This window comes from Curtobacterium sp. UNCCL20 (genome assembly GCF_900101675.1).
Taxonomy (GTDB): Bacteria; Actinomycetota; Actinomycetes; order Actinomycetales; family Microbacteriaceae; genus Curtobacterium.
Genome location: NZ_FNKG01000001.1, coordinates 776,911 through 833,577, shown reverse-complemented (window position 1 = coordinate 833,577; position 56,667 = coordinate 776,911). Strand labels below are relative to the sequence as shown.

Below are 56,667 nucleotides of genomic sequence, written 5' to 3'. Positions count from 1 at the left end.
CGACCCGGTGACGCGAGCCGTCGAGGAGATCGGGCTGCCGGCGTGCTTCGTCGGGCACCCCTCCGACGCCGCGAACACCTCGTGGATCGGCATCGACAACCGCGCTGCCGCCGAGCAGATCACCCGTCGGCTCGTGGACACCGGCCGGCAGCGGATCGGCATGCTCGCCTCCGGACTCGACCGCGACTCCGGGCAGGACCGGCTCGCCGGCTTCACCGCGGCGCTCGGCGACCGGTTCGACCCGTCGCTCGTCGCCCGGAACCCGCTGTTCAGCTACACCGCCGGTGTCGACGGGATGCGGGAGCTCCTCGACCGTGCGCCCGACGTCGACGGGGTGTTCGCGGCATCCGACGCCGTGGCCGCTGGCGCGATGGACGTCCTGCAGCGCAGCGGCCGCACGGTGCCGGGCGACGTGGGCGTGGTCGGGTTCGACGACAGTGCGTGGGCCCTCCGGTGCGACCCGCCGCTGTCCACCGTCCGGCAGCCCGCGCTCACCCTCGGTGAGCAGGCCGCGCGGCAGGTCCTCGCCCAGATCGCCGGGACGGACGACGGACCGGGTGGACTGATCCTGCCGACCGAGGTCGTCTGGCGCGGCAGCGCCTGAGCCGGTGCCTTGAGCCGGTGCGCCTGAGCCGCAGCACCGGACACCCCGCGCCTGACGCACGGCACCCGGCCGTCAGCGCCACGTCCGCGCGACGACCCACCCGTCCCCTTCCGGAGCGATGTCGACGACGACCACGTCGTCGCCGGAACTGACCTGGAACCGCCACCCGACCGTCCGCTCCGGCGGGTGCGTCATCGCCGACGGCAGGTACTCCGCCGTCGCCGTCAGCCGAGTCGGTGCGTCCGACACCCGCCACCGGCGTTCCCGCCACACCATCCGGTTCGGCACGCCACGCTCCCACCACACCGTGGCGACCTCACGCGTGAGCATCATCTCGACCTCCATCATTCGAACGTGTGTTCGAATGCTAGGCGAACGGGACGACAGTCGCGCGGTCGGTTCAGGCGGATGCGGGATCCGGCGACGCACCCCCGGGCGCGCCGTCCGCCGCCGGCGGATCCACTCGGAACACCAGGTCGAGGGCGACCTGCCGCGGCCAGAGCGCGTACCGCGGCAGCACGTCCGGACCACAGGCGCGCGACCCGAGCCCGTGCTGTGCCGCGTCGAGGTACAGGTGCAGCCGGTCGGACGCCGGGAGCTCGTGCGGGTGCTCCGCGGCGTCCCACTCCTGCGCACTGTGCCGAGCGAGCTGGAACCCGGGCAGGTCGACGCCCGCACCACGACGGGCATCGATGGCGAGCGACCCGATCCGGAGCTCGCGGAGGCCCGGGCGATGACCGGTTTCCTGCGGGCGGGCGTACCGGATGCCGAGGGCGTCGACGGCCCGCTCGAACCGCCCGACCACCACGCCGTTGGCGGCGTCGGCGTAGGACTCGTGCGGCCCGGTCCCCCACCATGCGGCGCGGTCGCCCAGGGTGCTCGGCAGGTCGAGGTGCAGGCCGATCCGGGGCCACGTGCAGTCCCACGGTCCGATGGGCACGGCGCTCCAGCGGAGCCGGAGGTCGTCGCCGTCGGGAGTCCAGCGGAACTCCGAGTCGATGCCGGAGCCCGTACCGGCGGGCATCGACCGCATCCGCTGCACGAGGGCGCCTCCGTCCCGCTCGACGGCGGTGACACGGTGCGTCAGGCGATCGAGCCCGCGCTCCCGCCAGCGGTCGGCCGACGGCGGTACGGACTCGTCGCCGCGCCCGGAGCTGAGTTCCGGCCAGCTCGTCTCGTAGGAGCCCTGGCCCGACGCTCGGTCGTTCTCGGTGGGCGCCCGCCAGAGTTCCGGCACGAGGGCGCGGACGTCCACGCCCTGCCACGAACGCAACGATCCGTCCTCGTCGAAGACCGCCGCGGTCGGCAACGGACCGGAGTCGCGTGCCGCCGGCCGCCGGTGCACCACGTCGACGGCGATCTGGGTCGTCGCGACCACGTGGCCGTGTGGCGCCCACACCGCTCCCCGCCGCAACGTCGCGCGGAAGGTGAGGTGCGCCTCCCGGCCGCGCCGTGGTGCGATCGCGTCGCTCGGCAGTGCGACCGTCACGTCGCGTCCGGGTCGGACGGGAGGCACGTCCAGCGCACCGTCGTCGACCACCCGTCCGTCGACGGTCAGCTCCCACGCCACGGCCAGGTCCGCCGCGTCGGCGTGTGCCCGGCGGTTCCGGACCGTGAGCGAGGAGCCCGCGCGGGTGAACCGCACCGGGGCCCACAGCGCCGCGAGGTCGGCGAGCGCCGGGCTCGGGGTGCCGTCCGACAGGACGAGCCCGTCCATCACGAAGACGCCGTCGTGCACGGGCTCGGCGAAGTCCCCGCCGTGGCCGAAGTACTCGGTGCCGTCGGCCGTGCGGGTCCGGAGGCCGTGGTCGCGCCACTCCCAGACGAACCCGCCGTGCAGCCGCGGCCAGCGCTCGAACCGCTCCTGGTAGTCGGCGAGCGACCCGGGGCCGTTGCCCATCGCGTGGCCGTACTCGCAGAGGATGAACGGCTTCGTCCGCTGCCGGGCGCCGGCGGCGGGACCCACCTCGTGCACCGGCATCGTGACGTCGCCGCAGACGGAGTCGATCTCCTCCATGGTCGGGTACATCCGCGAGTACACGTCGGTGTACGCGCCCTCGGTGTCGCCCTCGTAGTGGACGGGGCGGGACGGGTCGCGGCGGCGGATCCAGTCGGCCATCGCGGCGAGGTTCCGGCCGGTGCCGGACTCGTTGCCGAGTGACCACATCACGACGCAGGGGTGGTTCTTGTCGCGCTCGACGGTGCGGCGGACGCGGTCGAGGAAGGCGTCCCGCCAGGCCGGGTCGTCCGAGGGGTTGCCGATCCAGTCGACCTCCCAGAAGCCGTGCGTCTCGAGGTCGCACTCGAGCACGACCCAGAAGCCGTACTCGTCCGCGAGTTCGAGGAACCGGGGGTGCGGCGGCTGGTGCGCCGTGCGGATCGCCTGCACCCCGTGCTGCTTCATGAGCGACAGGTCGGCGCGGACCGCGACCTCGTCGAAGACCCGGCCGAGGTCGGGGTGGGTCTCGTGGCGGTTCACCCCGTGGAACACGAGGGGCACGCCGTTCGCCAGCAGTCGGTCGCCGACCACCTCGATGCGTCGGAACCCGACACGCATCCGGACGGTCTCGGACTCGGTGGCGACGGTGAGGTCGTGGAGTCGCGGGTCCTCGGCGGACCACGCGTCGACCGGGCCGACGTCGAGGTGGGCGGGCGTGCCGGGGGTGATCCGCGCCTCCAGGCCGGTCCCGGACAGACGGACCGTGACCTCGGAGGCGGTGGTGACCGTCTCGACGACCAGGGTGCCGTGTCCGGTCACGGGATCACGGTCGGCGGTGACGAAGACGTCGTCGAGGCCACCGTCGGGGCGGTGCTCGAGGGTGACGGACCGGAAGAGTCCGGGGAGCCACCACTGGTCCTGGTCCTCGAGGTAACTGCCCTGGGACCACTGGTGCACGCGGATCGCGATCGTGTTCGCGCCGGGCCGCAGGTGTTCCGTGACGTCGTACTCCGTCGTCAGCCGGCTCCCCGTCGACCACCCGACCGGGCGCCGGTTCACCCACACGCGGGCGAGCGATTCGGCGCCGTCGAGGCGGAGCACGGTCCGGCCGTCCGTCGGCCACCACTCCGGGAGTCCGACCGTACGGACGTGGTCGCCGGTCGGGTTCTGGTCGGGGACGTGCGGCGGGTCGACCGGGAACGGGTACCGGATGTTCGTGTACCAGGGCGCGCCGTGGCCGTGCAGGGGCCAGTGCGAGGGAACGGTGATGTCGGACCATCCGTCACCGGCACCGTCTGCCACGTCGGTGCCCCCTGCCGTGAACGGTGGGACGCCGTCGACCTCGTCGCGCGGCGCCCGGTCGTGCAGCCGGAACCGCCAGGTGCCGTCCAGTGACAGCGACCGCGCGTCCGACCGCAGGCGGGCCCTCGGCGGCAACCGCGTGTCGGACCCCGGTGCCGTCGTACCGAGCGGTCGGATGGCACCAGGAGCCCTCACTTGATGGCGCCCTTCGCGATGTCACCGATGAACTGGCGCGCACCGATCAGGAACACCACGAGCAGCGGCAGGACGGACAGCAGTGCCCCCGCCATCACCATGCTGTAGTTGTTCGCGAACGTCGTGTTGAGCTGTGCCATCGCGACCTGCAGGGTGAGGTGGTTCGGGTCGTTCAGCACGATGAGGGGCCAGAGGTAGTCGTTCCACGAGCCGATGAACGTGAAGATCCCGAGGAAGCCGAGGCCCGGCCGGATGAGCGGGATGCAGACCGTCCACCACTGGCGGAAGAAGCCGGCGCCGTCGATCATCGCGGCGTCCATCAGCTCGTCCGGGACGCTCGACAGGATGTACTGCCGGAGCCAGAAGATGCCGAACGCGTTCGCCGCTGCCGGCACGATGAGCGCCTGCAGGTGTCCCACCCAGCCGAGGTTCGTCATGGTGATGAACTGCGGGATGATCGACAGCTGCATCGGGAGCATGAACGTGACCAGCACGATCGTGAAGAGGGTCTTCCGGAGCGGGAAGTCGAACTTCGCGAACGTGAACGCGGCGAGCGAGTCGAAGAACAGCACGAGGACCGTGACACTGCACGACACGATGACGGTGTTGAGGAGCGCCCCGCCGAAGTCGATCTTGTCGAACACCTGGCCGATGTTGTCGAAGAGCCACGGCCCGGGCACGAACACCGGCGGCGACTTGTAGATGTCGCTCGTGGTGTTGCTCGCCATCACGAACAGCCAGTACAGCGGGAAGATCGAGACCACGGCGCCGACGGTGAGCAGCGTGTAGAGCACGACGCGCGGGGCGCCCGGTCCGCGACGCCGACGGCGGGTGACCGCGGCCCGGCTCGCTGGTGCAGCGGTGGTCGATCGGCTCAGGACGGTCACGACCGTGCCTCCTCTTTCCGGCCGGCCGTGAAGCGCCAGCTGATGATGGTGAAGACGACGACGATGAGGAACACGCCCCACGCGATGGCTGCTCCGTAGCCGAAGCGGTTGAAGCCGAAGGCCTGCTGGTAGAAGTACAGGACCATGGTCAGCCCGCCCTGCCCGGCGCCACCGCTGTTCGTCGACCCGGCGGTGGTGGTGAGGACCTGCGCCTCGGTGAAGCTCTGCAGCCCCGTGATGGTGCTGACGACGAGCACGAAGATCACCGTCGGGCGGAGCAGCGGGAGCGTGATCGAGAAGAAGCTGCGGAACGCGCCGGCGCCGTCGATCTTCGCCGCTTCGTACACCTCACCGCCGATGGACTGCATGCCCGCGAGGAAGATGATCGCGTTGTACCCGGTCCACTGGTACGTGATGAGCAGCGAGACGGTGACCTGGATGCCGAACGGGGTGCTCAGCCACGGCACCGCCGGCAGCCCGACGGCGTGCAGCAGGGTGTTGGCCAGGCCGAAGTTCTGCCCGAAGATCGATCCGAACAGGACCGCCATGGCGACGACCGACGTGATGTTCGGGATGAAGTAGGCGATCCGGAAGGCGGTGCTGTACCGGACGGCCGAGTTGAGCATCGCGGCGATGACGATCGCGATGACGAGCATCGGGAACGTCGACAGCGCGAAGATGACGAACGTGTTCCGGATGGACAGGTAGAACGTCGGGTCGGCGAAGAGCTTCTGGAAGTTCTGCAGGCCGACCCAGGTGGGGTCGCCGAGCCCGTTCCAGTCCTGGAACGACAGCACGAGCGAGTACAGCGTCGGGTACAGCCCGAAGACGATGAACAGGATGAAGAAGGGTGCGACCGCGAGGTACATCGGCCAGGTGCGTCGGATGCCCCGCCGGCGGGGTCGGGTCGCTGGACCCGGCCCCGCCAGCGACGGCGCGACTGACGTCGTCACTTCGCTGATTCCAGTGCCGACTTCGCGGCCTTGACCGCGTCGGCCCACGCCTTGTCCGGGTCCTTGCCGGTCTGGACGTTCGTGAGTTCCGTCAGGTACGGGGCGGACACCTGCGCGTCGTACGGGCTGGTGTACTTCGTCGGCATCGACTCGATCGACTTCTGGAAGACCGAGACGGTGTCCTGCCCGCCGAAGAAGGCGTCACCCTTGGTGAGCGCCGATTCGGTGAGCGCTTTCGACGAGGACGGGAAGTTGCCGACCTGGCTGTAGGTCGTGGCCTGTGCGGACGGGGCGACCATCGCCTCGATGACCTTGAGCGCGGCCTTCTTGTCCGACGTCGCCGCCGGGATCGTCAGGAACGAGCCACCGGCGTTGCCCGGGCCACCGGGGGTCGCGGTGACCCGCCACTCGCCCGAGGTGTCCGGCGCGGCGCTCTTGATGTCGCCCGCGTGCCACGCGGCACCGATGACGGTGGGGAGCTTGCCCTGGTTGACCGCGGAGGCCCAGTCGGGGCTGCCGTCCTCGATGTTGGCGACGACGCCGGCCTTCTCGGCCGTGACCGCGCGGTCCCAGGCCTGCTTGACCGTGGCGCTGTCCCCGGTGAACTTGCCGGACTTGCTCACGAAGCCGCTGTCGGCCTGTGCCATCGACCAGCTGAACACGTCACCCGTCGAGACCTCGAGCGAGGCACCGGTCTTCTCCTTCAGCTGCTTGCCGAACGCGAAGTACTTGTCCCAGGTGCTCGTGGCATCCGCGACGGCGGCGGGTTCGCTGGGCAGACCGGCCTTGGCGAGGACGTCCTGCCGGTAGAACAGGGCCGAGGGGCCGATGTCGGTCGGGATGCCGATGAGCTTGCCGTCGGCGGTGGTGGCCTCGGCGAGCTTCCACTTCGGGAACTGCGCGAGGTACGACGCGGGGACGAGCGACTTCAGGTCGGTGAAGAGGCTGGACTGCTGCAGGAAGTAGGGCATGTCCTCACCCTTGACGCCGGTGATCGACGGGACGTTCGTCTTGCCGGTGAAGGTCGTGACGAGCTTCTGCTTGAAGTCGCCGCCGATGACGTTCACCTGCAGCTTGTCGGAGGCGAACTCCTTCTTCGCGCTCGAGACGACGGAGTCGCCGACGGCACCGGGCCAGAGCCAGGCGGTCAGTTTGCCGGTCGAGGCGGACGAGCCGGTGGAGCATCCGGTGAGGACGAGGGCCGCGGCGACCGCGGTGGCGAGGACCGCGGCGGTGCGGCGTCGCTTCGTGGTGATACGCATGGGTTCTCCTGGGGTCGGGTGGGAGGGCGGGGAAGGGGAGGGGGGGGAGTGAGTCGGTGCGGGGGGTCAGTGCGTCCGGTCCGCCGGTTCGGCGGTGGCCACCGGGAGGCTCGTGGTGACGAAGCCGTACCGGTCCGGGTCCGCGGCGGCCGGGTTGGCAGCCAGCCACGGTGCGAGTTCGTCCCGTCGGGGCGCGGTGGACGCGCCGCCGGGACGGGACACGGTGATCGCGGCGACCAGGGCCGCGAGGTCGATGCGCTCGCGGAGCGGGCGGTCCTCCAGGGAGGCCACCGCCAAGGCTGCGCAGAACACGTCGCCGGCACCGGTCGCGTCGACTGCGCGCACCCGGACGGGCGGCGCGACGACCTCTTCTCCGGTTGAGGAGTCGACGGCGACGACACCGGCGGCGCCGAGCGTGACCACGCTGAGCGGCACGCGTTCGGCGAGCGCACGTGCTGCGGCCAGCGGGTCGTCGGTGCGCGTGTAGGCCATCGCTTCGCGGTCGTTCGGGGTGAACGCGTACGCGCCGTCGATCGCGTCGAGGACCGCTGGGTCCCAGGCGCCGGTCGCGTCCCAGCCGACGTCGGCGAAGACGCGCAGGCCACGGTCGCCGCTCGTGCGCACCCAGTCGGCGGTGGTCTCGTCGACGTGCAGGGCCGCGACTCGTCCGCCGTGGGCCGGCAGGAGGTCGGGGAGGGGGACGGGGGCCTCGGTGCCACCGGTGACGATCGCCCGGTCGCCGTCGTGGCCGATGCAGGCGCTGACGGGGAGCGACCAACCGGGTGCCGGGCGGAGCAGTCCGGTGCCGATGCCCTCACGAGTGAGGGTGGCTCGGCAGAGTGCGCTGAGCTCGTCGTCGCCGATCACGGCGGCGACGTCGGTCGACGCGCCGAGGCGCGCAGCGGCGATGGCGAAGTTGGCGATGCCACCCGGCGTCCACGCGAAGTGCGGGGTCCAGATCTCCTGTCCGAGCACGGGTGCGTGCGGCAGGTCCGCGAACACGGCGTCGAAGAACAGCAGGCCAGCGACGAGCACATCAGCATCGGTGCTCGAGATCGGTCGGTCATCCATCGCTGCCTCCATCGGTCGGCGTGTGAGCACTGTCTAACACAGATCGATCGAAACCACGCATCTTTTTGTTTGAAAAGGTTTGCATGTTGAGCGAAAATGATCGCTATGCTGAAGGCGTGAAGGACATCCGCGATCTCGCCATCCTCGACCACCTCCGTGCGTCGCGCGCCGCGTCGGTCGCCGACCTCGCTGCCGCAACCGGTTCGAGCGTCGCGACGATCCGTCGGGACCTGCAGCGTCTCGACGACGCGGGCCTGCTGCGACGCACCCACGGTGGTGCCGTGCTCAGCGACGGGCACGAGGGGGACGCACCCTTCCCGGAGGTCGAGACCGTCCACCGCGAGCAGAAGCGCCGCATCGCCGCCGCAGCCGCCGCGCTCGTCGAGGACGGTCACACCGTGGTCCTCGACATCGGCACGACCGTGCTGCAGCTCGCCACCCTGCTGCGCGGGCGTCCCGTGACCGTGATCACCGCCAACATGGCCGTGTTCGAGGCCCTGAAGGACGACCACGCCGTGCACCTCGTGCTGCTCCCCGGCGACTACGACCCCGTGTACCACTCGGTGTCCGGTCCACTGACCACCGACTCGCTCCGACTCATCCGTGCCGACCACGCCTTCCTCGGCGTCAGCGGCATCTCGGCGAGCGGCGACCTGCGTGACACCACGATCGCGCAGGTCCCCATCAAGCAGGCGATCGCCGACGCGTGCGACGAGGTCACCGTCCTCGCCGACAGCAGCAAGTTCCCGGGAACCGGAGCTGCGCGCATCGACCTGCCGTCATCGATCGTGCGGATCGTCACCGACGACGAACCGCCGGTCTCGGTCGCCGCAGCGTTCGCCGCGCACGGCGTGGAGGTCCTCGTCGCATGAAACTGGTCATGATCGGCGGTGGCGGATTCCGCACACCGCTCGTCCACTCCGCCCTGCTCCGCGACCACGAACCCGGTCGTGTCACCGAGGTCGCACTCGTCGACGTCGACGCCGACCGCCTGCGCACGATGGCCCGGATCCTCGCCGACCAGGCCGAGGGCATCGCCGACGCACCCGCGGTCAGCGTCCACACCGACGTCGAGGACGCCCTGCCGGGCGCCGACTTCGTCTTCTCCGCCATCCGGGTCGCCGGCATGGAAGGCCGGGCGATGGACGAGCGGATCGGGCAGTCGCACGGCGTGATCGGTCAGGAGACGGTCGGTTTCGGCGGCATCTCCTACGCCCTCCGCACGCTCCCCACCGTGATGGCGCTCGCGCACACCATCAAACAGCTCGCACCCGACGCCTGGGTGATCAACTTCACCAACCCCGCCGGCGTCGTCACCGAGGCGATGTCCACGGTGCTCGGCGAACGCGTGATCGGCATCTGCGACTCCCCCATCGGCCTGGCCCGCCGCGCCCTCGGCACGCTCGGGATCCAGCACGGACCCGACGTCGAGCTGGAGTACGCAGGCCTGAACCACCTCGGATGGCTCACCGCGGTGCGCGTGGACGGCGTCGACCGACTGCCCGAGGTCCTCGCCGACAGCAGCAAGATCGAGTCCTTCGAAGAGGGCAAGCTCTTCGGTGCCGAATGGATCCAGGCCATCGGGGCGCTGCCCAACGAGTACCTGCACTACTACGCCTACCGCCGCGACGTCCTGCAGGCCGACCAGTACGCCCCGCACACCCGTGCCCGGTACCTCGTCGAACAGCAGGACCGGTTCTGGGCCCGTGCCGACGGGTGCGACCACCCGTTCCGCGCCTGGCAGGACAGCCGCAGCGAGCGCGAGGCCACCTACATGGCCACGAACCGCGACTCCGCCGGCATGGGCGACCGTGACGTCGAGGACATGACCTCCGGCGGCTACGAGGACGTCGCCCTGTCCCTGATGCGGGGCATCGCGTACGACCAGCGCGCCCGGCTCATCCTCAACGTGCGGAACGCCGGCGCCCTCGCGGGGCTCGACGACGACGCCGTGGTCGAGATCCCCTGCATCGTCGACGCCACCGGCGCGCACCCGATCCCCGGCGCTCGCGTGCCGGACTTCGGCCTCGGCACCGTCACCGCCGTGAAGTACGTCGAACGGCAGACGATCCAGGCGGCGCTGCACGGCGACCGGGCCGCGGCGCTCCGGGCGCTCGCGCACCACCCGCTCGTCGATTCCGTGCGCGTCGCGCGCGCACTGCTGGACGACGCACACACCTCGTTCCCGCACCTGTCGTACCTGTCCTGAGCCGCGCCTCCGGGTCGTCCCTGATCCACGACCCGGAGGCGCTCCCTTCCCAGAGAGCCCAGCCATGCACCAGAACCAGAAGCTCGTCGAAGCGCGCATCGAGCGCGTCCTGCACGAACGCATCACCCCGGCCGTGTACCAGGCGCGGACGCCCGTCACCCTCGCCGCCTGGCAGGTGCCGGACGAACCCGTGCCCGCGGCCGAGGCGCTCGCGGCCGAGTACCGGCCGTTCGCCGTGGGCGAGTCCTGGGGCCGCGCATGGTCCACCTGGTGGTTCGAGGTCACCGGCACCGTCCCGGCCGAGTGGGCCGGGCGGACCGTCGAGCTCCTCGTGGACCCGGGCTTCCAGGGCGACTGGCCCGGCAACCAGGCCGAGGGGCTCCTGCACACGCCGGACGGCACTCCCGTCAAGGGCATCCACCCGCGCAACCACTACCTCCGCATCGCCGACGAGGCCGAGGGCGGCGAGCAGGTGCACCTGTACCTCGAGGCCGCAGCGAACCCGGACATCCTGGTCAACGAGTTCGTCCCCACGAGGTTCGGCTCGAAGAAGACCGCACCCGAGACCCCGATCTACACGTTCCGCACCGCCGAGCTCGCCGTCTTCGAACCCGAGGTCTGGGCTCTGCGCTTCGACGTCGAGGTGCTCTTCCAGATGGTGCGCGAACTGCCCGAGACGGACCCGCGTCGGCACGAGGTCCTCCGCGACCTCGAGCGCGCCATGGACACCCTGGCGCTCGACGACGTCGTCGGCACCGCCGCGGCCGCCCGCGCCGAACTCGCCGGGGCCCTCGCCAGCCCGGCGAACCCGTCCGCGCACCGCCTGAGCGGGATCGGCCACGCGCACATCGACAGCGCGTGGCTCTGGCCGATCCGCGAGACGAAGCGCAAGACCGGTCGCACCTTCTCGAACGTCCTGACGCTCGCCGAGCAGTACCCCGAGTTCAAGTTCGCCGCCTCGAGCGCGCAGCAGTACGCCTGGGTGCAGGAGCGCTACCCCGCCGTCTTCGAGGGGATCAAGGCCGCCATCGCCCGCGGGCAGTGGATCGTCGTCGGCTCGCAGTGGATCGAACCGGACGGCAACCTGCCCGGTGGCGAAGCCATGGTGCGCCAGGTCACGCAGGGCCTCCGCTTCTTCGCCGACGAGCTCGGCGTCGAGACGCACGGCATCTGGCTGCCCGACTCGTTCGGCTACACGGCGGCGTTCCCGCAGATCGCCAAGCTCGCCGGCCTCGACTGGTTCCTCACGCAGAAGCTGTCGTGGAACCAGACGAACACGTTCCCGCACCACACGTTCTGGTGGGAGGGCATCGACGGCTCGCGGATCTTCACCCACTTTCCGCCGATCGACACGTACAACTCGACGCTCGAGGGCGAAGAGCTCCACCACGCCGTGCGGCAGTTCCGCGAGAAGGGCGCCGCGACGACGTCCCTCGTGCCGTTCGGCTACGGCGACGGTGGCGGCGGACCGATCCGCGAGATGCTCGAACGCCAGCGCCGGGTCGAGTCCCTCGAGGGCTCCCCGCGCGTCGAGATCGAGCACCCCGACGACTTCTTCGCCCGTGCTCGCGAGGAGTACCCGGACGCCCCGACGTGGGTGGGCGAGCTGTACCTCGAGCTGCACCGCGGCACCTTCACCTCCCACGCTCGCGAGAAGCGCGGCAACCGGAAGGCGGAGCACCTGCTGCGCGAGGCCGAGCTGTGGTGGACCGTCGCCGCGCTCCGGGGTGCCGAGTACCCGTACGAGGCCTTCGACCGGCTGTGGCAGTCGACCCTGCTCCAGCAGTTCCACGACATCCTGCCCGGCTCGTCGATCCAGTGGGTGCACGAGGAGAACGAGGACACCTACGCGCAGAACCACGCCGAGATCGAGGCGATGACGACCGCTGCGCTCGATGCCCTCGGCGTGGGCGGCGTCGTCGCCAACCCCGCGGACCACGACCGCCGGGGGCTCGTCCTCGACGCCGACGGCGGCCTCCTCGGGCTCGTCGAGGTGCCCGGTCACGCCCTCGCTGCCCTGCGCCCGGTGACCCCGACCCACCCCGTCACCGCCACGCAGGACGCCGACGGCACCGTGCTCGACAACGGCCTGGTGCGCGTGCACGTCGACACGGAGGGGCTCGTCGACTCGATCCGCGACCTGGCCGCCGACCGGGAACTCGTCCCCGCCGACCGCAGCGCCAACCTGCTGCACCTGCACGAAGACCTGCCGAACGCGTGGGACGCATGGGACATCGACGCCCACTACCGGCACTCCGTCGTCGAACTCCGTGCCGCGGACTCGGTGGAACTGGTCACCGACGACGACCTGCGCGCCGTGGTCCGCGTGCACCGCACCTTCGGCACCTCCGAGCTCGTGCAGACCATCGCGGTCCACGCAGACGACGTCCGCGTGCACCTCGGGGTCGACGTCGAGTGGCAGGAGCGCGAGAAGCTCCTCAAGGCCTCACTGCCGTTCGTCGTGCACGCGCAGCACCACAGCGCGGAGATCCAGTTCGGGCACCTCCGTCGCCCGACCCACACGAACACCTCGTGGGACGACGCCCGGTTCGAGGTCATGGCGCACCGCTGGGTGCACGTCGAGGAGCCCGGGTACGGCATCGGCGTCACGAACGCCGGCACCTACGGTCACGACATCACCCGGCGAGTCGGCACCGGCGGCGAGGTCGAGACCGAGGTCCGGCTCAGCCTGGTCCGCGGCGCGCAGTCCCCCGACCCGGCGCAGGACCTCGGCCACCACACGTTCGCGTACTCCGTGCACCCGGGCGCCTCGATCGCCGACGTCGTCGCGAGCGGGTACGACGAGAACCTGCCGCTCCGTGCAGTGGCAGCGGGGAGCGCACCCTCCGAGCCGCGCACCGCCCCGGTCGTGTCGTCCTCCCCCGGCGTCCGCGTCGAGTCGGTCAAGCTGGCCGACGACCGCTCCGGCGACGTCATCGTCCGCCTGTACGAAGCGCTCGGCGCCCGCACCGACACCGTCCTCGACCTGCGGGTCGACGCCGAGTCGGTCGGCCAGGTCGACCTGCGCGAGCGCCCGATCGCGGACGCGGCGCGCAGCGCCCGACGGTTCACCTGGGCGGACGGCCGCGTCGAGCTCGGGCTGCGCCCGTTCCAGGTGGTGACACTCCGCATCCGCCCGCGCGGCTGACGGGTGCCGGGACCGGCAGCGGGACGGACGGGAGGCGCGGTGCCAGCTGGTACCGCGCCTCCCGTCCGTCCGTGACCACGCGAGCGCACGCGGACCGGACGCGCCGGTCAGGGTCGCCCGTCGTCCGCGTCGACGACCCCCGGCGTCGGCGTCGTCCCGGTGAACGCACCGCGCATCGCGCCCACCCCGTGCTGCGGGTGCGCCTCGGGCAGGTGCTTCGCACGCGACTCCTTCCGCGGCTCCGGCGGCGTCCCCATCGACTCGTTGCGGTCCGCCTGCAACGCGCTGTCCACCTCGCCCTCCCGGTTGAACGACCACATCAGCATCGGGTCGCCGAGCGGCAGGTCGTCGGCGGGCTGGGCGCCCATCGGCGTGCTGTGCCAGGTGTGCCAGGTCTTGCCGTACGAGTTCACGAGGTGCCCCATCAGCTCGGTCTCGACCGTGATCGGCAGCCCGGGAGCGACGAGCTCCCCGGAGAACACCTCGTGGTTGTGCGGGTGCCACGAGGCGCGTTCGCCCTCGGGCAGCGACTCGTACAGCCGCTCGGACACGATGTACTCGATGCCGATCAGGTTCGCGTCGGCGGTGTTCCCGTCGAAGAGCACGCACTGCAGCACCTCGGCGTTCACCACCTTGCAGTAGTGGTGCGCCTCCATCTGCGCCGCGGGCTCGCCCTTCACGCAGTGGAAGCCGACGACGTAGACGTCGAACCCGCGGAGCGGTGCGGCTGGCTGGAGCACGTCGGCACCACGGTCGAGGAGCGCGAGGCGGAACCCGCCCGCCTCCCCGGGCGGGGTGACCCCGGCCCGGCGGTCGTGCACGGTCGGGTTGAGCGGCATGGCGGCGTCCTTCCGTCGGTCGGTGCGCGCCATGCTGCCCCGCGTCCCCTGGAACGGCGCGCAGTCGCGGCGTACTGTCCGGTGCATGCCCGCTCTCATCGACACGTTCACCCTGTCCAACGGCCTGCACATCCCGAAGATCGGCTTCGGCACCTGGCAGATCCCGTCCGGCAGCGACGCCTACGACGCCACGAAGACCGCCCTCGACCTCGGCTACCGGCACATCGACACCGCGCTCGCCTACGGCAACGAGGCCAGCGTCGGCGAAGCCGTCCGTGACAGCGGCATCCCCCGCGACGAGGTGTTCATCACCACGAAGCTGCCCGCCGAGGTCAAGACCGCCGCCGGCGCCCGCGAGGCCTTCGCGACCTCGAGCAGCAACCTCGACCTCGGCGTGGTCGACCTGTACCTCATCCACGCGCCGTGGCCCTGGGGCGACATCGGCAGCGACCACCGCGACGGCAACGTCGAGGTCTGGAAGGTCTTCGAGGAGCTCTACGACGCCGGCAAGACCCGGTCGATCGGCGTCTCGAACTTCGCCGTCGCCGACCTCGAGGACCTCCTCGGCCGCACCGACGTCGTCCCGCACGCGAACCAGATCCGCTGGTTCATCGGCAACACCCAGGACGAGACGACCGCGTTCGACCGCGAGCACGACATCCTCACCGAGGGGTACTCGCCGCTCGCCACCGGCGGTCTGCTCGAGAACGCCGAGATCCGCGACATCGCGGCGAAGTACGACAAGAGCGTCGCCCAGGTCGCGATCCGCTACCTCCTCGAGAAGGACGTCCTGCCGCTGCCGAAGTCGACGACGCCCTCGCGCATCGCCGAGAACGCCGACGTGGACTTCGTCCTGTCGGCCGACGACGTGGCCGCGCTGGACGCGCTCGAGGACACCACCGACTGACGGCCCGGAGGCGCGGTGCCAGCCCGCCCCGCGCCTCCAGTCCGACACCACGTCGGGAACAGGACCGGCCCCTCGCCGGTTGCACCACACGGTGCCGCAGCCAGCGACACGACGAGCCCAGGAGGCCACCATGACCACCACCGAAACCGCCATCCTCGCCGGAGGGTGCTTCTGGGGAGCGCAGCAGCTCCTCCGCCGCCGTCCCGGTGTGATCAGCACGCGCGTCGGCTACTCGGGCGGCGACGTCCCCAACGCCACCTACCGGAACCACGGCGACCACGCCGAGTCGGTCGAGATCGTCTTCGACCCCTCCGTGATCTCGTACCGCGACCTGCTCGAGTTCTTCTTCCAGATCCACGACCCGTCCACCAAGGACCGGCAGGGCAACGACGTCGGACGCAGCTACCGCTCGGCGATCTTCTTCACCTCCGACGAGCAGCGCCAGGTCGCGCTCGACACCATCGCGGACGTCGACGCGTCGGGCATCTGGCCGGGCAAGGTCGTCACCGAGGTGACCGCCGCCGGCCCGTTCTGGGAGGCCGAGGAGGAGCACCAGGACTACCTCGAGAAGTACCCGGCCGGGTACACCTGCCACTTCGTGCGTCCGGGCTGGAAGCTCCCGCACCGCGACGAGGCCACCGCGTCGGTCTGACCCGACGCACCGAACGGCTCGCGCTGATCCACCAGGACCGGCGCGAGCCGTTCGCCGTTCAGTCGTTCACCGGACGCCCGTCAGCGCGAGCCGCCGAGCAGCTCCAGCCAGTCCGCCGGCAGCCGGTCGGCCGGCCCGGGGACTGCCTGGTCCACCGGGTGGCTCGTCGGTGCCGCGAGCTCGAGCCCCTCGGACCGGCTGTCGTCGCGGTAGTCCCACGCCCACGTCTCACCCGGTTCGAAGCTCTGGATGACGGCGTGACCCGTCGCCTCCCAGTGCCGGGTCGCGTGGGTGTTCAGGGAGTCGTCGCAGCAGCCGACGTGGCCGCACGCGGCACACCGGCGCAGGTGCACCCACCACGAGCCGGTCGCGTCGCACTCGACGCAGCCGTTCCCGCTCGGAGCGATCTCGGGGTGGATCATCTCGTCCTGGTCCGTCATGCGACCATCCTGGCCTGCCGCGCCCGCTTCCGGAACCGCCCGGTCAGCCCCGCGGGACGAGCGCGTCGATCGCCCGGAGCTCCTCGTCGGTGAGCGGTGCCCCGGCGAGCGCGTCGAGCGTGCCGTCCAGCTGCCGCACGCTCGACGCGCCGACCAGTGCCGAGGTGACCGCCGGCTGCCGGAGCACCCACGTGATCGCCAGCTGCGCGAGCGACTGCCCGCGCGCTGCGGCGATGTCGTTCAGCGCCCGCGCCGTCGTCAGGTACTCGTCGTCGATGCGGTCCGGACCGAACCAGCGGCCCTCCGCAGCGCGCGAGCCCACCGGCACGGAGCCGTCGAGGTAGCGGTCCGTCAGCAGGCCGCCGGCCAGCGGAGAGAACACGATCGCGCCCGTACCGAGCCGCGTCAGCTCGTCGAAGAGCCCGTCCTCGGGCACCCGGTCGAACATGTTGTAGCGCGGCTGGTGGATGAGCAGGTGGATGTTCTCCGCGGCGAGCGCCTCCGCTGCCGCCGCGGTCTGCTCGGGGTCGTAGTTCGAGATGCCCGCGTACAGCGCCTTGCCCGAACGCACCGCCGTCACGAGTGCGCTGACCGTCTCCTCGATCGGGGTCTCCGGGTCCGGACGGTGCGAGTAGAAGACGTCGACGGAGTCCAGTCCCATGCGGCCGAGCGACTGGTCGAGCGACGCGAGCATGTACTTCCGCGAGCCCCAGTTGCCGTACGGACCGGGCCACATGTCGTAGCCCGCCTTCGTCGAGATGACGAGCTCGTCACGGTACGGCCGGAGGTCCGACGCGAGGATGCGACCGAACTGCTCCTCGGCGGCGCCGGGAGGCGGACCGTAGTTGTTCGCGAGGTCGAAGTGCGTGACACCACGGTCGAACGCGTGCAGGACGATGTCCCGCTGGGTCGTGAGTCCACGGTCGGCACCGAAGTTGTTCCACAGCCCGAGGGAGATGCGCGGCAGCAGGAGGCCGCTCCTCCCCACGCGCTGGTACGGCAGGTGCTCGTAGCGGTCGTCGGCGGGGCGGTGGGCGTCAGGCATCGTTGCTCGATCCGGGTCGGGGACAGGCCGCCTCGACGCTACCGCGTTTCGGACTGGAGGCGCGGTGCCAGCTGGCACCGCGCCTCCAGTCCGTCTCGGCGAGCGTCTACTGCCAGACGCGACTCGCGATGTCGACGACGCTGCGGACCTTCGCCCACTGCTCGTCCTCGGAGAGGACGTTGCCCTCCTCCGTGGAGGCGAACCCGCACTGCGGGCTGAGGGCGAGCTGCTCGAGCGGCGCGACCTCGGCGGCGTCGCGGATGCGCTGCTCGATCACGGCCGGGTCCTCGAGCTCCCCCGTCTTCGACGTGACGAGACCGAGCACGACGACCTGCTCGCCCTTCGGGAGGAACCGCAGTGGCTCGAAGCCACCGGCCCGATCGCTGTCGTACTCGAGGAAGAAACCGTCGTAGCCGGTGTTGCCGAGCAGCTGCTCGGCGACCGGCTCGTAGCCACCGGACGCGATCCACGTCGACCGGAAGTTGCCACGGCACACGTGCGTCGTGACGACCAGGTCCTCCGAGCGGCCAGCAAGGACCCGGCGGATGATCGAGGAGAAGCGCTCCGCGATGCCGTCCGTGTCGATCCCCCGCTCGCGCGCCTTCGCCATCTCGACGTCCGAGCAGGCGTACGCCCACGCCGTGTCGTCGAGCTGCAGGTACCGGACGCCCGCCGCGTACAGCGCGGCGATCGCGGCTCGGTACGCCTCGACGAGGTCATCGGTGATCGCGTCGCGGTCGGCGTAGTGATCCGTCCGGATCTGGTCGGCGTCCAGCCGGAAGTCGAACACCGTCGGAGCGGGGATCGTGAACTTCGCGGTGAGTCCTCGCTCGGCGGCTTCGGCGACGACGAACGCGGCGTCCGCGACGAAGGGGTGGTCCGGCGGGAACGACACCGGCCCCGTGACCCGCATGCCCTTCGGGGTCGTCGTCACGCCCTGGAAGGCGATGCCGTGGTCGAGCTCGACCACCTCGACGCCCGTCAGGCCGCCCCAGAAGTCGAGGTGCCACCACGCGCGGCGGGCCTCGCCATCGGTGGCGAGCCGGAGGCCGGCAGCCTGCTGCGCGTCCATCAGCGAGCGGATCGCGTCGTCCTCGACGGCGCGGAGCGCGGCGGCGTCGATGCGGTGCTCAGCGAAGGCGGCGCGCGCATCCTTGACAGGGGCCGGGCGGAGGAAGCTGCCGACGACGTCGGCGCGGAACGGCGGGTGCTGGCGCATCCGACGATGGTACCGGGGCGGAATCAGCTGTTGCGCTGGGCACCGGCTGCACACCGGGGAGGATCGTGACGGGCATGACGAGTCGTGGCGGCAATGCATCCCTCGCGTTCGAGGCCGCGGGCAGCGGCGTCCCCCTGCTCGCGCTCCACGGCGCCTACGCGTCACGCGGCGAGGTGCACGCGTTCCTCGAGCCGATGGTCGGCGCCCGCGCGGTCCGTCGGCTGTACGTCGACCTGCCCGGACACGGGGACTCCCGACCGTCGAGCGGGTTCCGGAGGCCGGACGACGTGCTCGACGCGGTAGACCGGCTGATCGACGCCGAGTGCGGCGGCAGACCGTTCCTGCTCCTCGGGCACTCCTACGGCGGGCACGTCGCCCGGGCCGTCGCGGCGAGGCACCCGGACCGGGTCGCCGGGATGGCGCTCGTCTGCACCGTCGTTCCGGGGGAGCTCCGCCCGGCTCCTTCCGGGGTGGTCCGCGACGACGGCGTCGCAGCGCAGCTCGACGACGACCAGCGGGCGGGGTACGAGGCCTACTTCGTCGTCCGGACGGCCGCGACACTCGAGCGGTTCCGGACCGTGGTCCTGCCGGCCGGAGGCGACGTCGACGTCGAGACCCTCGAGCGCGCGATCGCCACCGGACCGCACGCCGTCGATCCGGATGACGTGACGATCGACGCACCGGTGCTCGTGGTGTCCGGTCGGGACGACAGCTGGGTCGGTTGGCAGCGGCAGGAGCGCCTGGGTGACCAGTACCCGCACGCGACCGTCGTCACCGTGGCGGACACCGGCCATGCACTGCCCCACGAGCGGCCGGAGCTCGTCGCAGCGCTGGACGGCGACTGGCTGGACCGGGTCGGGGTGTGAGGACGGGTGCCGCGTGCTCTGGCCCTCGTCAGCGGTGGCCGACGAACCGTTCCCGCAGGCGGGAACGAGTGTCCGCGCCGACGCCGATGGACTCGAGGTACGCGCCGATGCTGCCGTGCCGCTCGACCAGGTGTGCGATCACCTCGCGCAGGACCGTTGGCGGAGCGGCGCAGAGGAGCCGTGCCGCCGCGGGCGGCAGCGCCATGTCGATCGAGGCGAACCGCTCCACGACCGCGTCGAGCCAGTCCTCCTCGAGCATCGACTCACTCACCGCGTAGCCCGCGACCACCTCGTCCATGCCGACGCCGAGCGTGAGCTGCAGCAGGGCGACGAGGATGCCCGTCCGGTCCTTCCCCGCCGCGCACACGACGACGGTCGGCAGCGGAGCCTCGGCCATCGCGTGGAGTGCCGCCGCCACCGCGCTCGTCCCGTTCTCCAGTAGGTCGGTGTACGCCCGTTCGAGCGCGACCTCCGGGCCGACGTCGTCCTCGGCCACCCGCCGGACGGTGTCGTGCATGTCCGCGACGAGCGGGACCCGGACCTCCGCGATGCCGAGTCCCGCGACGTCGCTCGGGCGGAAGTCGGACTCCGCAGTCGTCCGCAGGTCCAGCACAGTGCGGATCCCGAGGTCGTGCAGGACGAGGCGGCCCGGATCGCCGATCGCCTCGAGCGAGGCGGAGCGGTAGAGCAGACCGGGGAGGATCCCGCCGTCGGGGGTGGTCCCGACGACGGGCCGGAAGTTGACGAGCCAGGCGGCGGACCCGGTCACCTGCTCGGTGACCGGGTCCACCGCCGGGCCGGCACTGCGCTGCGTCAACGCTCCTCGCCGCGGCGGCGGCGCAGCAGGCAGCCGAGCAGAAGCATCGCACCGGCGAGCGCCGCGATCGTCCACGTGTTGCTCACACCCGTGTAGGCGAGCGCTGTCGGGGTGGTGCGGGTGTCCGAGGCTGCCGCGGCGCCACCGACGAGGACGGATTCCGACGCCGGGGTGACGGCATCGGGGATGATCGCCGTTGTGTACCGGGACGGCACCGCGGCGTCGTCCTGCACGACTGAGGGGAGCGGCGCGGGCGCCGGGCCGGGTCCGACGGGCAGGACCGGGGTCTCCGGCGTCCCCGGGGTCTCCGGCGTCCCCGGCGTCTCCGGGGTCTCCGGGGTCTCCGGCTTCGGCTGTTCCGGGTCGACGACCGCCGCGGGAACGGTGACCGTCGCGGTGGCGGAGTCACTGGTGTTCCCGGCAGCATCCACCGCGACCGCCGTGACGTCGGTGGCCCCGAAGGGGAGCGGCGAGGCGATCGGCAGGGACCACGTCCCGTCGGTGCCGGCCACGACGGTGCCGAGGAGCGCACCGTCGGCGTCGCGGACCTCGACCGTGGCGCCGGCCTCGGCCGTCCCGGTCAGCGTTCCGGTACCGGTGGTCCAGGTGCCCGGGTCGTCGATGGTCGGAGCGTCCGGTGCGACGCGGTCCGGCACGGTGACCTGCGCGTTCGCCGGGTCACTGACGTTGCCGTGCTGGTCGGTCGCCGTCGCGGTGACGGCGGTCGACCCGACGGGCAGCGCTGCGGACACCGGGAGCGTCCACACGCCGGTGGTGGCGTCTGCAGTGACGGTGCCGAGGTCGGCGCCGTCGCTCGTGCGCACGATGACGGTCGATCCGGGCTCTGCGGTGCCGGTCAGGGTGCCGGTGCCGTCCTCCCATGTGCCCGGGGCGTCGATCGTGGGCGCTGCGGGAGCCGCCGCGTCGACGTCCACCGTGGCGTTCGTCGCGGCCGCGGTGAAGCCGTTCCGGTGCTGCACCGCCGTGACGGTGGTCGCGCCGTTGCCCAGCGGGTCGGTGACCTGGAGGCTCCACGACCCGTCGGCACCGACCGTGACCGTACCCGCGGGACGTCCCGCGAGGGACACGTCGACCGTTCCCCCGGGCACGCCGGCGCCGACGATGGTGGGGGTGCGGCCGACCGTACCGGAGGTCGTGATGGTCGCCGGGGTCAGCGGGATCGAGCCGGTCGCCTTCACGGAGGTGACCGGGTTCGTGTTCGTGTTCCCGTTCTTCAGGGCCACGGTCGAGGTCACCGTCACGACGTCGCCGGGCAGCGCGCTCGCGTCGATGACGTACGGCACCCGGATGTTGTTGTACTGGTTGGCGTTGTTCGTGCCCATCGCCCACGGGGTGCCGTTGGAACAGGTCAGCGTCTGGGTGCCTGCGCCGGTGCAGCCGCCGAGGCCAGCGGTGCCGCTGTAGTTCACCGCGTAGGGCACCTTGCCGGGGATGCTGCGCGCCGGACCGGTGAAACTGAAGGTCATGCTCGCCGCGTTGGCGGGCAGCGAGGCGCCGCCGACGACCTTGAGCGAGACGATGAGGGTGTCGGTCGAGCTGAGGCCGGGTCGCACCGTCAGACCCGAGCTGCCGGTGATGCTGACGTTGCTCGAGGTCGCGGTCACCGCGGCCCGCGGTGCAGCAGCGGACGGGGTCGGCGTGGACGTCGCGGCTGGTACCGACGTCGGCTGGGCGGCGGGTGCGCCAGCGGGGTCGGCAGCGGGGACCTCAGCGGCGGCGTCCGTCGCATCGGCTTGCTCGGCGGGTCCGGCCTGCTCGGCGGGTTCGGCCTGCTCCGTCTGTGTGCTCGCGGTCTTCTCCGTGCTCGCCGTGACGTCCGCGGTCTCGGCGGTCTCGGCGGTCGTCAGGAGGTCGTCGTCGGACGCCCAAGCGGTGGCGGGGGCGACCAGCACGATCGAAGCGGCGACCAGGGCGGCTCCGAAGGAGGCTCCGCTGATCCGGGTTGTCGTGGTTCCTACGCGCATGTCCATCCGATCACTTGTGGGCTCGTACTGAGCATATGACCTTCTGACATTATTGTCGAGATAAATATCACAAGTGTGATGAGTTGGAAGCAGGAGAGCCCCCCACCCGCAGGCAGAGGGCTCTCTTGGTCAGCCGGGTGTCACCACTGCAACCGACCCGGCATCAGCGTTGCCCCGAACCCCCCCGTCCGGCGGCGGATGACGAGGAGCCACGCTCCGGCGAGGATCAGCAAGAGGGTGACCGAGCCGAGGGCCGCCAGACCGGAGGCGCCGGTGAAGGCGAGGACTCCGGGGCCGCCGGCACGGTCGGCGCGCTCGCGGGCGTCACCCTGGGCCGCAGCGTCGCCCTGACTGCCGGTCGGATCGGACTGGCCCGCCTGGTCCGACGGGTCCGACGGGTCCGACGGGTCGGTGATCGGCGTGCCCGTCGGCGGCAGAGTGGTTCCACCGTCCTGTCCGGGGGTCTCGACGACGTCCGTGTCGCTCGCCGAGCAGTCCGCGGTGCAGGCTCCCTCGAGCCTCGCCGTGTTGGTGATGCGCGAGCCCGCGTCGAGGCTGTCACCGACCTTCGCCGTCACCTGGACGGTGGTCGACGACCCCGGGGCCACCGTGCCGATCTCCCACCGGACGGTGCGAGTGCTGTCGTCGTACTCCCCACCGTTGTCGGCCGAGACGAACTGCAGCTCCTCCGGGAGGGTGTCTGACACGATGACGTTCCGGACCGGGTTCTCCGTGTCGTTGCTGACGCCGATCGCGTACGTCGTCTCCCCGCCCGGGGCGACCGTGGTCTGCCCGTCGTCCTTCGTGATGGTCACCACGCCGTTGCCGACGAGCCCGACGTCCAGGTCGTCGTTCCGGTTCGCACCCGCGCCGTTCAGGACGGGGTCGGTCACCGTGACGGTGTGGGTGGCGACGCCGACGGCGGCGGCGTCGGAGTCCGCCGCGTCGTCGTTGCCAGCCCTGGGCACGGTGAGGTCGTACCGGGCAGGGAGGTCGACGACCGCGACACTCCACGTGCCGAGCGGCACGATGAACCGGTAGTCGCCGTCCGCGTCAGTCTCCGTCCGGATCGGCTCGCCGGAGCCGTCGAGCACCGCCTTGCCGTTCGCGTCGCGGAGCTCGAGCACGATGCCGGCCACCCCGGACTCGCCCTCGTCCTGCAGACCGTTGTCGTTCGTGTCGAACCACACCCGGTCACCGATGCTGCCGGCGGCCCGTCGGACGGTGACGAGCGGAGCCTCCGCCGGCGGGAGTGTGTCGACAGTGGAGTCGGCGTTCACCCGCTCGGTCTGCCACGCCACGTTGTTGTTCGCGGTGGCCGTCGGGTCCGAGTAGGCGATGTCGCGCTCCGACTGCAGGACCGGCGCGTTGGTCCGGAACTCGACGTTCGCGGTCGATCCGGCGGCGAGCGTGTCGAAGTGGATTCGGAGTGCCTTCACCTCAGATGCATCCGCCAGCGGCGTGGTCGACCAGTCGTCGTCACATCCGTCGGGTTCCTGCGCTCCGGCAGGGGCACCGAAGAGCTCGGGCCGGCACGGCGTCTCGGAGGTCGAGTACTGCACCTCGGCACCCGCGGGGATCGTCAGCATCTTCTCGAAGGCGACGCTCCAGGCGGAGCCGCGCTCGACGCCCGCGAGGGCCTTGCTGATCGCGGTGTCCCCGACGTGGGGCAGGACGTCGTACACGACCAGGTCACGGAGCGGAGCGTTCTGGGTGTTCGCGACCGCCAGCCGGTAGTCGACCGACGAATCGGATCCGTCGAAGGTCGCACCCGTCAGGCCGCTCTTCGTCCATTCGGCGTCCCCGGCACCCTTGACGAGCTTCTCGACCGAGGCGCCGGAGGTCGGCAGCACCGACCAACCCGCTGTCGCCTGGCCCACGACTTCGCTCGTGTCGCCGTCGCCGTCCACGTCGAACCGGTCACGCGGTTGGTTCGTACCGTCTGCGACGGTTGCGAACGTCGGGTCGACGGCGATCGCGAGTTGCGAGTCATCGCCGGTGTGCGAACCCGCCTGGGCGCGGAGGTTGACCGTGGTGTCGAACGTGACGGTCGGGGTCAGTCCGTTTCCGCCCCAGTCGATCGTCTCGTCGGTCGGCCAGGTCCACGTGAGCTTCGTGCGCTCGACGCCGCCGATCTCGACGGTTCCGCGGGTCAGCTTCGGTTCGCTGAGCGCGCCGAGGCCGCTCCAGGAGATCGACTCCGGGTCGAGCGTCAACCCGTCGGGGAGGACATCGACGAGCATCGGGTGCATCGGCACCGTGCTGGCCGGACCGTTGGCGACTGCCACCTTCCACGTCACGGTGTCGCCGAGACGGAGGTCGCTCGAGGACGTGGTGGCCGCCTTCGTGACCTGCGGGTCGACCATCGGGACGTAGGTGGTCTTCTGCGCGGAACGGGCCCAGTAGCTCCCCACGCCCGCCGCCGGCTCCGTGCCCGCGGGGGCGACCGCCGCACCGAGGCCGAGTCGGTAGCTGTTGCTCAGGGCGTTGAAGCCGCTCGTCGCGTAGGCGGCGGTGTTGTGCCCGAAGACGTCGACCCAGGAGTCACGCTGGTTGCGGAGGTCGCTGCTCACGACCCGGAGGTCGGTCACGATCTCGTCCGCGGGCAGGTCGAGCGTCTCGTCGCCCGCGGCGGCGGCCGAGCCGTGGATGTACAGGCTGAACGGCGCGGCGGCGGTCGACGCCGAGCGGGTCCACGTGCGGATGGCGCTCGTGCTGCCGTTCCAGGTCGCGACCTCGACCTGCTCGACCTGGGCGGCGTTGCCCTCGGTGGTGAAGCGGACACGGTCGGTCGAGAACCCCGGAGTGTGGCACTGGTCGGACGGGACACCCATGGTGCCCGGGAACGCGTCGTCGAGCGGGTCGTCTCCGGAGATCGCCGGCGAACTGACGCCGTCATCGGTGACGCACGGCATCCGGTCGACGAGGACGGAGGCTCGCGTGGCGTCCCGGGTGGGGTCGTCGAAGAACTGCCAGCCGGCCTTGAGGCCCCACCAGTAGGTCGTGGTGGTGTCGCTGGACTCGATCCGGGGACCGTTCACGGTCTTCGACACCCCGACGCCAATGTTGCCACCGCCGCCCGGGGTGAGCGGCGGGCCGATGAAGCTGTGGTCGACCGCAGCCGTCGCCTGCAGCGGCGCACCGTCGAGCCCGGTCGCGGTGACGCGCAGGGTGTTCTTGAAGGCGTTCGTGGCCTGCGGGTCAGCGGGCGCCGGGACGAACGTGTCCGCCGGGTACCGGACGGTCACCTCGTAGCGGCTCGCCGGCGACGAGCAGTCGTTGTTCGCGGTGGTGTCGGGTACCGTCCAGGTGACCGTCTGAGCGGAAGGGTCGTACGTGCCGCCGCCGGTCGCCGAGACGAAGTCCGTCCCGTCGGGCAGCTGATCGACGAGGACGAGCCCCCGGTAGTCGAGTCCTCCGAGGCCGGAGAGACTCGGGTTGCACGCGTACACGGAGTAGGTGGTGTCCTGGTCGGGCTGGACCTGGTCTGCCCCGGCAGGAGAGACCATCGTCTTCGAGCCGGTCAGGGCACTGACCGCACGAGCGACGACCGGCACCGGCGTCGTCGCGGAGGTCGTCGACGGGACGCCGGGTGCGTTCGGGTCCGTGTAGGCGACGTCGACCGTGGCGGGGAAGGCGGTACCCGGCAGGGTGACACCGTTGGGGATCGTCCAGGCGACCGTGAACTCCCCGGATGTGCCGGGGACCAGGTCCCGCATCCGGACCTCGAGCGGCGTGCCCGTGGACGAGGTGATGTCCCCGTTCCCCCGGACGACACCGGGACCGGCAGCGGTCGTGGTCTCGCCGGATGCGGAGGTGCCCACCGGCGTCGGCAGGGTGAGCACGGGGGCGGTGCACGGCTCGCTGGTGACGTTCGAGCACTGGTAGGTGACTCGGTAGACAAGTGTTCCGCCGGAGTCGACCGTGGTGGTCGTCGCAGCGATGTCGACGCTCATCCGCGGGCTCGCGGCGACGGCGGCGGTCGAACCGAGCGTGACCGTGGCGCCGGTGACGGCGGAAACGGCGAGGACGGCGACGACTGCGAGTCGCACGCGGCGCAGGATCGTGGGGGTTCTCACGGAGAGGCCCTTCTTGGGTGCGGACACGAGATGAGTGGGTCGCGGGTGTCGGCGTCCGCGGGCGGTCATCGAGCTGTCGATGAACCGAGATTGGTGATGCACGTCTGAGCATATGACGTGCTGACATTTTTGTCGAGTGCACATCGCCGGTCTGGTGATCGGCATCTTAGGATCAGGGCGCGCCAGGTGCGCATCCGACCGTGTGTCCGATTACATGCACGTATGCCAGTACCGACGACGCAACTGCCCATGCCCCCGAGACTGTTGAACGTCCAAGTCGCGAATCAGCTCCGGACGGCGATCCTCGACGGCACGCTCGGCCCCGGCGAACGGCTCCACGACGATGAACTGGCCCCCTGGCTCGGCGTCTCCCGCGCAACGGTCCGGGGCGCCTGCGCACGACTCGCGAGCGACGGCCTGCTGGAGATCGTCCCGAACAGGAGTGTCCGCGTCGTGACGCCGAGGCCGGCGGAGGTGCTCGACGCCCTCGCTACGCTCGGCTGTTTGTTCGGAGGGGTCGTGCGCCTCAGCGTCCCGGTGATGACGGCGGACCAGAAACACACGACCTCACAACGGCTCGCGGCCGAGGTCGTCCGGCTCCGGAGCGGCGGATCGCCATCGGTCGTCCTCACGGCGTCAGGCGGCTACCAGGCATGGTTGGACATCTGCCCGAACAGGATGGTGGTGGAGATGTGCACGCAATCGATGCACGGCCTGGCGTACAAGCTCCGCGTCGACGACCTCGGATCGCTCGTCCCGGCATCCCACTTGATCGAGTGGTTCCCGCGGCTCGGAGCAGCCGTCGAGTCGGACGACGCGGTCGGGGCGGAGCGTGCGGTGAAGGCGATCCACCTGGTGGACTGAGCCGGTGGTCCGGGACCGCGATCGAGCCGGGGACGATGAAGAGCCCCAGGCGCTCGCCGGGGGCTCGTCATCGTGTTATTGGCCTGGCGGCACCGGTGGGAATCGAACTCAACGGCCGTATTGAGGGGCACGGCGACGAAACTGGAGACCTCTTCGCCGGTGCAGTCCTCGACCCGTACGTCGTGCAAGGAATCGCCTCGAGCACGCAGATGACGAACCTTCGCTCAAGCGGAAACCTCAACGGCGGATTCTGACCAGGACATGAGCAAGAGGAGCCCCGGGGGTTCGCACGGGGCTCCTCATCGTGTCTCTTGACATCCGGCTGCTGTCCGACGTGGATGCCAGCCAGTAGTCCGCCGGCGGGACGTCGACGGGACGCGGGTCGTACCGGAGGTGGCGCGGCTCGAGTAGGCCTTCGTCGTCTGCGGGCTGGTAGCGGACTCGCTGAGCACTGCCAAGGGGGCGTCAAAAGCGGCTGAGCGTCCGGGGTGTTTCGGCGCGGCCGAAAACGGGCCGAAGAGGCGTCGAGTCGAGCCCACGCGTACGCAAATCCTGCGGCAAGCGCCGAGACGCGGCCCACAGCAGCCTCCGAGAACCAGAAACGCCCCCGGCCGAAGCCGGGGGCGTTTCTGTTGGGCCAGACCTGCAAACGCTGGAGACCAGACCTGCAAATGACCCGTTGGCGGTACCGGTGGGATTTGAACCCACGGTGGAGTTGCCCCCACACATGTTTTCGAGACATGATCCTTCGGCCGCTCGGACACGGTACCGGGAAAGAGTTTACACGATCCGGGAGGCGGGACGCACCACCGCGCGCCCGCTCTTCCTCCACAGGTGGCTGGATCGGAACCCCCATCCACGGCTCAGCCGCGCATGACCTCGCTCCTGAGATGGCCGCGTAACGTCCACCCCATGAGATCGCGCACCCTCATCGCACTGCTGTCGTCCGTCGTCGGCGGACTCACCGTCCTCGGCGGCGCGGCCATCGGCGCGCGCGCGGGCGTCCGGGGCCAGCGCGCCGCCGCACGTCGGGTCGTCGACATGCTGCCGGTGCACGCAGATTGGTGGCGGGAGCGCCTGCAGCACGAGGGGCAGCTCACCTACCTGGCGATCGGCGACTCGGCCGCGCAGGGCGTCGGTGCCACCGAACCGCACCGCGGGTACGTCGGGCTGCTCGCCCGTCGGATCCGGCACCGCTCTCGGACGTCGGTGCGGGTGGTGAACCTGAGCGTCTCCGGGTCGACGACGTGGGGCGCACGGAAGGACCAGCTCCCGAAGCTCCGCAACTACACGCCGGACATCTGCACGGTGTCGATCGGGGCGAACGACATCGCGGACTTCCACCCGGACAAGTTCGAGCGCAACATCCGCGAGATCTACGCCGCGGTGCCCTCGCACGCCATCGTCGCCGAGCTGCCGTGCATGTTCGTGCCCGACCGGGAACGGAAGGTCGCCGTGGCGAACGAGATCGTGCACCGGGTCGCCGACGAGTTGGGCTTGACCGTGGCGCCGCTGCACACCATCACGAAGCGGGTCGGCCTGCGCCGGACGTTCTTCAACAGCTACGGCGACCTGTTCCACCCGAACGACCGCGGGTACGAGATCTGGGCGAGCGCGTTCGAGCCCGCGGTCGATGCCCGCGTCGACACCGTCGCGGCGATCCGGCACTACCTCTCCAAGCGTGAGGCGGAGGACCTCGGGGCCGGGGCCGGCGCCGTCGCCGCCGCCCGTGCGGAGCAGGACGTCGAGGGCGCAGAAGCACTCGACCACGCCGAACGACCCGGTCGGATCGACCGCCTCCGGCAGCGGATGACCGGTTCGGTGCCCCTGCCGCAGGCAAGCCCCGACGACCCGGACGAGCAGTCCGGTGATGTCGGCCGTAGCGCCTAGCCTGACGACATGGCGCGCCCACAGTCCCTCTACCGCTGCACCGAGTGCGGATGGACCTCCGTCAAGTGGGTCGGCCGCTGTGGCGAGTGCCAGGCGTGGGGCACGGTCGAGGACTCCTCGGCGGCCAGCGCGAGCAGCCGTGGCACCGCAGCCGTGGCCGTCGCCGGCACCCGCATCGCACGTCCGATCACCGAGTCCCGCGGCACCGCCGTCCAGCGCTGGCAGACGGGCATCGGCGAGTTCGACCGTGTCCTCGGCGGCGGAGTGGTCCCGGGGGCCGCGGTCCTGCTCTCCGGCGAACCGGGCGTCGGCAAGTCCACCCTCCTGCTCGAGGTCGCTTCGCGGGCCGCGGCGATGGGGAAGCGGGTCCTCTACGTCAGCGCTGAGGAGTCGGTCGACCAGGTCCGCCTCCGCGCCGAGCGCACCGGGGCGATGCACGACGACCTCTACCTGGCGAGCGAGGTCGACCTCGGCGTCATCCTCGGCCAGATCGACCAGGTGCAGCCGGATCTCCTCATCGCCGACTCCGTGCAGACGATCTCGTCGAGTTCGATCGACGGCATCGCGGGTGGCACGTCCCAGGTGCGCGAGGTCGCCTCCACGCTGATCCGGGTCGCGAAGGACCGCGCGCTGCCCGTTCTCATCGTCGGGCACGTCACGAAGGACGGCACGATCGCCGGCCCTCGGCTGCTCGAACACCTCGTCGACGTGGTCTGCCACTTCGAGGGTGACCGCCAGACGGCGCTCCGCTTCGTTCGTGCACTCAAGAACCGCTTCGGCCCGACGGACGAGGTCGGTTGCTTCGACATGGCCGGTGACGGCATCCACGAGGTACCCGACCCGAGCGGGCTGTTCATGTCGAAGAACGGTGCTCCGGTGTCGGGGACCTGCGTCACCGTCGCGCTCGAGGGCCGCCGTGCACTCCCGGTCGAGGTCCAGGCACTCGTCGTCCCGAGTTCCGCACCACAGCCTCGGCGGGTGGTGAACGGTGTCGACGCGTCACGCGTGGCGATGCTCCTCGCCGTCCTCGAACGTCGCGCCGGGCTGAAGCTGTCGGACGCTGACGTCTACGTCTCGACCGTCGGCGGCATGAAGCTGACCGAGCCGGGCGCGGACCTCGCGATCGCGCTCGCACTGGCCAGTGCCGCGCGAGACCGGCCGTACCCGCACACGCTCGCGGCGGTGGGCGAGATCAGCCTCGCCGGTGAGATCCGCCCGACGACCGGCACGAAGCAGCGCGCGAGCGAGGCAGCCCGGCTCGGGTTCACCACCGTGCTCGGGTCCGATTCGCAGCACCTGCGGGAAGCCCTGCGGGTGGCGTTCTCCCTGGCCAGCAGTGAACGCGAGCGCGAGCTCGACCGGGCCTTCTGACCGCTCAGACTGACCGTGCGCACACGGGTGGACCACGGCGGACACGCCGAGCGAGCCCAGTTGCGTCGAACGGATCAGGCGCGGAGTGCGGCGAGCAGGTCAGCGGGGGTGGACTGCATCGTGTTCGGTCCGGCGATGTCGAAGAACACACCCTCGAGCGAGTCCAGGTGCGCCGCCAGGAACTCCTCGAGCCGAGCGCCGTCGTAGACCATGACCTGCCGGATCTTCTCGTCGGGCACCATCGCCGTGTAGGCGTCCGCCGACGAGAACAGCAGCAGGATGCGCTTGTCCGAGCCTTCGCGGCCGAACACCCGGACCTGCATGTCCTTCTTGCCGGTCACGAGCCGGGGGACGATCACGATGTCGTTGCGGAGCGCGTACGCCACCGCCGCGACGTCCTGCTTCGCGAGGGCTTCCTCGAGCTGTTCGCTCCGGAAGCGCTGTTCCTTGTCTGCCATCACCCCAAGTTCACCAGATTCATGGCAGTTCGGCGACTTCGGCTCTTCCCTTGTGGCCATGACCCTGTAGGTTGGTAGCAACCGCTTCGGCGGGAGTCCATCGTTCTTCCGGTGCCCTGCACCTCGAGCGCCATCGGTCACTGGCCTTCCCCGGCCGCCTGGCCCCGAACCCGTTCCGCCGGCCCAATGCCCGCGGGGCGCATCGATCCGACGACAATCGGTCGCTGGATCGGCGGTAGCAAGTACCGCTTCGCAAGACAGGCAGCGAAAATCTCGCCTGGCAAGAAAGTAAGGAACGCCATCATGGCAACTGGAACCGTCAAGTGGTTCAACAACGAAAAGGGCTTCGGCTTCATTGCGCCGGACGACGGCAGCGCTGACGTCTTCGCCCACTTCTCCGCGATCGGTGGCAACGGCTACAAGTCGCTCGAGGAGAACCAGAAGGTGGAGTTCGAGATCACCGAGGGCCGCAAGGGCCCGCAGGCGGAGAACATCACCGTCATCGGCTGATCACCCTCAGCTTCGAACGGCCCCGTCGTCCTCTGGACGACGGGGCCGTTCTCGTTTCCGAGCGAAGGCGCTGTGCCGGCGACGAGGCCGTGCCAGCCAAGAACGCGCCGAGGACCCGGCCCTAGTCGAGGATGAACTGCACCGAGCTCTTCGACTCGAGGTTCCCCACGGCGACCTGCAGGTGGTAGCTCGCTCCCCCGCCGGTCACCGACGGCCGTGACGAGTCGCACGTGGCAGTCGACGACCGGGTCCGGTCCCAGGCGATCGCCGGCGTGGTCAGGGTCTGTCCGGCCTTGATCGTGACGTCCTGGTTGGTGCCGCCGGTCTGGCAGTCCTTCGAGGACCAGTACTGCTCCTCGCCGGAGCTGATCGTGAGGACCTGCTGCGAGGACCCGAGGTCCATGTGGCAGGAGTTCGACCCGGTGTTCTTGATCGACATCGCGATCTTCGGGTCCTCGGTGGGGCCGTAGGCGGTCTTGTCGACGACGGGGGTGAGGACGATCTGGTCCTTCGAGCAGGTCGACCCGTTGCCAGCGGCGGCCGCCGACGACGATGCCGACGGGGTCGAACGCGGCGACGCTGACGCGGCAGGCGTCCCTCCTGCGGACGATGACCCACCAGGAGCAGCACCCGAAGACGATGCAGACGCAGACGATGCAGACGCAGACGGAACAGACGCCGCCGAGGTCGCCCCGCTGCCCCGCCCGACGACGATGAGCACGACGACGACCACGATCAGCAGGAGCACCCCGACGACCGCCGCACGGCGGCGCCAGTAGACGCCCGGCTTCTCGGGCCCGACGGGGTGACGGAACGACGACATGCGCACAGGCTAGGCAACGGTGCGATGCCGGTGCGGGAACCCCGCCGAGGGTGGCCCGAAAGCGTCAGAGGATCTTCAGCATGCGGGTGTTGCCGAGTGTGTTCGGCTTCACCCGGGCGAGGTCGAGGAACTCCGCGACCCCTTCGTCCGACGAACGAACCAGCTCGGCGTAGACGTCCGGCGACACGACGCTCTCACCGATCTCGAGGTACCCGTGCTTCGCGAAGAAGTCGACCTCGAAGGTGAGGCAGAAGATCCGGGCGACCCCGAGTTCGCGGGCGTCGTGTTCGAGCGCCTCGAGCATCCGGTGGCCGACACGCTTGTGGATCCAGTCGGCGTCGAGCGCGAGGGTGCGGACCTCGGCGATGTCGTCCCAGAACACAGCGAGGGCGCCGCAGCCGATCGGCACGCCGTCGGGCCCTTCGGCGATCCGGAACTGCTGGATCGACCCGTACAGGGCGACGTTCTCCTTGCCGAGCAGGATGCGCCGGTCGACGTACGGCGAGATGAGCCGCTGGATGTGCGGCACGTCGGACGCGAGTGCGGGACGCACGAGGATGCCGTGTTCGTCCCGTTCGTGGAACGCGTGCTTCCCGTGCTCAGTCATCCTCGTCAGCCTAGTGCGCCCCGGGGGACACCGCCCTGGACGCCGTCCAGCCACCGCCGCCTACCGTCCAGGTCATGCCTCAGATCATCGAAACCGTCGACGTCAACGTCCCCGTCCGTCAGGCCTACGACCAGTGGACCCGCTTCGAGGAGTTCCCGCACTTCCTCGACGAGGTCGAGAAGATCGTCCAGGTCGACGACACCACCACCGACTGGACCGTCAAGGTCGCGGGCCAGGAGCGCGAGTTCCGCGCCGTCATCACCGAGCAGCACCCTGACGAGCGGGTCGCCTGGACGGTCAAGGACGGCGAGACCGACCACGCCGGTGTCGTCACCTTCCACAAGCTGTCCGACGACGAGACCCGCGTGACCGCGCAGATCGACTGGGAGCCGACCGGTTTCCTCGAGAAGCTCGGCTCCGCCGTCGGCGTCGGCGGTCACGCCGTGAAGAAGGACCTGCAGAACTACAAGGAGCGCGTCGAGAACGCCCCCACCCAGCCCGGCTGGCGTGGCGACGTCGACGCGTAGCCGTCACGTGTCGGAGACGCGACACCGAACAGACGGGAGGCGCGGTGCCAGCTGGCACCGCGCCTCCCGTCTGTCTGGGGCTGGGTCCTAGGACTCGATCTCGCCCTGCGGGGCGTCTGCCGTCTCGACGGCGGCAGCCCCGGCGAGGACCTCCTCGCGGCCGGGCTGACGCCCGGTCTCGAACAGGAACTTGCCGTCGGCGAAGTCGACCTTCACGTGGTCACCGGCGTTGAGCTCACCCTGCAGGATGTGCTCGGACAGCTGGTCCTCGACCTCGTGCTGCATCGCGCGGCGGAGCGGGCGGGCACCGAGTGCCGGGTCGAACCCGACCTTGATGAGCTGCTCCTTGGCGGGGAGGGTGAGCTCCACCGTCATGTCGCGGTCGAGCAGACGGTCCGAGAGACGCTTCACGAAGAGGTCCACGATCTGCAGCAGCTCGGGCTGCGACAGCTGCGGGAACACGATCGTGTCGTCGACACGGTTGAGGAACTCGGGCTTGAAGTGCTTCTTGAGCTCCTCGTTCACCTTCGAGCGCATGCGGTCGTAGCCGACACCGGAGTCACCCTCGACCTGGAAGCCCACCGGGCCACCGGCGATGCCCTGCGAACCGAGGTTCGTGGTCATGATGATGACGGTGTTCTTGAAGTCGACCACGCGGCCCTGACCATCGGTCAGACGACCCTCCTCGAGGACCTGCAGCAGCGAGTTGAAGATGTCCGGGTGGGCCTTCTCGATCTCGTCGAACAGGACCACGGAGAACGGCTTGCGGCGCACCTTCTCGGTGAGCTGGCCGCCCTCCTCGAACCCGACGAACCCGGGAGGGGCACCGAACAGGCGGGACACGGTGTGCTTCTCGCCGAACTCCGACATGTCGAGGGAGATCAGTGCACCCTCGTCGTCGAAGAGGAACTCGGCGAGTGCCTTGGCGAGCTCGGTCTTGCCGACGCCCGTCGGGCCGGCGAAGATGAACGACCCCGAGGGGCGGTTCGGGTCCTTCAGGCCGGCACGGGTGCGGCGGATCGTCTTGGACAGGGCCGAGATGGCCTCTTCCTGACCGATGACCCGCTGGTGCAGTGCCTTCTCCATGAAGACGAGACGCGAGGTCTCCTCTTCGGTGAGCTTGAACACCGGGATGCCCGTGGCCTGCGCCAGGACCTCGGCGATGATGCCCTCGTCGACGGTGCCGGACGCGGCGACGTCACCCGCACGCCACTGCTTCTCGAGGCGGAGACGCTCGCCGAGGAGCTTCTTCTCCTCGTCACGGAGCGACGCGGCCTTCTCGAAGTCCTGCTCCTCGATCGCGGCTTCCTTCTGCCCGCGGACCGTCGAGATCTTCTCGTCGAACTCGCGGAGCTCCGGCGGCGCCGACAGGATCGAGAGACGCAGGCGTGCGCCGGCCTCGTCGATCAGGTCGATGGCCTTGTCCGGCAGGAACCGGTCCTGCACGTAGCGGTCCGCCAGGTTCGCGGCCGAGACGATCGCACCGTCGGTGATGGACACCTTGTGGAACGCCTCGTACTTGTCGCGCAGTCCCTTGAGGATGTTGATCGTGTGCGGCAGCGACGGCTCGTTCACCTGCACCGACTGGAAGCGACGCTCGAGTGCGGCGTCCTTCTCGAAGTGCTTGCGGTACTCGTCGAGTGTGGTGGCACCGATGGTCTGGAGCTCACCACGGGCGAGGAGCGGCTTGAGGATCGACGCGGCGTCGATCGCGCCCTCGGCAGCACCGGCACCGACCAGCGTGTGGATCTCGTCGATGAAGACGATGATGTCGCCGCGGGTGCGGATCTCCTTCGTGACCTTCTTGAGGCGCTCCTCGAAGTCACCGCGGTAGCGGGACCCGGCGATGAGCGACCCGAGGTCGAGCGAGTAGAGCTGCTTGTCCTTCAGCGTCTCGGGCACGTCGCCCTTGACGATCGCCTGGGCGAGGCCCTCGACGACGGCGGTCTTGCCGACGCCGGGCTCACCGATCAGGACGGGGTTGTTCTTGGAGCGGCGGGAGAGGATCTGCATGACCCGCTCCATCTCCTTCTCGCGCCCGATGACGGGGTCGAGCTTGCCGTCGCGCGCAGCCTGGGTGAGGTTCCGACCGAACTGGTCGAGGACCTGCGAACCCTGCTGGGCGTTCTGCTGCTGCTCGCCGCCGACGGCGACCGCTTCCTTGCCCTGGTAGCCGGACAGGAGCTGGATGACCTGCTGGCGGACCCGGTTGAGGTCGGCGCCGAGCTTGACGAGGACCTGGGCTGCGACACCCTCGCCCTCGCGGATGAGGCCGAGCAGGATGTGCTCAGTGCCGATGTAGTTGTGGCCGAGCTGCAGCGCCTCGCGCAGGGACAGCTCGAGCACCTTCTTGGCGCGCGGCGTGAACGGGATGTGCCCGGTCGGCTGCTGCTGGCCCTGCCCGATGATGTCCTGGACCTGCTCGCGGACGGCATCGAGCGAGATGCCGAGCGACTCCAGCGCCTTCGCGGCGACGCCCTCGCCCTCGTGGATGAGGCCGAGGAGGATGTGCTCGGTGCCGATGTAGTTGTGGTTGAGCATCTTCGCTTCTTCTTGAGCGAGGACGACAACACGACGGGCTCGGTCGGTGAATCTCTCGAACATGTGCTCTCCCTTGCCGGACTCGTGGAAGACCGGTGACGTACATCGAGAGTAACCAGCGCTCCCCCCGGTGGCTCCCCCTGTTCGCCGTGGGCGTGACCTCGTTGCGGGATGTGCGCGGAGAGCGGACGGGCGGGCCACTCGGCACCGCGCACCCGGCCGCCGATGGGTCCCCGTCGACTACGCCTGCCGCGCTGCGCGGCGCAGCGCACGTCGGAACCGGCGCGCGTCGACACCGAGCTGCTCGAGGACGTCGTGCGCGGCACCCGTGAACGGGTCGTCGATGCCGTCGAGGACCGCGAGCAGGACGTGGTGCGGTCGGACGCGCGCAGCGGGCCCGGCGAGCTGCGCGGCGCGGGCGAGCACCCGGGCGGCGGCGGGCGTGCACGTGACGCGGTCCGCCGACACCGGACCCGTGGAACCGGCCCCGACGAACGCGCTGGAGGCCGTCCGGACGCGGTCGGGGGTGACGCCGTGCGCGTCGAGCGCCTGGTCGAAGCGAGGCATCCCGCCGCACAGCGTGACGGCGGCGATGAGCAGGTGTTCGGCGTCGAGGAAGCCGAACCCGGTCTCGCGGGACTCCTGCTCGGCCAGCAGCACGATCTCGCGGCCGTGCCGGAGGGTGGGCACGGGGACGGAGAGCGCGGCGGTCTGCATACATGCAGAATATCTGGTGATCACCGTGTGCGCCAGAGGACGTCCCGGGTGCAATCGGTACGATCCGTGCATGGAGCAGCCCGTCGTCGGCCTCGTCGTCCACCCGACCAAGAACGTGCAGGAGTCCGTCGTGACCCTGCAGCGCTGGAACGCCTCCGGACGCGGACGGCTCGTCGCCCGCCGTGCCGACGCGCAGCGGATCGGCGGCGGCGTCGACGTGATCGGTGACGAGGACTTCACCGAGACGGTCGACCTCGTCGTCGCGCTCGGCGGTGACGGCACGATGCTCGGGGCCATGCGGCTCGTCGCGAAGCGCCCGGTGCCGGTGCTCGGCGTGAACTACGGCAACGTCGGCTTCCTGGTGGAGATCGAACCGCCCGAGCTCGAGGCCGCCCTCGAACGGCTGTCCGCCGGCGACTACCAGCTCGAGCCGCACCACGCGCTCGAGGCCCGGCTGTCCTGGAGCGGTGCGCGCACGGACTACCTCGCGTTCAACGACCTGACGATCGTGCGCCGACCCGGAGCCGGACAGGTGTCAGCGGACCTCAGCGTCGGCGGACTCGGGTACGGGTACTACCGTGCGGACGCCATCGTCGCCGCGACCCCGGCCGGTTCCACCGCGTACAACTACGCCGCCGGTGGCCCGGTGCTCTCCCCCGCGCTGTCCGGCTCCGTCGTGACCCCGGTCGCGCCGATGGCCGGGATCGACCGCTCCGTGGTGCTCGCCGCCCGCGAGCGCTACCGGTTCGACATCGCCGAGGGCACCCGGAGCGCAGCGCTCGAGGTCGACGGACTCGTGGTCGGCGAGGTCGCCACCGGGGCGCAGCTCGACATCCGGCTCCGGAAGGACGCCGGCAGCGTGGTTCGCCTCGACGCCGAGCGGCACGGTCGGACCGGGCGTGTGAAGCTCAGCCTGCTCGACCTGCCGGTGCGCCCCGATCAGCTGATCGAGCTCATCCCACAGGATCTGCGGCAGAAGCTCGATCGCGAGGTCGAGGAGTAGCAGCGGGGGCGATGGGTCGGCGCAGGCCGTCGAGGAACGCGCCGACGGCGCAGCCGACCGCGGCGACGACCGAGACGGCGAACATCAGCTGCTCGATCCGGGCGGCGTGCGGCACGATGCCCGCGACGTGCAGGTCGACGAGGGACCAGTACGGCACGAAGGCCACGATGATCCACAGCGTCACGAGTGGTCCGGAGGCACGGCGCAGGGCGGTCAGGCCCGCGGCCATGGCGATGGTGATGATCGGCAGGATCGTCAGCGAGTAGCGGGTGTTCGGAGCGCCGCCACCGTGCACGTAGTCGAGCTCGATGACGGTGAAGAGGGCCGACACGGCGACGAACATCGCGACGATGAGGAGCGTCGCCGTGCGGTCCCGGCGCTGGTCTCGTTCGTCGGAGCGGCCAGCGGCGGGTGCGCTCGCGGTCGCCGTCGACCGGCGGCGGCGCAGCTCGACGATGCCGATGACCGCGGCGAGCAGCATCGGCCCGATCATCAGGACCCACTGCACGGCCCCGTCGACGGACAGCACACCGCGGTAGATCGCGAAGATGCCCGCCCAGAAGTCGTGGTCGGTCGCGACTTCGGGGATCGGCACCACGTGGCGGCGGAAGTTCTCGATGCCCCACTCGGCGTGGCGACCGCTGAAGTTGCCGGCCAGCTGCTTGTTCCGGACGTAGAACCAGCCCGACGCGGCGGCGGCAGCGACGACCGGAGCGGCCGCGGCGATGACTCGTGCCCAGACGCCCTCGAGCCCCCACAGGCGGACACGTCGAGCCAGCACCAGGGCGACGACGAGCGCCACGAGCCAGATCGCGAACGAGATCCGGGTCGACATGCCCGCGGCACCGACCAGGGCCGCGGCGATGAAGAGCCCGGGACCGACGCCCGACCGGAGCGCAGCACCTGCGATCCCGCACGCGAGCACCGACAGCAGGACGAAGAGCACGTCGTTGTAGATCGAGCCGCCCTGCTGGATGAGCATCCCGGCGAGGGCGGTCACCACGGCGACCCCGCCGGGCAGCCGCCGTGCGCCCGGGAAGCACCGCCAGGCCGCCCACGCCGAGGCGACCACGACGCCGCCGGCCATCAGCCCGCTCATCAGGCGTCCGGCCATCACCGCGGCGAGCGGGTGTCCGCCGTCGAAGAGCGGTCCGACCACGGGGGCGAGCACGAGGTAGTAGAGCGGCGGGTGCTGTGCGACCCACTGCACGGGCGTGGTCGCTCCGAACGGGGCGTGGTAGGTGATGCCCTTCTCGAAGACGGGCAGGTGCGCGTGCCAGACGGTCAGGACGTAGTCGAGGTGGGCCGGTTCGTCACCACCGTTGAGGGGCGGGTACGTGAACGCCCGCGCGACCGAGGCGGCCAGCATGAAGACGACGGCGCACAGGACGGTGAACCCGGCCCACGGGTGCGCCCACAGCCAGGTCCGGACACGATCACGGACGGCGCTCATCTGACCCACGGCGTCAATCTACCGGCGCAGGATCGAGGACCCGGGACCCACGGCGTGATCTGGAGGAACAACCAGCATGGGTGGTTCGGTTCTGCGTGACTGCGGCGTTCGTCGAGCTCGGGTCACCCAGGGTGGTCGCCGAGGCGCTCTGGGGCGTGGCGACCCTCGCATGGCTGATCACGATCATCCGGTACCTCGCGCGTCCGGGTGGTGTCCGCGCGGTCCGCGACGATCTCCGTCACCCGGTGTTCGGTCCGTTCGGAGCGCTGGTCCCCGCCGTCGGCTCCCTGCTCCCCACCGTTGCCGCATCGCTGCTCACAGCCCAGTCGCTCACCACGATCGGGCAGCCCACGCTCGCCGTCGGGTTCTTCGCCGCTGGCATCCTGTTCTGGCTGCTCATCGGCGCCGTGCTGCTCGTGCGCACCGACCGCGTGAGCGCCGAGCGACGACGCCCACGGTCACTCGCGTGCGAGGCCGCCGCGGACAGACGAAGGCCCGCCCAGGCGGTGCCTGAGCGGGCCGTCCCATCACCCCACCGGATCGCCTTCCCACGGAACGACCCGGTTTCCCCGTGCCGGCACTCGCGCGCCGGCCGAAGTCACCCTGCCCTAGTCGGTCAGGTACAGCTGCATGTCCTGCGAGACCGCCTTGGCGAAGAGGCGGAGCTTCGCGCGGGACTCCACACGGCTGACCGCCTGGCGGGTCGTGTGGACGATCTTCGAGATCTCGTCGAGCGTCATCGGCTTGTCGTCGTCGAGGCCGTAGCGCATGCGGATCACGTTCGCCTCGTCGCTCGGCAGCTCGGCGACGATGGAGCGGATGTCGCGGTGCAGGAGCGTGGTCTCGGTGAGCTCGTTCGGCGACGCGGCGTCCTCGTCCTCGATGAAGTCGCCGAGCTCGCTGTCGTCCGAGTCACCGACCACGGTGTGGATGGAGACCGGCTCGTGCGAGCGGCCCTTGAGGTCCACGAGCTCTTCGACGCTCATGCTCAGCTCGGCCGCGACCTCGTCGGGCATCGGCGCACGGCCGAGGTCCACCGTCAGGTCGCGCTCGGTGCGGGAGATCTTGTTGATCAGCTCGACGGTGTGCACCGGGATGCGGATCGTGCGGGCCTTGTCGGCGAGACCACGCGAGATGGCCTGACGGATCCACCAGGTGGCGTACGTCGAGAACTTGTAGCCCTGCGTGAAGTCGAACTTCTCCACCGCGCGGACCAGACCGAGGTTGCCCTCCTGGATGACGTCCATGAAGGGGAGGCCGCGCTGCGAGTACCGCTTCGCGATGCTCACCACGAGGCGGAGGTTCGAGGTGATCATGCGCTCCTTGGCGCGCTCACCGTCGCGGACGAGCCAGCGGAGTTCACGCTGGAGGGTCTTCGGGAGGCCGGCCTCGGTGTTGAGCTTCTCTTCCGCGAAGAGCCCGACCTCGATGCGGCGGGCGATCTCGGCTTCTTCCTCGGCGGTGAGGAGCGAGAGGCGGCCGATGTGACGCAGGTAGTCACCGACCTGGTCGACCGAGGCGCCGCGGACACCGGCGAGCTGCTCGTCGGCTTCGACCTCGGTGTCGAGCGTGGTGGTCTCGACCGCGGCGACGGGCGACTTCGCTGCCGTCTTCTTGGTGTTCCGGCGCGCGGTGGTGCCAGTGGTCGTCGTCTTCGGTGCTGCGGTTGCGATCGTCATGATGACTCTCCCTGCGTTCGACGGTGTTGGCCTCGGTGGGGTGTTCACGAGTAAAGCGGTCGCGAGGTGTACCCCACAAACCGATCAGATCGATTCCCAGGGATCTCCGTGCTTCGTCATCGGAACCGTCCCCCGAGGGGTACAGCGTGTCGTCAGTCTGGTCCCCCGGATGGCCCGCGAGCAAGGGGATGTCGCGATGTTTCCGGCATTGCATCGGTGTTTCTTGCTCGTTTCCGATGGTGTACCCCGCGGTGTTGCGTCGAGCGGACACAAAAAAGGGGTACGACTCCGCGGATCGTTGCGATCCGGTCGTCGTACCCCGAAGCAGGAGCAGATGGGGGTCACCAGGAGGGCTCGAGCCACCCTTCGCGACGCTTCGAGACCTCGAGGTCGGCGTCGCGGTCGAACTCGTCGTACTCGCTCTCGATGTCGCCGACCAGGCTCCGGCCGGTGAAGACGCTGCCGCGCGCGGGGACGACGGCGCTCCGGCCGGTGATGATCTGCGTGATGGACATGCGGACGATGCTCACCCCGGCACGCGACGTCCGGGTGAACGGCCGGTGACGAGGTCCGGACGCTCAGACGTCGATGTCGTCCTCGTCGCCGTTCGGCCAGACCGCGTCGTCACGGCCGGGGTCGCCGATGACCGGGTGCCCGAACGCGTCCTCGTCGTCGAGCGACAGGTCGTCGGGTCGGCCGGGGTCGCCGGGTCGTGCGTGCATGCGCGCCAGGGTCACACCGTCCGGTGAACGGGCGGTGAAGTCGGACGGCCGGTGGAACCGGGCGGGCTACTCGGCGGACGCCGGTGCCGGCGCCGGCACGCCGTGCTCGCGCTCGAAGCGGGCGCGCTCCTCGGCCTCGACCTTGGCGTACGCGGCACGCTCGGAACGGTCGGCCCGCATGATGGCACGCATCACGAACCAGAAGATGAGGCCGACCACGACGGTCGGCGTCAGGGCGAAGATGACTCCGGTCACGACTCCATGCGGCACCGGAGCATGGTACCTCGCCCGGCTGTGCTCACTTGACGAGCGGGAACAGGATCGTCTCGCGGATGCCGAGCCCGGTGATCGCCATGAGCAGTCGGTCGATCCCCATGCCCATGCCACCCGACGGCGGCATCGCGTGCTCGAGTGCCCGAAGGAACTCCTCGTCGACGCGCATCGCCTCGGGGTCGCCACCGGCCGCGAGTCGCGCCTGGTCGACGAACCGCTCGCGCTGCACCACCGGGTCGACGAGTTCGGAGTAGGCGGTCGCGAGCTCGAACCCGCGGACGTAGAGGTCCCACTTCTCGACGATGCCCGGACGGGTGCGGTGCTCGCGGGTCAGCGGCGAGGTGTCGACCGGGAAGTTCATCACGAACGTCGGGCGGTCGAGCGAGTCGATGACGAAGTGCTCCCAGAGCTCCTCGACGTACTTGCCGTGGGTGGCGTGCGCGACCTCGACGCCCTCGGCCGCGGCGAGCGCTTGCAGCTCGGCCAGCGGGGTCTCGGGCGTGATCTCGCGACCGGCCGCCTCGGCCAGCGAGCCGTACATGTCGATGCGCGGCCACTCGCCGCCCAGGTCGTAGGTGCTGCCGTCGGCCAGGGTCACCTCGAGCGGGCCGCCGGTCACCGCACGGGTCGCGTTCTGCACGAGCTCCTGCGTCAGGTCGGCCATCTGCTCGTAGTTGCCGTACGCCTGGTACGCCTCGAGCATCGCGAACTCCGGCGAGTGCGTCGAGTCGGCACCCTCGTTCCGGAAGTTGCGGTTCACCTCGAAGACCCGGTCGATGCCGCCGACGACCGCGCGCTTCAGGAACAGCTCGGGCGCGATGCGGAGGTAGAGCTCGGTGTCGAACGCGTTCGAGTGCGTGACGAAGGGCCGGGCCGAGGCGCCGCCGTGCTGGGTCTGCAGCATCGGGGTCTCGACCTCGAGGTAGTCGTGGCCGGCGAAGGTCTGGCGCAGCGACGACATCACGGCGGCGCGGGCGCGCACCGTGGCCCGTGCCTCTTCGCGCACGATGAGGTCGAGGTAGCGCTGCCGGACGCGGGTCTCCTCGTTGAGTTCGTTGTGCAGGTTCGGGAGCGGCAGGATCGCCTTCGCCGCCATCGCCCACTCGTCGACCATGATCGACAGCTCGCCGCGGCGCGAGGAGATCACGCGGCCGTGCACGAACACGTGGTCGCCGAGGTCGACGAACTCCTTCCACCGTGCGAGCGAGTCCTCACCCACCTCGGCGAGGGACACCATGGCCTGGATGCGGGAGCCGTCGCCGGACTGCAGGGTCGCGAAGCAGAGCTTGCCGGTGTTGCGGGAGAACACGATGCGCCCGGCGACACCGACGAGGTCCTGGGTCTCCTCGCCGGTCTCGAGCTGTCCGTACTGCGACCGGACCTCGGCGATCGTGGTGGTGATCGGGAGCTCGGCCGGGTACGCGTCGACGCCGGATTCGAGGAGCTTCGCACGCTTGTCGAGCCGGACCTGACGCTGTTCGCTGGTCTCTTCGGCTGACAGGACGTCTGCGGCGGTCTCTTCGCTCATGGTGGTGCGGCTCCGATGGGTCGTGGGGGTCCCCGAAATGCTACAGCGCCGCCTGCCCGTCAGCGGCGGCGAGCGCGTTGTCCACGGCGGAGCGGACCAGGGCACCGAGGACCCGGCCGGGGTGCTCGACCCCGATGCCGGAGAGCGTGCCGGCGGACTGGTCCACGATGGCGGTCGAGAAGCTCACGGCGGCGCGGACGGCGTCGGCGTACGCGCGTCGGTCCTGCTCGGTGACGACGAAGGGCTCGGCGCCCATCTCGACGACGAGTGCCTGGGCGATCGGGAGCACGGGTGCCGGTGCGGTGACGGCGCAGTACGCCTCACGGAGCCGTCCGAGGTCGACGCTGGTGCCGGTGAACGCCATCGCCGGGTGGATCGCGAGCGGGATCGCTCCCGCGGCCATCGCGGGTGCGAGGATCCCGACGCCGTGGTCCGGGCTGGTGTGCACGACGAGCTGCCCGGGCTGCCAGATGCCGGCGTCCGCGAGGCCCTGCACGAGTCCTGCGAGCTGGTCGTCCGGCACCGCGAGGAGCACGAGTTCGCTCCGCTCGACGAGGTCCGGGGTCGCCAGGACGGGTGCGCCGGGCAGCATCGCCTCGGCGCGGTCCCGGCTCGCCTCGGACACGGCGGTCACCCCGATCACGGCGTGCTCGGCGTTCGCCAGGGCGGCTCCGAGGACGGGGCCGACACGTCCGGATCCGACGACGCCGATCCCCAGCCGCCCGGCTCTCATCGTGCGGCTCCCGGGGGTGGGACGTCGCTCCAGGACGAGCCGGGAGGCACGGTGCCGGTCCGGTGGTCCGGTCCGGGCCCGGCAGGGGCACCGGAGCCGGCCGTGTGCGCGTCCGCAGGGCGGGTGGCGGAGGGTTGCCGGGCCTCCCGTTCGCGCCACCGGTGGGAGGTGTCCGCCGCAGCGGCCTCGACCGCCCGCCCCGCGGTGTCGGCCCACAGCTGCTGCGCGTCGTGCGCGTCCAGCGTGCCGACGTGGGCGGTGACGGGACCCTGCACGGTCTGGACGTGCACGGACGCGAGCCGGAGCGCACGCTCGAGCGGCCCCTGGGACACCTTGACGCTCTGCACGCGCGGCAGCGGGACGATCACCAGCGACCGCCACACGGCGCCGAGCCGCAGCAGGACGGCACCGGGCACGAAGCGGTACCCGTTCCGCCGGAACGCGAGCGGGCGGAGCCACGCGCCGCGGCGCGGGGAGTGCACGAAACCGCCGCGGTCACCCGAGGTGGTGAGACTGTCGTCGACCACGTCGACGGCCTCGGACGCGCCCTCGCGGAGCTGCTCCTGCGACGCGGCAGGGCCGGCGACGGCGGTGCCGACGAGTCCGGGCAGGATGATGTCGAGGACGACGCGGACGTCCGCCGCCGTCCCCACCGGGAGCACGATCGACGAGACCTGCTGGTTGTTCGACGCACCGTTGCCGGCGTTCGTCGCCCGGTTGATCCGGACGTCCCACCAACCGAACGGCCGCCACAGGAGCGGCTGCGCGACGCTCACGGCGTGGATGCGTCCGGGCGGCAGGGTCTCGTTCGACGTCGAGACGAGGCCGAACCCGATCCGGATGCCGTCCCGGGTCTCGGCGATCGTGTACTGCAGCGAGCGGGAGAACTTCCGGACGTAGTAGCCGCCGGCACCGATCACCGCGGGGAACAGGCCGAACAGGATGCCGTACTCGCCGGTGAGCGCGACACTGACGATCATCGCCGCGATCGCGAGCAGGATGAACACCGTCGTGCCGGAGAGCAGCATCGACGCGATGAGCCGGCCGGGGTGCACCTTGACGATGCGGGTGGCGTGCACGGCGGCGGGGTCGAGCTCCGGCGCGAAGACCTGGTCCACGTGGTCCATCAGCCGGCCGTTCGAGGCGCGGACCGGACCGGTGCCGTCCTCGTCCTCCTTCGCCCCCGACGCGAGCACCAGGATGCGCTGCCGCAGGTCGTCCGCGGCCTTCGCACCGAGGTAGGCGAGCTGCACGTTGGCGTCGTTGCCGGCCTGGGCGATCTCGAGCTTGGCGGTGCCGAACACACGCGGGACGAGCGGGCGCGAGATGTTGATCCCCTGGATCCGGTCGAGCCGCGCCTTGCGGTTCGTGCGGAAGAGGACGCCCGAGCGGACCTCGACGATCTCGCCCGTGACGCGGAACTCGTGCATCCGCCAGGACAGGTAGAACAGCCCGATCAGCACGACGAGGAGCACGACGATGCCGAGCAGCACCCAGCCGACCACGCCGTGCTCGTACACGTAGCGGACCGGGTCGCCGTCCTCCTGTGGGCCACTGCCGGGGATGAAGAACTCGACGACCTGGTCGCGCAGACTGTTCAGCACGTAGCCGAGGATCACGATGAGGAAGATCCCGCCCTTGAGGAGCGGCGTCAGCGGGTGGAGGCGGTGCCACTCACCGTCGGTGAGCGGTGCTGCCGCAGCCGCGTTGCCCCGGGTCTCGGGGGCCGGGGGCGGCGGGCCGGGTCGGAACGTCACGGCCGGCCCTACAGTCCGGCACGCCGGGACTCGGCGAGCTCGACGAGGCGGTCGCGGAGGTCGTCCGCGTCGGCGAAGGGGATGCCCGGGATCCGGACGTTCGTGGAGGCGGCGGCGGTCACGAACTTCAGTTCGCTCATGCCGAGGACACGGTCGAGCGGCCCACGGTTCACGTCGACGAGCTGCATGCGCCCGTACGGCACGGCGGTGAAGCGCTGCCACATCAGCCCCCGGCGGAGCACGAGGTCGTCGTCGCGCAGGGCGTAGCCGATCGCTCGGACGCGACGCGGGGTCAGGGCGGCGGTGACGGCCGCGATGACGAACACGACGATCGCGATGCACCACCACACGGTGCCGGCGGTGCGTTCGAACCCGCCGCTCACCACGGCGATGAGGACGCAGCCCGCGGTGACGACGAGTCCGATGACGACGGTGGTGATGAGTTCGGTCCACACGAGCTTCGGTGACACCCGGGTCCAGGTGGTGCCGGTCAGGCCGAGGCCCGGCTCGTCGAGTCGTTCACGCGGCATCGCGGGTCTCCTGCGGTCGGGTCGGTGCGCCTCGGTGCGCCTCGGTCGGGTCGGTGCGCGCCGGTCGTCCCGGTGCGCTCAGTGCGCCGAGGTCGTGCCCCCGCGGGGGAGGTCGTCGTCGTCATCGTCACTCGGGGGTGCGATGCACATGCGTTCGGCGACGAGCGCGCACACGGTCAGCACGAGCCCACCCCCGACCGCCACGACGTTCGGCAGGGTCGAGCCTAGCGAAGGGAACGCGGACCGGGTCAGGAGGTACACGACCAGCCCGAGCGCGAACCCGCCGAAGAGCACGCCGCCGATGCTGGAGGCCTTCGCGAGGACGACGACCCGGATGGCGTAGAGCGGGTCGACGGGGCGCTGGCGTGCGGCGCCGTCGCGGGCGTGCCGACGGACCGGTCGGGCCATCAGGACGACGGCGATGCCGATGAAGACGAGGGTGATGCCGAGCGGGGTCGACAGGAACAGCGTGGGGGCCTGGCGGGAGGCGAGGACCGCGTCGAGGGCGAAGCCGCCCACCGCCGCCACGACGGCGATGCTGATGAGCGTGGAGGCACGGGTGGGCTTCACGGCTGCGTCTCCGTCGTCGGTTCCGTCGCCGTCGGTGCCGGCGTCGTCGGTTCCGGCGTCGTCGCCGTCGTCGGCCTGGAGGCACTGGTCGGCTCGTCGAAGAGCCGCGGCTCGTCGACGCGCTCGGTGTCGTCCCCGAGTGCGGCGAGCAGGTCGGCCACCGGTCCGGCACCCGGCAGCACGGCGCCCGGGTCGGCGTCGGCCCACGGCGCGAGCACGAACGCCCGCTCCCCGGCACGCGGGTGCGGGACCGTCAGGGTCTCCGTGTCGATCGTCAGCTCGTCGTACGCCACCAGGTCGAGGTCGAGCGTGCGGTCGCCCCAGCGGACCTCCCGCGTGCGGCCGTGGGTGTCCTCGATGCCGTGCAGCGCGTCGAGGAGGTCCTGCGGCTCGAGCTCGGTGTCGACGACCACGACGGCGTTCCGGTACCGGGGCTTCGTCGGGTCGAGGCCGTCGAGCGTCACGGCGACCGACTCGACCTCGCGGCTGGACGCCACCGGCTCGACACCCGGCAGCGCCGCGATCGCCGTCGCCGCGGCACGGAGGGTGCTCCCCCGGTCGCCGAGGTTCGCACCGAGGGCGATGACGGCCCGGCTCACTCTTCTTCCTCGAGCGTGCCCTCGGACCGATCGGCACCGCGGGTGCGCCGGATGGTGATCGACACGTCCGTGAACGGGACCGTGATCGGGGCCTGCGGCTTGTGCACCGTGACCTCGGTCGCGAGCGCCGCACGGTGCGTGAGCACGGCGGCGGCGATCCGCTCCGCGAGGGTCTCGATGAGGTCGACCGGGTCGCGTTCGATCTCGGCGACGACCTGCTCGGCGAGCACCCCGTAGTGCACGGTGTTGTCGAGGTCGTCGGTGCCGGAGGCCACGCGTGCGTCGACCTCGACCGCGACGTCGACGACGAAGTCCTGGCCGTCGTTGCGTTCGTGGTCGAAGACCCCGTGGTGGCCGCGCGCGCGGACCCCGGTCAGTCGGATGGTGTCCCTCACGATCGAGCTGCCCTCCAGGCGTCCCAGACGTCGAGCACGGCACGGGTCGGTGCCGGGTCGTGCACGCGCACACCCCACGCGCCGCGTTCGGCGGCGAGCAGGCTGATGGCGGCGGTGGCGAGGTCGCGGTCCTTCGGCGGGGCGCCGGCAGCACTGCCGACGCCGTCGAGGAACCGCTTCCGTGATGCGGCGACGAGCACGGGGAGCCCGATGGACGCGAAGCGCTCGTACCCGGCGAGGATCTCCCAGTTCTGGACACCCTGCTTCGCGAAGCCGAGGCCCGGGTCGATCACGACCTGCTCCTGGCGGACACCGACGACGATGAGCTCCGCGACGCGGAGTTCGACCTCGCGGCGGACTTCTTCGACGGCGTGCGTGTACTCGGCGTTCCGGTACATCCGGTCGCTGTGGCCGCGCCAGTGCATGACGACGAACCCGGCGCCGCTGTCGCGCACGACGCGGGCCATGTCCGGGTCGGCCAGACCGCCGGAGACGTCGTTGACGATGACGGCGCCGAGGTCCACCGCACGCTCGGCGGTGGCGGCGTTCATGGTGTCGACGCTCACCGCGATGCCCTCGGCGACGAGCTGCTGGACGACCGGGAGCACGCGTTCCTGCTCGACGTCGACCGGCACCCGCTCGGCCCCGGGGCGGGTGGACTCGCCACCCACGTCGACGAGGTCGGCGCCGGCTGCGACGAGCTCGCGTGCGTGCTCGACGGCGGCGTCGTAGGCCTGGTGGAGCCCACCGTCGCTGAACGAGTCGGGGGTGACGTTTAGGATGCCCATCACCCGTGTGCGGTCGTCCACGGGGAGCTCACGGTCCCGCCGCCGGCCGGTCACGATCTCCGGCACCGGTGCTGGTGCACGGAGGTCGATCGCGACCGTCGGCGGTTCGGCGGCTGCGGCGCGCGCCTGGCTCACCTCGGCGAGCCGACGCGACCGTCTCGTCGGCAGGTCGGTCATGCCGGCCTACGCGGGGGCGATACCCGGGTTGCCGAAGGGACGGCGACGGGGCTTCGACGACTCGGTGTCGGACTGCTCGGCTGCGGTCGAGGCGGCCTTGCCGGGCACCTCGATCGCGGGCAGGTTGCTGACCGGTCGCTTGTCGCTCGACAGCCACTGCGGGCGCTCCGGCAGCTTGCGGACGTCCTTGAAGATCTCGACGAGCTCCGGGGCGTCGAGCGTCTCCTTCTCGAGGAGCTCGCCGGCCAGGCGGTCGAGGATGTCGCGGTTGTCGTTGAGCACCTGGTAGGCCTCGTCGTGCGCTGCCTCGAGCAGGGCACGGGTCTCGGCGTCGACCGTCTCGGCGATGTTCTCCGAGTAGTCGCGGCTCGTGCCACCGCTCATGTCACGGCCGACGAACGGCTCGCTCGAGCCCGACCCGAGCTTGACGGACCCGACCGCACGGCTCATGCCGTACTCGGTGACCATCTTGCGTGCGGTGCCCGTGGCCTTCTCGATGTCGTTCGACGCACCCGTGGTCGGGTCGTGGAAGACGATCTCCTCGGCGACGCGGCCGCCCATGGCGTAGGTGAGCTGGTCGAGCAGTTCGTTGCGGGTGACGGAGTACTTGTCCTCGAGCGGGAGCACCATCGTGTACCCGAGGGCACGGCCGCGGGGCAGGATCGTGATCTTCGTCACCGGGTCGGTGTGCCGCATGGCCGCCGCCGCGAGTGCGTGGCCGCCCTCGTGGTAGGCGGTGATGAGGCGCTCCTGGTCGGACATGATCCGGGTACGGCGCTGCGGGCCGGCCATCACGCGGTCGACCGCCTCGTCGAGGGCACGGTTGTCGATGAGCTGGGCGTTCGAACGGGCAGTCAGGAGCGCGGCCTCGTTCAGGACGTTCGCCAGGTCGGCACCGGTGAAGCCCGGCGTCTTGCGGGCGAGGAGCTCGAGGTCGACGCTCGCGGCGAGCGGCTTGCCCTTGGCGTGCACCTCGAGGATCTGCTTGCGACCGGCGAGACCCGGGGCGTCGACACCGATCTGACGGTCGAAGCGGCCGGGGCGGAGGAGCGCCGGGTCGAGCACGTCCGGACGGTTCGTCGCGGCGATGAGGATGACGTTCGTCTTGCCGTCGAAGCCGTCCATCTCGACGAGGAGCTGGTTCAGCGTCTGCTCGCGCTCGTCGTTGCCGCCGCCGATGCCGGCGCCACGGTGACGACCCACGGCGTCGATCTCGTCGATGAAGACGATGGCCGGGGAGTTCTGCTTCGCCTGCTCGAACAGGTCACGGACGCGGCTCGCGCCGACACCGACGAACATCTCGACGAAGTCCGAACCGGAGATCGAGTAGAACGGCACACCCGCTTCACCCGCGACGGCGCGAGCGAGGAGCGTCTTGCCGGTTCCGGGAGGGCCGTACAGCAGCACGCCCTTCGGGATCTTGGCGCCGACGGCCTGGAACTTCGCCGGCTCCTTGAGGAACTCCTTGATCTCCTGGAGCTCCTCGATCGCCTCGTCGGCACCGGCCACGTCGGAGAAGGAGACCTGCGGGTTCTCCTTGTTGTTCATCTTCGCCCGGGACTTGCCGAACTGCATGACCTTCGAGCCGCCGCCCTGGGCGCTCGACAGGAGGAACCAGAACAGGGCGCCGATGATCAGGAACGGCAGGAGGATGCCGAGCAGCGAGAGGAACCAGTTCGACTGCTGAACCGTGTCGTTGTAGCCCTTGGGCAGGTTCGCGTCGTTGACGGCCTGGATGACCTCTTCACCGCGGGGCGTCGAGTAGTAGAACTGCTCGTGCGCGTTGCCGTCCTTCAGGGTGAGGTCGACCCGCTGCTCCGTGGAGTTCACCACCACGGAGGAGACCTTGCCGTCGGAGAGCTGCTCGAGGCCCTTCTGCGTGTTGATCTGCTGAGTGCCGGACTGGCTGATCACGGCCCAGCCGATCCAGATCCCCACGATCGCGATCAGCACGTAGATGTACGGCCCGCGGAGGATGCGCTTGAAGTCCATGTGATCCGGGCAGAGCGCCCGACACCTTTCTCTGCCGAAGTTGCGTGGAGGTCAGCATACGGCTGCGATTCTGTGGCGAGAATGGGTGTCCTCTGCGGGCGAACTCCACCCGGGGCCAGTCCCCCCTGGACGGGTTACGAGTAGACGTGGGGCGCGAGCACGCCCACACCGCGCAGGTTGCGGTACCGCTCGTCGTAGTCGAGGCCGTAGCCGACCACGAACTCGTCCGGGATGTCGAAGCCCACGTACTTCACGTCGACCTCGACCTTGGCCGCCTCGGGCTTGCGGAGGAGCGCCACGATCTCGACGCTGGCGGCGCCGCGGGACTCGAGGTTCTGCTTGAGCCAGGACAGCGTCAGCCCGGAGTCGATGATGTCCTCGACGATGAGGACGTCGCGGCCGTGCAGGTCGGTGTCGAGGTCCTTCAGGATCCGGACCACACCGGACGACTTCGTGCCGGAGCCGTACGACGACACCGCCATCCAGTCCATCCGCGCCTGCATCTTCAGGTGGCGCGAGAAGTCGGCCATCACCATCACGGCACCCTTGAGGACGCCGACGAGCAGCGGGTCACGCCCGGCGTAGTCGGTGTCGACCACCGCGGCGAGTTCGGCGAGCTTGTCGTCGATCTGCTCGGGGGTGAAGAGGACTTCGGACAGGTCTGCCTGGACGTCGGAGAGTTCCACCGCCCCAGCCTAACCGCCCGGGGGTCACTGTCCCGCGGCGAACTCCAGCCGGTCCCCGTTGCGCGACGCCCGGACACCCGGCAGGTCGATCGGGCCCTGTCCGCTCCACTCCGTCACGAGCCGGCACACCTCGAGCGTCTGCACCCGGGACAGCGTCACCCCGAACTCGCTCTCCACCGCCAGTCGCACGAGCCGCTGCCGGAGCGCCGGCGGGTTGGCCGCGAGCTCGCGCACCGACAGCGAGATGCCCGCCTCGGAGTGCTCGGCGAGGTCCTCCGCCATCTCCTCGGCGAAGTGGTCGAGCGCCGCGGAGTCCTCGCGGAGCTGGTCGGCCGTGCGGGCGAGCGCCTCCGGCACACCGGCACCGAGTTCCCGCTCGAGCGCGGGCAGCAGCGTGTGCCGCACACGCACACGGGCGAACGCCGGGTCGTCGTTCTGCGGGTCGTCCCACGGTGCCAGCCCGGCAGCAGCGCAGGCCTGCCTGGTCGTGTGCCGCCGGACCCCGAGCAGCGGTCGTCCGTAGGCCGGCCCCTCGGCGCGGCGCGCCAGCGGCGCCATACCGGAGAGCGAGTCCGGCCCGCTCCCGCGGGCGAGCCCCAGCAGGACCGACTCGGCCTGGTCGTCGAGCGTGTGCCCGAAGAGCACGAGTGGCGACCCCGTCTCGGCCGCGACCTGCGCGACGGACGCGTGTCGTGCCTCCCGGGCGGCCCCTTCGGGACCCCCTGCGGAACCGACGGCGACACGACGGACGGTCACCGGTGCGAGTCCCAGCTCGGACGCCTGCCTGGAGGCGCGGCTCGCCACCGCCTCGGAGCCCACCTGGAGCGCGTGGTCGACGACCACCGCGCCGGCCCGCAGATCCTGCTTCGGCGCCTCGAACGCGGTGGCCGCGGCGAGCGCGAGCGAGTCCGGTCCGCCGCTCAGCGCGACGAGGACGAGGTCGCCCGGACGGACCACCGACTCGTCGAGCGCCTGCGCGAGCAGGACGCGGACCGCGCGGCGGGTGTCGGCGACCGCGGGGTCGAGCCGGGGACGCGGAGTGTTCACCCGGTAACGTTAGCCGCGCTTTCGGACACACCGACAGACCACGAAGAGGACACAGGAGCAGACATGGCAGCGTACGACGTCGTCGTCGAGATCCCCAAGGGCAGCCGCAACAAGTACGAGGTGGACCACGAGACCGGGCGCGTGTACCTCGACCGCGTGCTGTTCACGTCGTTCGTGTACCCGACGGACTACGGGTTCTTCGAGAAGACCCTCGCGGACGACGGTGACCCCGTGGACGCGCTCCTGCTCCTCGAGTACCCGACGTTCCCCGGCGTGGGCGTGAAGGTCCGCCCGGTCGGCGTCTTCAAGATGAGCGACGAGGCCGGCAACGACGCGAAGGTCCTCGTGGTCCCCGCGAAGGACCCGCGCTGGGCGCACATCCAGGACATCTCGGACGTCGACGAGCAGACCAAGGCCGAGATCGCGCACTTCTTCGAGCGCTACAAGGACCTCGAGCCGAACAAGTGGGTCAAGGCCGAGGGCTGGGGCGACGCCGCCGAGGCCGAGGCGATCGTCACGGCCGGCCAGGCCGCGTACGTGCCCGCCGGTCACTGACGCACCGCTGACACGAACGGCGCCCGCTCTCCTGACGGAGGGCGGGCGCCGTTCTCGTCGTGGGTGCGGTCGCTAGAGCGAGCCGCTCGGGCGCGCGACGTAGGGCAGCAGCTGACTCGGGGTCCAGATGGCCCGCTCGAGCACACCGCGCTGCGGGTTGGCCGCCTCGACCATCGTGCCGTAGCTCGTCACGATCGAGTCGTGGTAGGCGCCGGAGACGCTGCCGTTCGACGAGTAGAACAGGATGTCGCCGGGCTGCCGCTGCGACAGCGGGACGAGGCGCCCGATCGACTTGAAGTAGTTGTACTGCCAGACGACGTTGTGGCCGCCGGTCGCGATGCCCTGCGAGTTGTAGGCCATCATCACGAGGCCCGAGCAGTCCCACTGGTTGGGGCCGGCACCGCCGAAGACGTAGGCGTCGCCGATCTGCGCACGGGCGTAGGCGATGGCGCCGGCTGCCCGCGACGGGGTGCTCGGCGCCGCCGGGGCCGTCGGCGTCGTGACCGGGGTGCTCGGCTTCGCCGGGGTGGCCGGCTTCGCGGGGGCCGCGGGCTGGGCCGGGGTCGCCGGCTTCGCGGGGGCGGCCGGTGTGTTCGGCTTCGCGGGGGTGTTCGGCGTGGAGGTGCCGCCGGAGTTCTTCGTCGGGGTGGTGGCGGTGCCGCCCGTCTGGCCGCCGCCGGACTGGGTGCCGCCGGTCTGGCCGCCGCCGGTGCTACCGGTGCTGCCGGTGCCGCCGGTCTGGGTCCCGCCGCTGCTGCCGGCGTCGCCGTTGGTCTGCGATGCGAGCTGCGCTTCGGCCCGCTTGGCCTGCTGGGCGCTCCAGTACGCGGTCTCGGTCTGGACGCTCGTGCCCTTGAGGAACGCGAGCTGTTCGAGGACCTCGGCCTGCTGCGCCTGCTCCTTCTCGACACGGGACTGCGCTGCGGCCGCGGTGTCGTTCGCGTCGTCGAGGGCGTGCTTGGTGGTGTCGGTCGCCTTCGCCAGGGCCTTCGTCGCCGCGGACTGCTGCGCGGCGATCGAGTCGACGGTGTTCTGGTCGGTCCGGGCTTCGGCGAGGACGGTCGCGGAACGCTCGGACAGGTGCGTCATCGTGCCGACGCGGTAGAGCAGGTCCTTCGAGTCGGACGCGTCGATGAGCATCGAGGTCGACAGGTCCCCACCGCCGGTGCGGGACAGCTCGACCACCAGGCCGGCGACCTGCCGTGCGGAGTCGTCCGCCTTGCGCTTCGCCCGCTTCGCCTGCGCACTGAGGTCGTCGAGCGTCGACTGCGCCTCCTGCTGCTGCGACGACGCGAGCGCGTAGGTCTGCCCGGCCTGCAGCTCGGCGACCTGCGCCTCGTCGGCGGCGTCCTGCAGCGACTGCAGGCGGGTGCTCAGCTCGTCGACGGTGGACTGCGCGTCGGCCGCGTCGGCCTTCGCCGCTCGCACGTCGTCCCAGCTCGGGGCGGACGGTGCCGCCTGGGCGGGGCCGGCGATCATGCCGGTGAGGCCGATCCCGAGGACGGCGATCACCGCGATCCCGCAGGACAGGGTGCGAGCGGAGTGCTTCACGAGGGTCAGGGCCTTTCGGGCGCGCACACGGTCATACCGAGATCCCCCGCGCTGCCATGAAGGGGACCGGGTCGACGGCGGAGCCGTTCACCCGGGTCTCGAAGTGGAGGTGGCACCCGGTCGACCAGCCGGTCGAGCCGATCTTCGCGATCTGCTGGCCGGCACTGACGTGCTGACCGACCGAGACGAGGATGCCGCCGTCGACGATGTGCCCGTAGGCGGTGGAGACCCCGCCGCCGTTGTCGAGCACGACCTCGTTGCCGTACCCGCCACCGTTCGCCGCGAAGGTCACCGTGCCCGAGTGGGCGGCGTAGATCGGGGCGTAGCAGGCGGGAGCGAGGTCGACGCCCGCGTGCAGTGCGCGGTAGTGCGTGTAGGGATCGACGCGGTAGCCGAAGGGGCTCGTCTGGTAGCCGCCGGCCGGACGCACCCAGCCGGAGGAGTTCGGCGAACCGCCGCCCGTCCCGCCCGAGCTCGTGGCCGCGGCCTTCGCCGCCGCGGCCGCGAGTGCCGCCTGCCGTGCCTTCTCGACCTGGACGCCCTTGTTGTAGCGCGCCTCGACGTTCGACTCGTTCGTCGTGAGCAGGGTCAGCTGCGACTCGAGCCGCTCCTGGTTGTCGCTCTGCGCCTCCACCGCCGACTGCGCCGAGTCGGCCGCGGCCTGGGCTTCCTGCATCTTCTGCTGCGCGGCGTCGGCGAGCTTCCCCAGGGCCTGCTTCGCCAGGTCCGCCTTGTCGGCGAGGCCCTGGGCGACCCCGCGGTCCTGCGACGCCTGGGAGTAGATGCCGTCGGCCTGTTCGCTGAGCTTCGACATCGCACCGAGCTCGTAGAGCAGGTCACCCGACTTCGACGGGTGCGTGAGGATGTCCGTCGTGACGTCGTTCGCGCTCGCCCGGCCGAGCTGCGCGGCGAGCTGACCCGCCTGCTCCTCGGACGCCGATGCGGTCTTCTCGGCGTCGTCCGCCTGCTGCTGGAGCTTCTGCTGCTTCAGGGTCGCGTCGTCGTACTTCGTCTGCGCCGTCTGGTACGCGGCACCGGCTGCCTCGGCGGACTTCTTCGCCGCGGTGGCCTTCGACGAGAGGTCCGCGATGAGGGCCTTGATCTCGGTGACCTTCGCCTGCTGCGCCGACTTCGATGCCTTCGCCTTCTCGACGTCCGACCAGCTCGGGTACGACGCCGCACTGGCCGAGGTCACCGGAGCGAGCGCCCCGAGGGTGCCGACGGTGAGCGCGACGGCGACCGCGGCGGCGATGAAGCGGCGGCGGGGACGGGGGCGGAGTGACGGCGATGGTGAGGTCGACATGTGTCTCGATTTCGTAACAGCGCGGCAAGGCTCACGCACGTAACACTGTTAACAAGCGCAACAGTAACAACAGGTGTCGCACCCGCACACCCCCTCGCACGAGGGGTACGGGGACGACGACGATGGTCGCATTCGATCATCGACAGCACGAATCGGGGCCTGGAGCCCCACGGTGAGTGAAGACCCGCACCCCCGGCCCACCAGGGCGACACGCCGGGGATCCTGGTCGCACGGCCCTCGATTTGTGAAACCCGCAGGGCATCCGTATGCTTGTCCATCGGTAGCGCGAAGCACGCTTGCGGCCCTATCGTTTAGTGGCCTAGGACACCGCCCTTTCACGGCGGCAGCACGGGTTCGAATCCCGTTGGGGTCACTCTTCGGAGTGAGCAAGCAAGCAGAACGTCACCACAGCAAGACAGCAAGTCGCAGTACTCACAACACAACATGGCCCTGTAGCGCAGCTGGTTAGCGTGCCGCCCTGTCACGGCGGAGGTCGCGGGTTCAAGTCCCGTCAGGGTCGCCACGGCTGGATAGCTCAGTTGGTAGAGCGTTCGACTGAAAATCGAAAGGTCCACGGATCGATGCCGTGTCCAGCCACA

At 70.6% G+C, this 56,667-nt stretch carries 50 protein-coding genes and 4 tRNA genes (1 of these 54 only partly in view); 17 read left to right on the top strand and 37 right to left on the bottom strand.

The genetic code is table 11. The features are described 5' to 3' along the window. Positions 1–604, top strand: the 3' portion of a protein-coding gene (locus tag BLT36_RS04140; RefSeq protein ID WP_092092167.1) for a LacI family DNA-binding transcriptional regulator. 419 nt of this gene lie to the left of the window's left edge; the window shows 604 of its 1,023 coding nt (coding positions 420–1,023); its start codon lies off the left edge, out of view; its stop codon occupies positions 602–604. A 72-nt stretch (positions 605–676) separates the two neighbouring features. On the opposite strand, the gene BLT36_RS04135 is transcribed toward BLT36_RS04140, so the two are convergent. The 6 genes from BLT36_RS04135 to BLT36_RS04110 all read right to left on the bottom strand — a co-directional run bounded on the left by BLT36_RS04135 (position 677) and on the right by BLT36_RS04110 (position 8,213). Continuing rightward, entirely contained in the window at positions 677–937 is a 261-nt protein-coding gene (locus BLT36_RS04135) for a hypothetical protein (RefSeq protein ID WP_139166360.1), read from the bottom strand. 67 nt (positions 938–1,004) lie between these two features. Next, positions 1,005–4,022 (bottom strand): glycoside hydrolase family 2 TIM barrel-domain containing protein, encoded by a 3,018-nt coding sequence (locus BLT36_RS04130; protein WP_092094303.1) that lies wholly within the window; start codon positions 4,020–4,022, stop codon positions 1,005–1,007. A 14-nt stretch (positions 4,023–4,036) separates the two neighbouring features. Then, positions 4,037–4,927: a carbohydrate ABC transporter permease gene (locus tag BLT36_RS04125; protein ID WP_254787322.1), complete on the bottom strand. Its 891-nt coding sequence runs from the start codon at positions 4,925–4,927 to the stop codon at positions 4,037–4,039. Further along, positions 4,924–5,880, bottom strand: a complete 957-nt coding sequence (locus tag BLT36_RS04120) for a carbohydrate ABC transporter permease (RefSeq protein ID WP_254787320.1) — start codon at positions 5,878–5,880, stop codon at positions 4,924–4,926. Before BLT36_RS04120 ends, BLT36_RS04125 begins: the two co-directional genes overlap by 4 nt. Beyond that, a complete protein-coding gene (locus BLT36_RS04115; RefSeq protein WP_092092161.1) occupies positions 5,877–7,142 on the bottom strand; it encodes an ABC transporter substrate-binding protein in 1,266 nt (421 codons plus the stop codon). Before BLT36_RS04115 ends, BLT36_RS04120 begins: the two co-directional genes overlap by 4 nt. A gap of 66 nt (positions 7,143–7,208) precedes the next feature. Continuing rightward, entirely contained in the window at positions 7,209–8,213 is a 1,005-nt protein-coding gene (locus BLT36_RS04110; protein WP_254787319.1) for a carbohydrate kinase family protein, read from the bottom strand. Between the two features lie 116 nt (positions 8,214–8,329). Between BLT36_RS04110 and BLT36_RS04105 the strand changes: the two genes are divergently transcribed. The 3 genes from BLT36_RS04105 (at position 8,330) to BLT36_RS04095 (ending at position 13,570) form a co-directional block, all read left to right on the top strand. Continuing rightward, positions 8,330–9,085 carry a DeoR/GlpR family DNA-binding transcription regulator gene (locus BLT36_RS04105; protein ID WP_254787318.1) on the top strand — a complete coding sequence of 252 codons (756 nt, stop codon included), beginning with the start codon at positions 8,330–8,332 and terminating at the stop codon, positions 9,083–9,085. Beyond that, positions 9,082–10,422, top strand: a complete 1,341-nt coding sequence (locus BLT36_RS04100; protein ID WP_092092154.1) for a 6-phospho-beta-glucosidase — start codon at positions 9,082–9,084, stop codon at positions 10,420–10,422. The genes BLT36_RS04105 and BLT36_RS04100 overlap by 4 nt, the downstream gene beginning before the upstream one ends. Positions 10,423–10,486: 64 nt before the next feature. Further along, positions 10,487–13,570, top strand: coding sequence for an alpha-mannosidase (locus BLT36_RS04095; protein WP_092092152.1), 3,084 nt, complete (start codon positions 10,487–10,489; stop codon positions 13,568–13,570). A 107-nt stretch (positions 13,571–13,677) separates the two neighbouring features. Here the strand turns inward: BLT36_RS04095 and BLT36_RS04090 are convergent, their stop codons facing one another. Beyond that, complete coding sequence (locus tag BLT36_RS04090) at positions 13,678–14,442, bottom strand: OBAP family protein (RefSeq protein WP_254787316.1); 765 nt, start codon at positions 14,440–14,442, stop codon at positions 13,678–13,680. 52 nt (positions 14,443–14,494) lie between these two features. Between BLT36_RS04090 and BLT36_RS04085 the strand changes: the two genes are divergently transcribed. Together BLT36_RS04085 and msrA are read left to right on the top strand one after the other, a co-directional pair. Then, complete coding sequence (locus tag BLT36_RS04085; RefSeq protein ID WP_092092150.1) at positions 14,495–15,316, top strand: aldo/keto reductase; 822 nt, start codon at positions 14,495–14,497, stop codon at positions 15,314–15,316. Positions 15,317–15,446: 130 nt separating this feature from the next. Next, the gene (gene msrA, locus BLT36_RS04080; protein ID WP_092092148.1) at positions 15,447–15,968 is read left to right on the top strand and encodes a peptide-methionine (S)-S-oxide reductase MsrA; all 522 of its coding nucleotides are present in this window, start codon (positions 15,447–15,449) and stop codon (positions 15,966–15,968) included. 80 nt (positions 15,969–16,048) lie between these two features. On the opposite strand, the gene BLT36_RS04075 is transcribed toward msrA, so the two are convergent. From BLT36_RS04075 to BLT36_RS04065, 3 genes are all read right to left on the bottom strand, one after another. Then, positions 16,049–16,408: a UBP-type zinc finger domain-containing protein gene (locus BLT36_RS04075; protein WP_092092146.1), complete on the bottom strand. Its 360-nt coding sequence runs from the start codon at positions 16,406–16,408 to the stop codon at positions 16,049–16,051. A 43-nt stretch (positions 16,409–16,451) separates the two neighbouring features. After that, the gene (locus BLT36_RS04070) at positions 16,452–17,453 is read right to left on the bottom strand and encodes an aldo/keto reductase (RefSeq protein WP_092092144.1); all 1,002 of its coding nucleotides are present in this window, start codon (positions 17,451–17,453) and stop codon (positions 16,452–16,454) included. 106 nt (positions 17,454–17,559) lie between these two features. Continuing rightward, positions 17,560–18,672 carry a 5-methyltetrahydropteroyltriglutamate--homocysteine S-methyltransferase gene (locus BLT36_RS04065; RefSeq protein WP_092092142.1) on the bottom strand — a complete coding sequence of 371 codons (1,113 nt, stop codon included), beginning with the start codon at positions 18,670–18,672 and terminating at the stop codon, positions 17,560–17,562. Positions 18,673–18,746: 74 nt separating this feature from the next. On the opposite strand from BLT36_RS04065, the gene BLT36_RS04060 reads away from it, so the two are divergent. Further along, positions 18,747–19,538, top strand: a complete 792-nt coding sequence (locus tag BLT36_RS04060; protein WP_092092140.1) for an alpha/beta fold hydrolase — start codon at positions 18,747–18,749, stop codon at positions 19,536–19,538. A 28-nt stretch (positions 19,539–19,566) separates the two neighbouring features. Here BLT36_RS04060 and BLT36_RS04055 read toward each other — a convergent pair whose 3' ends face one another. The 3 genes from BLT36_RS04055 to BLT36_RS04050 all read right to left on the bottom strand — a co-directional run bounded on the left by BLT36_RS04055 (position 19,567) and on the right by BLT36_RS04050 (position 26,392). Further along, on the bottom strand, positions 19,567–20,355 hold the full coding sequence (locus BLT36_RS04055; protein WP_175529478.1) for a tyrosine-protein phosphatase: 789 nt from the start codon (positions 20,353–20,355) through the stop codon (positions 19,567–19,569). Beyond that, positions 20,352–22,340 carry an Ig-like domain-containing protein gene (locus BLT36_RS18295; protein WP_139166359.1) on the bottom strand — a complete coding sequence of 663 codons (1,989 nt, stop codon included), beginning with the start codon at positions 22,338–22,340 and terminating at the stop codon, positions 20,352–20,354. The genes BLT36_RS04055 and BLT36_RS18295 overlap by 4 nt, the downstream gene beginning before the upstream one ends. A 140-nt stretch (positions 22,341–22,480) precedes the next feature. Next, entirely contained in the window at positions 22,481–26,392 is a 3,912-nt protein-coding gene (locus tag BLT36_RS04050; protein ID WP_175529477.1) for an SdrD B-like domain-containing protein, read from the bottom strand. Positions 26,393–26,605: 213 nt separating this feature from the next. Here BLT36_RS04050 and BLT36_RS04045 point away from each other — a divergent pair, with 213 nt between their 5' ends. Then, positions 26,606–27,283, top strand: coding sequence for a GntR family transcriptional regulator (locus tag BLT36_RS04045; protein WP_217638255.1), 678 nt, complete (start codon positions 26,606–26,608; stop codon positions 27,281–27,283). Positions 27,284–27,963: 680 nt separating this feature from the next. Here the strand turns inward: BLT36_RS04045 and BLT36_RS04040 are convergent. Beyond that, positions 27,964–28,053 (bottom strand) — tRNA-Ser (locus tag BLT36_RS04040). A 142-nt stretch (positions 28,054–28,195) separates the two neighbouring features. Here BLT36_RS04040 and BLT36_RS04035 point away from each other — a divergent pair. After that, on the top strand, positions 28,196–29,173 hold the full coding sequence (locus BLT36_RS04035; RefSeq protein WP_175529476.1) for an SGNH/GDSL hydrolase family protein: 978 nt from the start codon (positions 28,196–28,198) through the stop codon (positions 29,171–29,173). 9 nt (positions 29,174–29,182) lie between these two features. Continuing rightward, the gene (radA, locus tag BLT36_RS04030) at positions 29,183–30,544 is read left to right on the top strand and encodes a DNA repair protein RadA (protein ID WP_092092130.1); all 1,362 of its coding nucleotides are present in this window, start codon (positions 29,183–29,185) and stop codon (positions 30,542–30,544) included. 74 nt (positions 30,545–30,618) lie between these two features. Here radA and BLT36_RS04025 read toward each other — a convergent pair whose 3' ends face one another. Further along, entirely contained in the window at positions 30,619–31,002 is a 384-nt protein-coding gene (locus tag BLT36_RS04025) for an SseB family protein (protein WP_092092127.1), read from the bottom strand. Between the two features lie 303 nt (positions 31,003–31,305). On the opposite strand from BLT36_RS04025, the gene BLT36_RS04020 reads away from it, so the two are divergent. Then, the gene (locus tag BLT36_RS04020; RefSeq protein ID WP_065963953.1) at positions 31,306–31,512 is read left to right on the top strand and encodes a transcription antiterminator/RNA stability regulator CspE; all 207 of its coding nucleotides are present in this window, start codon (positions 31,306–31,308) and stop codon (positions 31,510–31,512) included. A gap of 121 nt (positions 31,513–31,633) precedes the next feature. Here BLT36_RS04020 and BLT36_RS04015 read toward each other — a convergent pair whose 3' ends face one another. Beyond that, positions 31,634–32,335 carry a hypothetical protein gene (locus BLT36_RS04015; RefSeq protein ID WP_092092125.1) on the bottom strand — a complete coding sequence of 234 codons (702 nt, stop codon included), beginning with the start codon at positions 32,333–32,335 and terminating at the stop codon, positions 31,634–31,636. A 64-nt stretch (positions 32,336–32,399) separates the two neighbouring features. Further along, a complete protein-coding gene (locus BLT36_RS04010; protein WP_175529475.1) occupies positions 32,400–32,942 on the bottom strand; it encodes an amino-acid N-acetyltransferase in 543 nt (180 codons plus the stop codon). A gap of 74 nt (positions 32,943–33,016) precedes the next feature. On the opposite strand from BLT36_RS04010, the gene BLT36_RS04005 reads away from it, so the two are divergent. After that, the gene (locus tag BLT36_RS04005; RefSeq protein WP_092092123.1) at positions 33,017–33,469 is read left to right on the top strand and encodes an SRPBCC family protein; all 453 of its coding nucleotides are present in this window, start codon (positions 33,017–33,019) and stop codon (positions 33,467–33,469) included. 87 nt (positions 33,470–33,556) lie between these two features. Here the strand turns inward: BLT36_RS04005 and BLT36_RS04000 are convergent, their stop codons facing one another. Further along, a complete protein-coding gene (locus BLT36_RS04000) occupies positions 33,557–36,073 on the bottom strand; it encodes an ATP-dependent Clp protease ATP-binding subunit (RefSeq protein WP_092092121.1) in 2,517 nt (838 codons plus the stop codon). 177 nt (positions 36,074–36,250) lie between these two features. After that, positions 36,251–36,727 carry a Clp protease N-terminal domain-containing protein gene (locus tag BLT36_RS03995; protein ID WP_092092119.1) on the bottom strand — a complete coding sequence of 159 codons (477 nt, stop codon included), beginning with the start codon at positions 36,725–36,727 and terminating at the stop codon, positions 36,251–36,253. Positions 36,728–36,797: 70 nt separating this feature from the next. Here BLT36_RS03995 and BLT36_RS03990 point away from each other — a divergent pair, with 70 nt between their 5' ends. Continuing rightward, positions 36,798–37,730, top strand: a complete 933-nt coding sequence (locus tag BLT36_RS03990) for an NAD(+)/NADH kinase (protein WP_092092117.1) — start codon at positions 36,798–36,800, stop codon at positions 37,728–37,730. On the opposite strand, the gene BLT36_RS03985 is transcribed toward BLT36_RS03990, so the two are convergent. The 16 genes from BLT36_RS03985 to tilS form a co-directional block, all read right to left on the bottom strand. Next, a complete protein-coding gene (locus BLT36_RS03985; RefSeq protein WP_139166357.1) occupies positions 37,681–39,192 on the bottom strand; it encodes a hypothetical protein in 1,512 nt (503 codons plus the stop codon). The genes BLT36_RS03990 and BLT36_RS03985 overlap by 50 nt on opposite strands. Positions 39,193–39,791: 599 nt before the next feature. Beyond that, on the bottom strand, positions 39,792–40,862 hold the full coding sequence (locus BLT36_RS03980) for a sigma-70 family RNA polymerase sigma factor (protein ID WP_092092113.1): 1,071 nt from the start codon (positions 40,860–40,862) through the stop codon (positions 39,792–39,794). 341 nt (positions 40,863–41,203) lie between these two features. Further along, positions 41,204–41,377, bottom strand: coding sequence for a hypothetical protein (locus BLT36_RS18595; RefSeq protein ID WP_175529474.1), 174 nt, complete (start codon positions 41,375–41,377; stop codon positions 41,204–41,206). Positions 41,378–41,440: 63 nt separating this feature from the next. Beyond that, a complete protein-coding gene (locus tag BLT36_RS18590) occupies positions 41,441–41,584 on the bottom strand; it encodes a hypothetical protein (RefSeq protein ID WP_175529473.1) in 144 nt (47 codons plus the stop codon). 66 nt (positions 41,585–41,650) lie between these two features. Then, positions 41,651–41,854 carry a hypothetical protein gene (locus tag BLT36_RS03970; protein ID WP_092092110.1) on the bottom strand — a complete coding sequence of 68 codons (204 nt, stop codon included), beginning with the start codon at positions 41,852–41,854 and terminating at the stop codon, positions 41,651–41,653. Between the two features lie 28 nt (positions 41,855–41,882). Next, entirely contained in the window at positions 41,883–43,385 is a 1,503-nt protein-coding gene (gene lysS / locus BLT36_RS03965) for a lysine--tRNA ligase (protein WP_092092108.1), read from the bottom strand. A gap of 40 nt (positions 43,386–43,425) precedes the next feature. Then, a complete protein-coding gene (locus BLT36_RS03960; protein WP_175529472.1) occupies positions 43,426–44,118 on the bottom strand; it encodes a Rossmann-like and DUF2520 domain-containing protein in 693 nt (230 codons plus the stop codon). Beyond that, positions 44,115–45,875 carry a PH domain-containing protein gene (locus BLT36_RS03955; RefSeq protein WP_092092106.1) on the bottom strand — a complete coding sequence of 587 codons (1,761 nt, stop codon included), beginning with the start codon at positions 45,873–45,875 and terminating at the stop codon, positions 44,115–44,117. Before BLT36_RS03955 ends, BLT36_RS03960 begins: the two co-directional genes overlap by 4 nt. Before the next feature lie 8 nt (positions 45,876–45,883). Beyond that, the gene (locus tag BLT36_RS03950; protein ID WP_092092104.1) at positions 45,884–46,405 is read right to left on the bottom strand and encodes a PH domain-containing protein; all 522 of its coding nucleotides are present in this window, start codon (positions 46,403–46,405) and stop codon (positions 45,884–45,886) included. Positions 46,406–46,483: 78 nt separating this feature from the next. Further along, on the bottom strand, positions 46,484–46,975 hold the full coding sequence (locus BLT36_RS03945) for a DUF3180 domain-containing protein (protein WP_092092102.1): 492 nt from the start codon (positions 46,973–46,975) through the stop codon (positions 46,484–46,486). Then, positions 46,972–47,574, bottom strand: a complete 603-nt coding sequence (gene folK, locus BLT36_RS03940; RefSeq protein ID WP_092092100.1) for a 2-amino-4-hydroxy-6-hydroxymethyldihydropteridine diphosphokinase — start codon at positions 47,572–47,574, stop codon at positions 46,972–46,974. Before folK ends, BLT36_RS03945 begins: the two co-directional genes overlap by 4 nt. Continuing rightward, positions 47,571–47,969 carry a dihydroneopterin aldolase gene (folB, locus tag BLT36_RS03935; RefSeq protein ID WP_092092098.1) on the bottom strand — a complete coding sequence of 133 codons (399 nt, stop codon included), beginning with the start codon at positions 47,967–47,969 and terminating at the stop codon, positions 47,571–47,573. Before folB ends, folK begins: the two co-directional genes overlap by 4 nt. Continuing rightward, positions 47,966–48,934 carry a dihydropteroate synthase gene (gene folP, locus BLT36_RS03930; protein WP_175529471.1) on the bottom strand — a complete coding sequence of 323 codons (969 nt, stop codon included), beginning with the start codon at positions 48,932–48,934 and terminating at the stop codon, positions 47,966–47,968. The genes folB and folP overlap by 4 nt, the downstream gene beginning before the upstream one ends. A gap of 6 nt (positions 48,935–48,940) precedes the next feature. Further along, positions 48,941–50,926, bottom strand: a complete 1,986-nt coding sequence (gene ftsH / locus BLT36_RS03925) for an ATP-dependent zinc metalloprotease FtsH (RefSeq protein ID WP_092092096.1) — start codon at positions 50,924–50,926, stop codon at positions 48,941–48,943. Positions 50,927–51,060: 134 nt separating this feature from the next. Then, positions 51,061–51,612, bottom strand: coding sequence for a hypoxanthine phosphoribosyltransferase (gene hpt / locus BLT36_RS03920; protein ID WP_092092094.1), 552 nt, complete (start codon positions 51,610–51,612; stop codon positions 51,061–51,063). Between the two features lie 24 nt (positions 51,613–51,636). After that, positions 51,637–52,659, bottom strand: a complete 1,023-nt coding sequence (gene tilS, locus BLT36_RS03915) for a tRNA lysidine(34) synthetase TilS (protein ID WP_092092092.1) — start codon at positions 52,657–52,659, stop codon at positions 51,637–51,639. Between the two features lie 63 nt (positions 52,660–52,722). Here tilS and BLT36_RS03910 point away from each other — a divergent pair, with 63 nt between their 5' ends. After that, entirely contained in the window at positions 52,723–53,214 is a 492-nt protein-coding gene (locus BLT36_RS03910) for an inorganic diphosphatase (RefSeq protein WP_070417329.1), read from the top strand. A gap of 72 nt (positions 53,215–53,286) precedes the next feature. Here the strand turns inward: BLT36_RS03910 and BLT36_RS03905 are convergent, their stop codons facing one another. Both BLT36_RS03905 and BLT36_RS03900 read right to left on the bottom strand, forming a co-directional pair. Beyond that, on the bottom strand, positions 53,287–54,792 hold the full coding sequence (locus BLT36_RS03905; RefSeq protein WP_139166356.1) for a C40 family peptidase: 1,506 nt from the start codon (positions 54,790–54,792) through the stop codon (positions 53,287–53,289). 4 nt (positions 54,793–54,796) lie between these two features. Next, complete coding sequence (locus BLT36_RS03900; RefSeq protein WP_092092088.1) at positions 54,797–56,068, bottom strand: M23 family metallopeptidase; 1,272 nt, start codon at positions 56,066–56,068, stop codon at positions 54,797–54,799. Positions 56,069–56,368: 300 nt separating this feature from the next. On the opposite strand from BLT36_RS03900, the gene BLT36_RS03895 reads away from it, so the two are divergent. The 3 genes from BLT36_RS03895 to BLT36_RS03885 all read left to right on the top strand — a co-directional run bounded on the left by BLT36_RS03895 (position 56,369) and on the right by BLT36_RS03885 (position 56,665). Further along, positions 56,369–56,441, top strand: a tRNA-Glu gene (locus tag BLT36_RS03895). 73 nt (positions 56,442–56,514) lie between these two features. Then, positions 56,515–56,591: transfer RNA gene (locus tag BLT36_RS03890), tRNA-Asp, on the top strand. 1 nt (position 56,592) lies between these two features. Beyond that, positions 56,593–56,665, top strand: a tRNA-Phe gene (locus BLT36_RS03885). Positions 56,666–56,667: the final 2 nt, after the last annotated feature.

Excerpts from the sequence above, each read along its gene's own strand:
- BLT36_RS04135 (WP_139166360.1), bottom strand. The coding sequence starts at position 937 with ATGATGCTCACGCGTGAGGTCGCCACGGTGTGGTGGGAGCGTGGCGTG.
- BLT36_RS04115 (WP_092092161.1), bottom strand. The coding sequence starts at position 7,142 with ATGCGTATCACCACGAAGCGACGCCGCACCGCCGCGGTCCTCGCCACC.
- BLT36_RS04110 (WP_254787319.1), bottom strand. The coding sequence starts at position 8,213 with ATGGATGACCGACCGATCTCGAGCACCGATGCTGATGTGCTCGTCGCT.
- BLT36_RS04100 (WP_092092154.1), top strand. The coding sequence starts at position 9,082 with ATGAAACTGGTCATGATCGGCGGTGGCGGATTCCGCACACCGCTCGTC.
- BLT36_RS04095 (WP_092092152.1), top strand. The coding sequence starts at position 10,487 with ATGCACCAGAACCAGAAGCTCGTCGAAGCGCGCATCGAGCGCGTCCTG.
- BLT36_RS04090 (WP_254787316.1), bottom strand. The coding sequence starts at position 14,442 with ATGGCGCGCACCGACCGACGGAAGGACGCCGCCATGCCGCTCAACCCG.
- BLT36_RS04085 (WP_092092150.1), top strand. The coding sequence starts at position 14,495 with ATGCCCGCTCTCATCGACACGTTCACCCTGTCCAACGGCCTGCACATC.
- msrA (WP_092092148.1), top strand. The coding sequence starts at position 15,447 with ATGACCACCACCGAAACCGCCATCCTCGCCGGAGGGTGCTTCTGGGGA.
- BLT36_RS04075 (WP_092092146.1), bottom strand. The coding sequence starts at position 16,408 with ATGACGGACCAGGACGAGATGATCCACCCCGAGATCGCTCCGAGCGGG.
- BLT36_RS04070 (WP_092092144.1), bottom strand. The coding sequence starts at position 17,453 with ATGCCTGACGCCCACCGCCCCGCCGACGACCGCTACGAGCACCTGCCG.
- BLT36_RS04065 (WP_092092142.1), bottom strand. The coding sequence starts at position 18,672 with ATGCGCCAGCACCCGCCGTTCCGCGCCGACGTCGTCGGCAGCTTCCTC.
- BLT36_RS04060 (WP_092092140.1), top strand. The coding sequence starts at position 18,747 with ATGACGAGTCGTGGCGGCAATGCATCCCTCGCGTTCGAGGCCGCGGGC.
- BLT36_RS18295 (WP_139166359.1), bottom strand. The coding sequence starts at position 22,340 with ATGCGCGTAGGAACCACGACAACCCGGATCAGCGGAGCCTCCTTCGGA.
- BLT36_RS04035 (WP_175529476.1), top strand. The coding sequence starts at position 28,196 with ATGAGATCGCGCACCCTCATCGCACTGCTGTCGTCCGTCGTCGGCGGA.
- radA (WP_092092130.1), top strand. The coding sequence starts at position 29,183 with ATGGCGCGCCCACAGTCCCTCTACCGCTGCACCGAGTGCGGATGGACC.
- BLT36_RS04025 (WP_092092127.1), bottom strand. The coding sequence starts at position 31,002 with ATGGCAGACAAGGAACAGCGCTTCCGGAGCGAACAGCTCGAGGAAGCC.
- BLT36_RS04020 (WP_065963953.1), top strand. The coding sequence starts at position 31,306 with ATGGCAACTGGAACCGTCAAGTGGTTCAACAACGAAAAGGGCTTCGGC.
- BLT36_RS04015 (WP_092092125.1), bottom strand. The coding sequence starts at position 32,335 with ATGTCGTCGTTCCGTCACCCCGTCGGGCCCGAGAAGCCGGGCGTCTAC.
- BLT36_RS04010 (WP_175529475.1), bottom strand. The coding sequence starts at position 32,942 with ATGACTGAGCACGGGAAGCACGCGTTCCACGAACGGGACGAACACGGC.
- BLT36_RS04005 (WP_092092123.1), top strand. The coding sequence starts at position 33,017 with ATGCCTCAGATCATCGAAACCGTCGACGTCAACGTCCCCGTCCGTCAG.
- BLT36_RS04000 (WP_092092121.1), bottom strand. The coding sequence starts at position 36,073 with ATGTTCGAGAGATTCACCGACCGAGCCCGTCGTGTTGTCGTCCTCGCT.
- BLT36_RS03995 (WP_092092119.1), bottom strand. The coding sequence starts at position 36,727 with ATGCAGACCGCCGCGCTCTCCGTCCCCGTGCCCACCCTCCGGCACGGC.
- BLT36_RS03990 (WP_092092117.1), top strand. The coding sequence starts at position 36,798 with ATGGAGCAGCCCGTCGTCGGCCTCGTCGTCCACCCGACCAAGAACGTG.
- BLT36_RS03980 (WP_092092113.1), bottom strand. The coding sequence starts at position 40,862 with ATGACGATCGCAACCGCAGCACCGAAGACGACGACCACTGGCACCACC.
- BLT36_RS18595 (WP_175529474.1), bottom strand. The coding sequence starts at position 41,377 with ATGTCCATCACGCAGATCATCACCGGCCGGAGCGCCGTCGTCCCCGCG.
- BLT36_RS18590 (WP_175529473.1), bottom strand. The coding sequence starts at position 41,584 with ATGCACGCACGACCCGGCGACCCCGGCCGACCCGACGACCTGTCGCTC.
- lysS (WP_092092108.1), bottom strand. The coding sequence starts at position 43,385 with ATGAGCGAAGAGACCGCCGCAGACGTCCTGTCAGCCGAAGAGACCAGC.
- BLT36_RS03960 (WP_175529472.1), bottom strand. The coding sequence starts at position 44,118 with ATGAGAGCCGGGCGGCTGGGGATCGGCGTCGTCGGATCCGGACGTGTC.
- BLT36_RS03950 (WP_092092104.1), bottom strand. The coding sequence starts at position 46,405 with ATGCCGCGTGAACGACTCGACGAGCCGGGCCTCGGCCTGACCGGCACC.
- folP (WP_175529471.1), bottom strand. The coding sequence starts at position 48,934 with ATGACCGACCTGCCGACGAGACGGTCGCGTCGGCTCGCCGAGGTGAGC.
- ftsH (WP_092092096.1), bottom strand. The coding sequence starts at position 50,926 with ATGGACTTCAAGCGCATCCTCCGCGGGCCGTACATCTACGTGCTGATC.
- BLT36_RS03910 (WP_070417329.1), top strand. The coding sequence starts at position 52,723 with ATGGCAGCGTACGACGTCGTCGTCGAGATCCCCAAGGGCAGCCGCAAC.
- BLT36_RS03900 (WP_092092088.1), bottom strand. The coding sequence starts at position 56,068 with ATGTCGACCTCACCATCGCCGTCACTCCGCCCCCGTCCCCGCCGCCGC.